Annotated in this window: 38 protein-coding genes (1 of these 38 cut by a window edge); 26 read left to right on the top strand and 12 right to left on the bottom strand. The window is 66.4% G+C overall.

Annotated elements, in window-relative coordinates; genetic code table 11:
- Positions 1-147: 147 nt before the first annotated feature.
- Positions 148-1,263 (bottom strand): class I SAM-dependent methyltransferase, encoded by a 1,116-nt coding sequence (locus ACSFBF_RS29625; protein ID WP_435473230.1) that lies wholly within the window; start codon positions 1,261-1,263, stop codon positions 148-150.
- Positions 1,264-1,286: 23 nt separating this feature from the next.
- On the opposite strand from ACSFBF_RS29625, the gene ACSFBF_RS29620 reads away from it, so the two are divergent.
- Both ACSFBF_RS29620 and ACSFBF_RS29615 read left to right on the top strand, forming a co-directional pair.
- Positions 1,287-2,066, top strand: coding sequence for an SDR family oxidoreductase (locus tag ACSFBF_RS29620; protein WP_435473228.1), 780 nt, complete (start codon positions 1,287-1,289; stop codon positions 2,064-2,066).
- Positions 2,067-2,077: 11 nt separating this feature from the next.
- Complete coding sequence (locus ACSFBF_RS29615; RefSeq protein WP_435473256.1) at positions 2,078-2,452, top strand: dihydroneopterin aldolase; 375 nt, start codon at positions 2,078-2,080, stop codon at positions 2,450-2,452.
- A gap of 14 nt (positions 2,453-2,466) precedes the next feature.
- On the opposite strand, the gene ACSFBF_RS29610 is transcribed toward ACSFBF_RS29615, so the two are convergent.
- The gene (locus ACSFBF_RS29610) at positions 2,467-3,690 is read right to left on the bottom strand and encodes an MFS transporter (RefSeq protein WP_435473226.1); all 1,224 of its coding nucleotides are present in this window, start codon (positions 3,688-3,690) and stop codon (positions 2,467-2,469) included.
- Between the two features lie 100 nt (positions 3,691-3,790).
- Between ACSFBF_RS29610 and ACSFBF_RS29605 the strand changes: the two genes are divergently transcribed.
- The 5 genes from ACSFBF_RS29605 (at position 3,791) to ACSFBF_RS29585 (ending at position 7,782) form a co-directional block, all read left to right on the top strand.
- Entirely contained in the window at positions 3,791-4,714 is a 924-nt protein-coding gene (locus ACSFBF_RS29605; RefSeq protein WP_435473224.1) for a LysR family transcriptional regulator, read from the top strand.
- A gap of 62 nt (positions 4,715-4,776) precedes the next feature.
- Complete coding sequence (ttcA, locus tag ACSFBF_RS29600; RefSeq protein WP_435473222.1) at positions 4,777-5,709, top strand: tRNA 2-thiocytidine(32) synthetase TtcA; 933 nt, start codon at positions 4,777-4,779, stop codon at positions 5,707-5,709.
- A gap of 45 nt (positions 5,710-5,754) precedes the next feature.
- Complete coding sequence (locus tag ACSFBF_RS29595; RefSeq protein WP_093056161.1) at positions 5,755-6,372, top strand: DUF4136 domain-containing protein; 618 nt, start codon at positions 5,755-5,757, stop codon at positions 6,370-6,372.
- A 19-nt stretch (positions 6,373-6,391) separates the two neighbouring features.
- Entirely contained in the window at positions 6,392-7,036 is a 645-nt protein-coding gene (locus tag ACSFBF_RS29590) for a histidine phosphatase family protein (RefSeq protein ID WP_435473220.1), read from the top strand.
- 53 nt (positions 7,037-7,089) lie between these two features.
- Complete coding sequence (locus ACSFBF_RS29585; RefSeq protein WP_435473218.1) at positions 7,090-7,782, top strand: Crp/Fnr family transcriptional regulator; 693 nt, start codon at positions 7,090-7,092, stop codon at positions 7,780-7,782.
- 235 nt (positions 7,783-8,017) lie between these two features.
- On the opposite strand, the gene ACSFBF_RS29580 is transcribed toward ACSFBF_RS29585, so the two are convergent.
- Together ACSFBF_RS29580 and ACSFBF_RS29575 are read right to left on the bottom strand one after the other, a co-directional pair.
- A complete protein-coding gene (locus ACSFBF_RS29580) occupies positions 8,018-11,182 on the bottom strand; it encodes an efflux RND transporter permease subunit (protein WP_435473216.1) in 3,165 nt (1,054 codons plus the stop codon).
- Positions 11,179-12,351, bottom strand: coding sequence for an efflux RND transporter periplasmic adaptor subunit (locus ACSFBF_RS29575; RefSeq protein WP_435473254.1), 1,173 nt, complete (start codon positions 12,349-12,351; stop codon positions 11,179-11,181). Before ACSFBF_RS29575 ends, ACSFBF_RS29580 begins: the two co-directional genes overlap by 4 nt.
- A 254-nt stretch (positions 12,352-12,605) precedes the next feature.
- On the opposite strand from ACSFBF_RS29575, the gene ACSFBF_RS29570 reads away from it, so the two are divergent.
- The 9 genes from ACSFBF_RS29570 to ACSFBF_RS29530 all read left to right on the top strand — a co-directional run bounded on the left by ACSFBF_RS29570 (position 12,606) and on the right by ACSFBF_RS29530 (position 22,744).
- Positions 12,606-13,064 (top strand): hypothetical protein, encoded by a 459-nt coding sequence (locus ACSFBF_RS29570; protein WP_435473214.1) that lies wholly within the window; start codon positions 12,606-12,608, stop codon positions 13,062-13,064.
- A 62-nt stretch (positions 13,065-13,126) separates the two neighbouring features.
- Positions 13,127-14,476 (top strand): tRNA (N6-isopentenyl adenosine(37)-C2)-methylthiotransferase MiaB, encoded by a 1,350-nt coding sequence (gene miaB, locus ACSFBF_RS29565; RefSeq protein WP_435473212.1) that lies wholly within the window; start codon positions 13,127-13,129, stop codon positions 14,474-14,476.
- Complete coding sequence (locus ACSFBF_RS29560) at positions 14,476-15,903, top strand: sensor histidine kinase (protein ID WP_093056176.1); 1,428 nt, start codon at positions 14,476-14,478, stop codon at positions 15,901-15,903. Before miaB ends, ACSFBF_RS29560 begins: the two co-directional genes overlap by 1 nt.
- A 58-nt stretch (positions 15,904-15,961) precedes the next feature.
- Positions 15,962-16,633 (top strand): hypothetical protein, encoded by a 672-nt coding sequence (locus ACSFBF_RS29555; protein WP_435473210.1) that lies wholly within the window; start codon positions 15,962-15,964, stop codon positions 16,631-16,633.
- A complete protein-coding gene (locus ACSFBF_RS29550; RefSeq protein WP_093056180.1) occupies positions 16,630-18,018 on the top strand; it encodes a sigma 54-interacting transcriptional regulator in 1,389 nt (462 codons plus the stop codon). Before ACSFBF_RS29555 ends, ACSFBF_RS29550 begins: the two co-directional genes overlap by 4 nt.
- 193 nt (positions 18,019-18,211) lie before the next feature.
- The gene (locus tag ACSFBF_RS29545) at positions 18,212-18,415 is read left to right on the top strand and encodes a hypothetical protein (RefSeq protein WP_093056182.1); all 204 of its coding nucleotides are present in this window, start codon (positions 18,212-18,214) and stop codon (positions 18,413-18,415) included.
- A gap of 5 nt (positions 18,416-18,420) precedes the next feature.
- Positions 18,421-20,430: a glucans biosynthesis glucosyltransferase MdoH gene (gene mdoH / locus ACSFBF_RS29540; RefSeq protein WP_435473207.1), complete on the top strand. Its 2,010-nt coding sequence runs from the start codon at positions 18,421-18,423 to the stop codon at positions 20,428-20,430.
- Between the two features lie 278 nt (positions 20,431-20,708).
- Positions 20,709-21,608: an RNA ligase family protein gene (locus tag ACSFBF_RS29535; protein WP_435473205.1), complete on the top strand. Its 900-nt coding sequence runs from the start codon at positions 20,709-20,711 to the stop codon at positions 21,606-21,608.
- Entirely contained in the window at positions 21,605-22,744 is a 1,140-nt protein-coding gene (locus ACSFBF_RS29530; protein ID WP_435473203.1) for an AAA family ATPase, read from the top strand. Before ACSFBF_RS29535 ends, ACSFBF_RS29530 begins: the two co-directional genes overlap by 4 nt.
- Before the next feature lie 64 nt (positions 22,745-22,808).
- Here ACSFBF_RS29530 and ffh read toward each other — a convergent pair whose 3' ends face one another.
- Positions 22,809-24,197, bottom strand: coding sequence for a signal recognition particle protein (gene ffh, locus ACSFBF_RS29525; RefSeq protein ID WP_435473201.1), 1,389 nt, complete (start codon positions 24,195-24,197; stop codon positions 22,809-22,811).
- Between the two features lie 114 nt (positions 24,198-24,311).
- Between ffh and ACSFBF_RS29520 the strand changes: the two genes are divergently transcribed.
- The 8 genes from ACSFBF_RS29520 to ACSFBF_RS29485 all read left to right on the top strand — a co-directional run bounded on the left by ACSFBF_RS29520 (position 24,312) and on the right by ACSFBF_RS29485 (position 34,630).
- A complete protein-coding gene (locus ACSFBF_RS29520; protein WP_435473199.1) occupies positions 24,312-25,124 on the top strand; it encodes a cytochrome C assembly family protein in 813 nt (270 codons plus the stop codon).
- 1 nt (position 25,125) lies between these two features.
- A complete protein-coding gene (locus ACSFBF_RS29515; RefSeq protein WP_435473197.1) occupies positions 25,126-25,386 on the top strand; it encodes a PP0621 family protein in 261 nt (86 codons plus the stop codon).
- Positions 25,383-27,080, top strand: a complete 1,698-nt coding sequence (locus ACSFBF_RS29510; RefSeq protein WP_435473195.1) for a two-component system sensor histidine kinase NtrB — start codon at positions 25,383-25,385, stop codon at positions 27,078-27,080. The genes ACSFBF_RS29515 and ACSFBF_RS29510 overlap by 4 nt, the downstream gene beginning before the upstream one ends.
- Positions 27,081-27,084: 4 nt before the next feature.
- Positions 27,085-28,632, top strand: coding sequence for a sigma-54-dependent transcriptional regulator (locus ACSFBF_RS29505; protein WP_435473193.1), 1,548 nt, complete (start codon positions 27,085-27,087; stop codon positions 28,630-28,632).
- Positions 28,619-29,230, top strand: coding sequence for a 1,6-anhydro-N-acetylmuramyl-L-alanine amidase AmpD (ampD, locus tag ACSFBF_RS29500; protein WP_435473191.1), 612 nt, complete (start codon positions 28,619-28,621; stop codon positions 29,228-29,230). Before ACSFBF_RS29505 ends, ampD begins: the two co-directional genes overlap by 14 nt.
- Before the next feature lie 350 nt (positions 29,231-29,580).
- The gene (locus ACSFBF_RS29495; protein WP_435473189.1) at positions 29,581-32,496 is read left to right on the top strand and encodes a ribonucleoside-diphosphate reductase subunit alpha; all 2,916 of its coding nucleotides are present in this window, start codon (positions 29,581-29,583) and stop codon (positions 32,494-32,496) included.
- 192 nt (positions 32,497-32,688) lie between these two features.
- Entirely contained in the window at positions 32,689-33,924 is a 1,236-nt protein-coding gene (locus tag ACSFBF_RS29490) for a ribonucleotide-diphosphate reductase subunit beta (protein WP_435473187.1), read from the top strand.
- Positions 33,925-34,120: 196 nt separating this feature from the next.
- The gene (locus tag ACSFBF_RS29485; RefSeq protein ID WP_019656794.1) at positions 34,121-34,630 is read left to right on the top strand and encodes a histone H1-like DNA-binding protein; all 510 of its coding nucleotides are present in this window, start codon (positions 34,121-34,123) and stop codon (positions 34,628-34,630) included.
- Between the two features lie 93 nt (positions 34,631-34,723).
- On the opposite strand, the gene ACSFBF_RS29480 is transcribed toward ACSFBF_RS29485, so the two are convergent.
- From ACSFBF_RS29480 to ACSFBF_RS29450, 7 genes are all read right to left on the bottom strand, one after another.
- Complete coding sequence (locus ACSFBF_RS29480; RefSeq protein WP_093056209.1) at positions 34,724-35,626, bottom strand: carbohydrate kinase family protein; 903 nt, start codon at positions 35,624-35,626, stop codon at positions 34,724-34,726.
- Positions 35,627-35,690: 64 nt separating this feature from the next.
- Positions 35,691-37,052 carry a zinc-ribbon and DUF3426 domain-containing protein gene (locus tag ACSFBF_RS29475; protein WP_435473185.1) on the bottom strand — a complete coding sequence of 454 codons (1,362 nt, stop codon included), beginning with the start codon at positions 37,050-37,052 and terminating at the stop codon, positions 35,691-35,693.
- Between the two features lie 52 nt (positions 37,053-37,104).
- The gene (prmA, locus tag ACSFBF_RS29470) at positions 37,105-37,995 is read right to left on the bottom strand and encodes a 50S ribosomal protein L11 methyltransferase (protein ID WP_435473183.1); all 891 of its coding nucleotides are present in this window, start codon (positions 37,993-37,995) and stop codon (positions 37,105-37,107) included.
- 17 nt (positions 37,996-38,012) lie between these two features.
- Positions 38,013-39,362: an acetyl-CoA carboxylase biotin carboxylase subunit gene (gene accC, locus ACSFBF_RS29465; RefSeq protein WP_108135768.1), complete on the bottom strand. Its 1,350-nt coding sequence runs from the start codon at positions 39,360-39,362 to the stop codon at positions 38,013-38,015.
- A 2-nt stretch (positions 39,363-39,364) separates the two neighbouring features.
- Positions 39,365-39,829, bottom strand: a complete 465-nt coding sequence (gene accB / locus ACSFBF_RS29460) for an acetyl-CoA carboxylase biotin carboxyl carrier protein (protein ID WP_258351205.1) — start codon at positions 39,827-39,829, stop codon at positions 39,365-39,367.
- Positions 39,830-39,929: 100 nt separating this feature from the next.
- On the bottom strand, positions 39,930-40,478 hold the full coding sequence (locus ACSFBF_RS29455; protein WP_435473180.1) for a TlpA family protein disulfide reductase: 549 nt from the start codon (positions 40,476-40,478) through the stop codon (positions 39,930-39,932).
- Positions 40,479-41,075, bottom strand: a complete 597-nt coding sequence (locus ACSFBF_RS29450) for a hypothetical protein (RefSeq protein ID WP_435473178.1) — start codon at positions 41,073-41,075, stop codon at positions 40,479-40,481.
- A 111-nt stretch (positions 41,076-41,186) separates the two neighbouring features.
- Here ACSFBF_RS29450 and mpl point away from each other — a divergent pair, with 111 nt between their 5' ends.
- Both mpl and ACSFBF_RS29440 read left to right on the top strand, forming a co-directional pair.
- Positions 41,187-42,590, top strand: coding sequence for a UDP-N-acetylmuramate:L-alanyl-gamma-D-glutamyl-meso-diaminopimelate ligase (mpl, locus tag ACSFBF_RS29445; protein WP_435473176.1), 1,404 nt, complete (start codon positions 41,187-41,189; stop codon positions 42,588-42,590).
- Positions 42,587-42,597: the start of a cupin domain-containing protein gene (locus tag ACSFBF_RS29440; RefSeq protein WP_435473174.1), read on the top strand. It continues 511 nt past the right edge of the window; only the first 11 of its 522 coding nucleotides appear in the window; it begins with the start codon at positions 42,587-42,589; its stop codon lies beyond the right edge, outside the window. The genes mpl and ACSFBF_RS29440 overlap by 4 nt, the downstream gene beginning before the upstream one ends.

Raw genomic sequence — 42,597 nt, 5'->3', positions numbered from 1 at the left:
TGTAAAGCGCTAACCTGCCAACGTGTTTCCTATGTCCGCGCACACCTGTTTCCAAGGTCCCCGGTCCATACAGCGAAGCAAAAGAAAGTAGCTCGCCCGCCGGGGCGAGACCCGGCCCCGGGAAATAAACCAAACCCAGCAGCCAATTCAAAGCGTATGACTGCGATCCCCCTCAACAAACCCCATCGCATCCCAAGGCTCGCCAACAGCAAAGCCGACGACCTTGAACAGCTCCCCCATCTCATGCTCATGAATCAACCGCGCAGCCATCGCCCGCTCAGCGACAGACCCGGCTTCCATCCGAGCCAACAACCCGCAATTCAGCAGAAAGCGCGCCTGACTCGTATAACCCAGCACCTCAAGCCCCGCGTTCTGGCCAGCCAGCGCGATCCCGGTGAAGTCGACATGCGCAGTGATGTCCTTGTAGCCCACGTCGGACAGCGGATCACCATCAGCCTGATGCGCCCGATGGCACATCACCGTACCCATGTGCCGCTGCGGGTGGTAGTACTCGGCCTCGGGAAACCCGTAGTCGATGAGAAAAGCCGCCCCCTTCCGGAGCCGGTCCGCCAGCGTCGCGATAAACGCCCGGGCCTGCGGATGAGCCTCCGTCAGGTAGTCGTGCTCGCCAGCCACATCGAGCGGCGGGCGAAGTTCGGTGGAACGATCCGCCCAGATCCAGCCGTCATCACTCGCATTGCGCACCACGCCACGTTCGAACCACTGCCCTCCCACACGCGCCAGCAATTGCACTGGCATCGCATCGAGCACCTCGTTTCCGACAACCACGCCTTCCATCGACTCGGGCAGTTCGTTCAGCCACTCGACGCGATCCGCATACCGCACCAGCGCCTGCTGCTGCCGCTCTCGCAGCGTCCCCGACAGATCGACGATGCGATAGCGCACATCGCTACGCCCCATCTCATCGAGCGCATGCAGCAGCTGAACCGCCAACGCACCAGAGCCGGCACCGAATTCCCACACCGTATCGGTCCCCGTCTTCTCCAGCGCCTCGGCCACCTGCGCCGCCAGGGTCTGGCCAAACATCGGCGTGAGTTCCGGCGCCGTCACGAAGTCGCTGCCCGAAGACGGCATGTGTCCGAACTTGGCCGAAGTGTTGGCGTAGTAGCCCAGGCCGGGCGCATACAACGCGAGTGCCATGAAGCGGTCGAACCCGATCCATCCACCCGCGCGTTCGACGGAACGCGCGATGAGGTGATCGAGGGCGGTAGGTAAACTGCTGGGGGTCGTCTTTGTCGTCACAGCGCCATTCTCCCTCTCCCCGCATGAGCCCCGTTTCCCAAGCCCCTGCCTCCCGCCGCACCGTTCTCGTCACGGGCGCAGGCCGCAGGCTAGGCCGCGAGATCGCGCTGGGGCTTGCCGCAGGCGGCTGGCAAGTGGCGGTGCACTACCGGACTTCGCTGGCGGAAGCCGAGCAAACAGTGGCCGACTGCGCCGCGCTCTCGGGCGACTCGGCCCTGTTCGCCGCCGACCTCGAGGACGAACAGGCCACGCGCGCCCTGCTGCCCCGCGTGGTCGCGCGCTTTCGCGGCGTCGACGCCGTGGTGCACAGCGCGGCGCTGTTCGAACACGACGAAGCTGCCACCTTCGGCTACGCACTCATGGAGCGCCATGCGCGCAGCAACACCGGTGCGGCCATCCTGCTGGCGCAGGCGCTGCATGAACACGTGACGGCGCGCGACGCGCAAGGCGCGGTCGTCCATCTGCTCGACCAGAAGCTCTGGAACCCGAACCCCGACTTCCTGAGCTACACGCTGTCGAAGGCCGCGCTCGAAGCCGCCACGCCGATGCTGGCGCTGGCCCTTGCGCCGCGCGTGCGCGTGGTGGGCGTGGCGCCCGGCCTCACGCTGGCAAGCCACATGCTGGACGACGACAAGTTCGCGCAATTGCACAAGCTGTCGCCGCTGGGCCGCTCTTCCACACCAGACGACGTGGTCGCCACTGTGAAGTTCGCGCTGGAGAACCGCTCGATCACCGGCACCACGCTGCTGGTGGACGGCGGCCAGCACCTGATGAAATTCGAGCGCGATTTCTCGCTCATGTGAGCACCACCACCATGTCCATTCCCTCGCAAGGCCACCAGACACTCACCCTCCAGGGCCTGCGCTTCGACGCCAACCTGGGCATCCTCGAACAGGAGAAGACGGCGCCGCAACCGATCCTGGTCGATGCCGAACTCAACCTCGGCCCACAGCCGCTGCTGCCGCAGGACGACGACATCTTCCACGTGCTCGACTACCGCAAGGTGCGCCGCATCATCATTGACGAGTGCACGGCCGAGCACGTCAACCTGCTCGAAAGCCTGATCGGCAAGCTGGTGCAGCGCCTGCTGCAGCTGCCCGGCGTGCTGGGCGTGCGCGTGAAGATCGCCAAGCTCGAAATCTTCGACGACTGCGAAGTGGCGATCCGCATGGAAGCAGGCGAGTGGTGAAGAAGAACAGCGCCTCAGGCTGCTGAACCACAGGCCACGGCGGGCTTGACGGCCACCGGCCACATCCGCACGGCAAGCGCACCCAGCCCCGACACCGCCCCCAGCAAGGCCACGGCCGACCAGCCCCACTGCGCCAGCACCAGGGCGCCAAGCGCGGAACCCGTGGCCATGCCGATGAACACGCCGGTGAAGAACACCGCATTGAGCCGGCTGCGCGCACCGGGGTCGATGCCGTAGACCACGGTCTGGTGCGCAATCAACGCGGCCTGCAGCCCGAAGTCGAAGCCGATGGCACTGGCCACGATCAACCCCAGCCGAGCGGCAGGCGCCATCAGCGGCGCAAACAGCATGGCCGCGAACGACACCACGACAAGCACGGCGCCCATGCGGATCACCAACTCGGGGCCACGGCGGTCCGCCAGGCGCCCGGCGAGGGGTGCGGCCAGCGCACCCGCTGCGCCGGCCAGGCCGAAGGCCCCGGCAGCCGCGCTGCCGAGATGGAACGGCGCGCCGTGCAGCATCACGGCCAGCGTCGACCAGAAGGCGCTGAAACCCACCGACAGCAGGGCCTGCGCAAGGGCGGCGCGGCGCAGTGCGCCATGGCGCTTCCACAGATCCGCCAGCGAGCCCAGCAACGCGCCGTAGCCCAGCTGCGTGGTCGGGCGCAGGTGCGGCAGGCCGCGCGCCGCGGCAACGCCGATGAACGCAATGCTGGCCGCCGCGACCACGAACATCGTGCGCCAGCCGAAGTGCTCGGCCACGAAGCCGCTGAGCACGCGCGACAGCAGGATGCCCAGCAGCAGCCCGGTCATCACCGTGCCGACGATCTTGCCGCGGTGCGCTTCGGGCGCCAGCGTGGCGGCGGCCGGCACCACATCCTGCGCCATGGTGGCCGCAAGGCCGATGACGAGGCTGGCCGCCAGCAGCGGGCCGACCGAGGGCGAAAAAGCCGCGCCGAGCAACGCCAGCACCAGCACCGCAGCCTTGACGAGGATGATGCGGCGCCGGTCGAAGCGGTCGCCCAGCGGCGCCAGCAGCAGGATGCCGAGCGCGTAGCCTAGCTGCGTGAGCGTGGGCACGAAGCCCACGGAGCGGGCCGAGGCGCCGATGTCGGGCCCGAGCACGCCCAGCATGGGCTGGCTGTAATAGAGCGCCGCGACACCGAAGCCGGCGCTGGCGGCCAGCAGCAGGATCAGCGAGCCGGGCAGTCGCTCATGCGTTGATTGAATGAAAGACATGGTATTAACCCTAATAACCAGAAAGCGAGGGCTGGAGTTTGCAGGGTAGTAGCGGCCAAAGGTAGGCTCCCGGGCCGAACAATTGATATACGCTCGGCGCATGCAAAAGCCCGCTCCCGCCGACCGCATCGAGCTGATGCAGACCTTCGTGCGCATCGTCGAGGCCGGCAGCCTGTCGGCCGCGGCCACGCAGATGGGCACCACCCAGCCCACCGTGAGCCGCCGCCTGCAGGCGCTCGAGCGCTCGCTGGGCGTGCGGCTACTGCAGCGCTCCACGCACGCAATGAAGCTCACGGAAGACGGCGAGCGCTGCTTCGACCGCGCCAAAGAGCTGATCCAGAGCTGGGGCGCCTTCGAGGCCGAGCTGCGCGGCGTCGGCGACCAGCCCGAGGGCCGGCTACGCGTGGTGGCGCCGCATGCATTCGGGCAGCAGTTGCTGGTCGGCCCGCTGGCCGAGTACCTGCAGCGCCATCCGCAGGTGACGGTCGAATGGCTGCTGCACGACAGCCCGCACGACCAGACGCCCGACTTCATCGCCGAAGGCGTCGACTGTGCGATCCGCGTCGGCGAAGTGACTGACCCGGCCGTGGTGGCGATCCGGCTGTCCGAGGTGCCGCGCATTGCGATTGCTGCGCCTTCTCTTTTCGAGGGTGCGGCCGCCGTACCCATGCACCCCCGCGAGCTGGAAGCCCTGCCCTGGCTGGCCGCACGCAACTTCTACCGCACAGAGGTCGTGCTCACGCACGAGACCACCGGCGAGGTGTGCCGCGTGCCGATCCGCCCGCGCATGACTACCGACAGCCTCTACGCCCTGCGCAGCGCCGTCGTGCTGGGCCTGGGCGCGGGCGTGTCGTCGACATGGATGCTGACCGAGGAAATCGCCGCGGGCCGGCTGCTGCATCTGGTGCCGCAGTGGCGCGGGACGCCCGCGCCGGTGTACCTGGCGTACCCGTATGCGCGCTTCTACCCGGCGAAACTGCGGCTCTTCGTGGAGGCGATGCGCACCGCCTTTCCCGCCGCGTAGCGTGCGGAATGGGGATCGGGGACAATCACCCCCTTCCCCCGACTCCCCGAAGTAGCCAGCCCATGAACGCCGTCTGGATCGACGAGGCGCCCGCCGCCGCCGACGCCACTGTCAATTCCCTGAAGATCGAGCGCGAAACGCACAAGCTCGAAAAGCGCCTGTGCCGCCAGGTCGGGCAGGCCATCGTCGACTACAACATGATCGAAGAAGGCGACAAGGTCATGGTGTGCGTCTCGGGCGGAAAGGACAGTTACGCGCTGCTCGACATCCTGCTCAAGCTGAAGGCGCGCGCGCCGATTCACTTCGACATCGTCGCGGTCAACCTCGACCAGAAGCAGCCCGGCTTTCCCGAAGAGGTGCTGCCCAAGTACCTGAGCGACCTGGGCGTGGACTTCCACATCGAGAACCAGGACACCTACAGCATCGTCAAGCGCGTGATTCCCGAGGGCAAGACCACCTGCGGCCTGTGCAGCCGGCTGCGCCGCGGCATCCTGTACCGCGTGGCCGACGAGCTGGGCGCCACCAAGGTCGCGCTGGGCCACCACCGCGACGACATGCTGCAGACCTTCTTCCTCAACATGTTCTTCGCCGGCAAGCTCAAGAGCATGCCGCCCAAGCTGGTGAGCGATGACGGCAAGCACATCGTGATCCGCCCGCTGGCCTACGTGGCCGAGAAAGACACGGTGCGCTGGGCCCAGCACCGCGAGTTCCCGATCATTCCGTGCACGCTGTGCGGCAGCCAGGAAAACCTGCAGCGCAAGCAGGTCGGCGAAATGCTGCGCGAGTGGGACAAGAAGTACCCCGGCCGCGTGGAGAACATGTTCACCGCGCTGCAGAACGTGGTGCCTTCGCACCTGCTCGACGGAACGCGGCACGACTTCAAGGGTCTGAAGGCGACCGGCGTGGCGGATGACGACGGCGACAAGGCCTTCGACACCCCCTCCTTCGATCTGCTCTCCCAGGCACCTGCCGCCCTGCGCATCGTCCAGGGCTGACCGGGCAACCCAGGGGAATTTTGGGCTTTGCGCCCGGAGACCCTCATGAAACTTGCGTTCTCTGCTCTTCTTCTTGCAGCAAGCCTGACGGGTTGCGCCACCTCCTGGGTGGTCGACAGCGACGTCAAGAGCTTTGCCTCCCCCGGCACCGTGGCGCCCGGCGCCACCTACCGCTTCGACCGCCTGCCCTCGCAGCAGGCCGACGGCGCGCGGCAGGAATCGCTCGAAGCCATGGCCGCCGCGGCGCTCGACAAGGTCGGCCTGCGCCGCGACGACGCCAAGCCCCAGTACACCGCGCAGATCGGCGCACGCGTGACGGCTGGCCTCTCGCCCTGGGCCGATCCGTGGCTCTACAACGGCCCCTGGGGTTATGGCTACGGCGGCTATGGCTACTACGGCCGGCGCTGGTACGGCGGCGGCTGGTATGGCGGCCCGGCGTTCGCGCCGCCGGCCAACCCCTGGTACGAGCGCGAGGTGAGCGTGGTGCTGCGCGAGGTGGGCTCCAACCGCGTGGTCTACGAAACCCGCGCCCGCAACGACGGCCCCTACACCTCGAGCGCGGCGATCCTGCCGGTGATGTTCCAGGCCGCGCTGCAGGGCTTTCCGAACCCGCCGCAGGGCGAGCGCCGGGTCAACATCGAGCTGTCGACGGCCAAAAAGTAGCGCTTCTAGAATCCCGCGAATGGAAGAAGCCACCCGCCTGATCGCCGTTCGCCACGGCGAAACCGCCTGGAACGTCGACACCCGCATCCAGGGGCAACTCGACATCGGGCTCAACGAGACCGGACTCTGGCAGGCACGGCGCGCCGGCGGTGCGCTGGCTGACGAGCCGATTGGCGTCGTCTACGCCAGCGACCTGTCTCGCGCCTGGCAGACCGCCGAGGAAATCGCCAAGCCACATGGCCTGGCCGTACAGCCCGAGCCGCGCCTGCGCGAGCGGGCCTTCGGACATTTCGAGGGCCTGAGCTTTGCCGAGATCGAAGCCACGCTGCCGGTGCAGGCCAAGCTCTGGCGCGAGCGCGACCCCGAATTCGAACCCGAGGGCGGCGAGAGCCTGCTGGTGTTCCGCGATCGCGTGACGGGCGTGGCTACCGAACTGGCGGCGCGCCATCCGGGCGAGCTGGTCGTGCTGGTCGCGCACGGCGGCGTGATGGACGTGCTCTACCGCGCAGCCACCCGCCAGGAGCTGCAGGCGCCACGTACGTGGCAGCTGGGCAATGCAGCCATCAACCGCATGCTGTGGACGCCGGAAGGTTTCAGCCTCGTGGGCTGGAGCGACATCGCCCACCTGGCGGCGGACACGCCGCTCGATGAGCCCACGACCTAGCGCGACGGCACGATGGGCCGCTTGCCTTTCTCCGACCCGGGCAAGACGCTCCCATGAAAAGAACAAATTCGCCCCCCTCGGCGTACGCCAGTTGGGATGCATCCCAGACGCTGTCTGCGCCGTGGACCGACGCCACGCATCTGGGAAGCTTCGTCACCCTGGAGGCCGGCGACACCATTGCGCGCGAAGGCGAACGGCACGACTACTTCTATCTTTTGCGATCGGGGTTCGTTCACTCCACGATCCAGCGAAGCAACGGCTCGGAGTTCCTGCTCGAGATCTTCGGACCGGGTGCGATTTTTGGCGAAGGCCCGGCGTTTGCCGACAGTCCTCGGCCCACGACGATCCGGGTGGTCGCGCCGGCCATTCTCAGTCGCTATCGCCCGGCGGAAGTCGCGCAGCAATTTTCGGAGCTTCCCGAACTCGCGACCTCGTTGATCCAGCTGCTCGGCTTCAAGAATCACATGATCGTCGCCAAGCTTGCCGGGGTGGCCTCGGCGGCGCCCAAGGAGCGGATCATCGATTTGCTGCTGCGTGTGGCACGCCTGCCATCAGCGCAGGCATCGAAACAACTCACCGTCGATCTGACGCATGAGCAGATTGGCGCCATGACGGCATTGAGCCGCGTCACCGTCACCCGCACGTTGAATGCGCTGGCGGGACACGGGCTCATTGAAACGCGGGCCCGGCAGGTCAGCATCCCGAATGCGCCGGCCTTGCGGCGTTTCCGCGATGCGTCACCGTAAGAAAAAAGCCCACTTCCTGTATCGCTGGATACCGTCGAGACCTTCACCCATCGCCATCATTCATCCCGTCACACACATGGATGGGAAGAGCGGAGGAGGGAACGGGAAGAGCCGTTGGAGAAGAGGCCCGCCTTCAATTGACGATGGCCCGGGTGTGACGTTTCGCAGGACTGCCAAAGTCCTTTCTGGCCGGGTGGCTCACGCTCATGACCATCCGGCATCTTTTGGATCGCCGTCAGGCGTGCGAGGCGGCGTGACCGCCCGCTGCAGCTTCGGCCTTGGCCTCTCCCGGCAGGTCGACCATCGGCCCCGTGCCGCTGTAGCGGTCCAGCGCCAGGTAGATGGCCGGCGTGATGTACAGCGTGATCACCTGCGAGAAGATCAACCCGCCCACCACGGCCACGCCCAGCGGCTGGCGCAGTTCGGCGCCGGCGCCCAGGCCCAGCGCGAGCGGCAGCGCGCCCATCAGCGCGGCCAGCGTGGTCATCAGAATCGGGCGGAAACGCAGGCGGCAGGCCTCGCGGATCGCGTCCACCGGCTGCATGCCCTCGGTGCGCTGCGCGTCGAGGGCGAAGTCGATCATCATGATCGCGTTCTTCTTCACGATGCCGATCAGCAGCAGGATGCCGATGGTCGCGATCAGCGTCAGGTCGAAGCCGAAGATCTTCAGCGAAATCAGCGCGCCCACCGCCGCCGAAGGCAGCCCCGCCAGAATCGTCAGCGGGTGGATGTAGCTCTCGTACAGCACCCCCAGCAGCACGTAGATAACGAGCACCGCCAGCACCAGCAGCACGGCCTGGCTCGACTGCGAACTCTGGAACACCGCCGCATCGCCGCCGTAGGTGGTGATGATCGACTGCGGCATCTTCAGCTCGTCCTTGAACTGATCGATCTTCGCGGTCGCGTTGCCCAGCGGCACGTCGGGCGCAAGATTGAATGACACCGTCACCGCCTGCAGCTGGCCCTGGTGGTTGACCGAAGTCGGGCCCACGGTGCGCTTGACGGTCGAGAAGGCCGACAGCGGCACCAGCCTGCCCGTGGTGCTGCGCACCGACAGACGAGAGACGTCTTCCTCGAACTGGCGGTCGTTGTCGGCGGCCGAGAGGATCACCTGGTAGGTATTGCTCGAGCCGTAGATGCTGCCGATCTGCCGGTCGCCGTATGCGTTGTAGAGCGCTGTGCGCAGGTCGCCCACGGCCACGCCGAGCACGCCGGCCTTGTCGCGGTCGATGTCGAGCGTGGCCTGCAGGCCACGGTTCTGCGAGTCGCTGGTCACGTCGCGGAAGGCCGCATCGGCCCGCATGCGCTCCATGAGCTTGGTGGACCAAGGCACCATCTCGCCCGCGTTCACGCTCTGCAGCGTGTACTGGAAACGCGCCTTGCTCTGGCGGCCGCCCAGTCGCAGGTTTTGCACCGGCTGCATGTAGACAGCAATGCCCGGAATCTCGCGGAAGCGCTGGCGCAGCGATTCGAGCACCTTCGCCATCTGCGGGCGCTCGCTGCGCGGCTTGAGCACCGCGAACAGCCGGCCGGAGTTCTGCGTGGCCGTGGGTCCGCCGACACCGACGAAGGAGCTCACGTAGTCGACGCTCGGGTCGTCCTTGAGCGTGGCGGCCACGCGGTCTTGCAGCGCCTTCATGGCGGTGAATGAAATGTCTTCGGCCGCTTCAGTGGTGATCTGGATCTGGCCGATGTCTTCCTCGGGGAAGAAGCCCTTCGGGATGGTCGCGAACAGCCAGCCCGTGATGACGAAGGTCAGCGCCGCCATCATGAGCATCACCTTGCGATGCCCGAGCGTCCAGTCGAGCGTGCGCATGTAGCCGCCGTGCACCGCGCGGTAGCCGCGCTCGAATGCGCGGCCGATGGCGGTGCCCGGCTCGGGGTGTTCTTCTTCGTGGTCGAGCGCGCCTTCCTTGCGCGGCACCTGCTTGAGCAAGCGACTCGCGAGCATCGGCACCAGCGTGAGCGACACCACGGCAGACACCAGCACCGCCAGCGCCACCACCACCGCGAACTCGTGGAACAGCAGGCCGATCACGCCCGGCATGAAGAAGATCGGGATGAACACGGCCACCAGCGAGATCGAAATCGACACGATGGTGAAGCCCACCTCGCGCGCACCGCGCAGCGCCGCCGCGAACGGGTCCATGCCCTTCTCGACGTAGCGCATGATGTTCTCGAGCACCACGATGGCGTCGTCCACCACCAGGCCCACCGCCAGCGTGATGCCCAGCAGCGAGATGTTGTCGAGGCTGTAGCCAAAGGCGTAGAGCAGTGCCACCGCGCCGATCAGCGAAATAGGAATGGTCGCGGCCGGGATCAGCGTGGCCACCAGCCGGTGCAGGAACAAAAAGATCACCAGCACCACCAGCGCGATGGTGCCGAGCAGCGTTAGTTGCACGTCGTGCACGGCCTCGCGGATCGACAGCGAGCGGTCGTTCACCATCTGGATTTCTACCGACTGCGGCAACTCGGCCTTGAAGCGCGGGATGAGCGCGCGCACCGCGTCCACCACTTGAACAGTGTTGGCGTTGGGCTGGCGCTGCACGGCGAGCGAAATCGAGTCCTGCCCGTTGAAGCTGCTGGCGGTCTTGACCGATTCGAAACTGTCTTCGATGGTCGCCACTTCGTCCAGCCGCACCGGCGCACCGTTGCGCTGGCCGACGATCAGCTTGGCGAAGTCGGCCGCCTTCATGAGCTGACGATTGGCCTGGATGGTGAGCGTCTGGCGCGGGCCGTCGAGCACGCCGACCGGCGTGTTGGCATTGGCCGAGTTCACGGCCTTGGCGAGTTCGTCGAGCGTGATGTTGCGCGCGTTGAGCAGGTCGGCGTTGGCCTTGATGCGCACCGCAAAAGCCTTGCGGCCATACACGCCCACCTGCGCCACGCCGTCGATGGTCGAGAGCGTGGGCGAGATCAGGTTCTCGGCGTAGTCGTTGAGTTCCGACGGGTTCATCGACGGCGAGATCAGCGCGATGAACAGCACCGGCGCATCGGCCGGGTTCACCTTGCGGTACGAGGGCAGCTGCGTGAGCTCTTGCGGCAGCTGGCGCTGGGCGCGCAGCAGCGCGGCCTGCACGTCGACGGCGGCGGCGTCGATGTCGCGGCTACTGACGAATTCGAGCGTGAGCGAGGTCACGCCCTGCGTATTCACCGAGCTGATGGTCTGCAGGCCCGGGATGGTCGAGAACTGCTTTTCGAGCGGCAGCGCCACCGACGACGCCATGGTGTCCGGACTCGCGCCCGGCAACTGCGCGTTGACGTTGATGACCGGCGTGTTGTAGCTGGGCAGCGCGGCAACGGGGATGCTGAAGTACGCAAAGATGCCGATGACCACCACGGCGGCAGACAGCAGCACCGTCATCGCGGGACGACGGATGCAGAGCTCCGAAATGTTCATGCGCGTTCCTGCGTCGGCGGCTTGATGTCTGCACCGTCGGAAGACGCCGCACTGCCCGGCGTGACGCCGGTGGTGCCATTGCCAGGTGCTGCAGGCTCGGCGGGCGCACCCGGCGCCTTGACATCGACGCGGACCTTGCCACCCGGGCGCACGTTCTGGCTGCCCTCGATCACCACCTGCTCACCGGGCTCCACGCCGCTGACCGCGACCTGGGTGCCGAAGGTGTGCAGCGTTTTCACCTTGCGGCGCGTGGCGGTCTTGCCCTCGTCGACCACATAGAGCGAAGTTCCCTCGGACAGCATCATCAGCGCCGCGGCCGGCACCACCGTGGCGCCATTGAGCATGCGCACCGTGATGCGCGTGCCGACGAACTGGCCCGGCCACAGGCTCTGGTCGGCGTTGGCGAACACGGCCTTGGCGCGCACCGTGCCGATCTGCGGATCGACGGTGTTGTCGACGAAGTCGAGCGTGCCGCTCAGCGGCGCCTTGCCGCCGGTGACGACGGCCTCGACCTTCGAACGCGAGCGCGCGGCCTCCAGCAGGTCTTGCAGGTTGCCTTCGGGCACCGGGAAGCTCACTGCGATCGGGTCGAGCTGCGTGATGGTGACCAGCGACAGGGTCGGCTGCACCAGCGTGCCCGGATAGATGTTGACGGCGCCGATGCGCCCCGCAATGGGCGCCCGCAGCGTGGCGTAGCCCAACGCCACCTGCGCCGACTGCACGGCCGCGCGGTCGGCGGCCACGGCGGCGCGCTGTGCTTCTAGCTGGGAGAGCGTGGCGTCGGCCGCGCTCTTGGCGATGAAGTTCTGCGCCACCAGGTCCTGGCTGCGCTTGTACTGGCGCTCGAGGTCGGCCATGGTGGCCTCGTCTTTTTGCTGCTGCGCGCGGGCGCGGGCGAGGTTGGCCTGGTCGTTACGGTCGTCGAGCGTGAAGAGCAGTTGGCCGGATTTGACGAACTGGCCTTCCTTCACGTGCACCGCGCTCACCGTGTTCGTCACCTGCGGGCGCAGGTCGACGCTGTTGAGAGACACCACGCTGCCGTTGACCTGCACGGTCACCGGCACGTCCTGCTTCTGCGCCGTGGCCAGCGTCACGAGCGCGGGCGCGCCACCGCCGCCGTTGGCGGTCGGGGCCTTGGCACTCTTTGTGGCGGACTTGTCGCCGGACATGCTCCACCACCCGCCTGCGACGGCTACGATCAACACACCCGCAAGGGCGACCGCGACATTTTTCTTCATGGGTTCTTTGTGCACTTTGGGCTGACAGCGACTATTGGATCAGCGGCTGACTCTCGGTGTTCATGGGGCCCGTAAAGAAATGTAAAGCAGGTCAACCCAAAGCCCCGCATAACTGACTGTGGCCGGCGCGAGAGAACCACACCCCCTCGCTAAAATCGCCGCTCCACAGCCTCTGGATAAACCCCATGAACCGCTGCAAGACAATCACGAATGCTCTCACTTTCATAGCAGTTTGCACAGCAGCCATTGCTGCCGCAGGCCTTTTCCCGCTCACCGCCAGCGCCCAGGACGAAGTGCCCCGGCCGCAGACCCAGAACGAATCGCTCGTTGGCGGCCGCACCTTCCCTATCGGCACTTTGCGCGGCAAATTCATGGTGACCAACGCGCCCGAGGTCGAGCTCGACGGCAAGCCCGACCGCCTGGGCGCTGGCGCGCGCATCCGCAGCGGCCAGAACATGCTGGTGATGCCCGGCGCCATCATCGGCCAGAAGTACCTCGTCAACTACACGCGCGACGCCGCCGGGCTGCTGCGCGAGGTGTGGATCCTCACGCCCGACGAAGCCATGGCCAGCCGCGAGTCGCTGGACAAGCCGCTTCTGAACATCTGGCCGTTCACCTCGAACGACACCGTCAACACGCAATAACGCAGCGGCGCGCCGCGCGCACCTGCAGCCCTTCCACCCTCGGAGGGCAGAGAGAGCTCCCCATGAAAAAAGTATTCATCAAGACCTTCGGCTGCCAGATGAACGAGTACGACTCGGACAAGATGGCCGACGTGCTGAACGCCGCGCAGGGCTACGAGCCCACACAGAACGTGGACGAGGCCGACCTCATCCTGTTCAACACCTGCTCGGTGCGCGAGAAGGCGCAGGAGAAGGTGTTCTCCGACCTCGGCCGCGTGAAGCACCTGAAGGCCAAGGGCGTGAAGATCGGCGTGGGCGGCTGCGTGGCGAGCCAGGAGGGCGAGGCCATCATCGCGCGCGCACCGTACGTCGACATCGTGTTCGGCCCGCAGACGCTGCACCGCCTGCCCGAGATGCTGAACGACCGCGAGCGCCTGAACCGCCCGCAGGTGGACATCAGCTTCCCCGAGATCGAGAAGTTCGACCACCTGCCGCCCGCGCGCGTCGAGGGCGCGACGGCCTTCGTGTCGATCATGGAAGGCTGCTCCAAGTACTGCAGCTACTGCGTGGTGCCCTACACCCGCGGCGAGGAAGTGAACCGCCCGCTCGATGACGTGCTGGTCGAAATCGCCGGCCTGGCCGACCAGGGCGTGCGCGAGATCACGCTTCTGGGCCAGAACGTGAATGCCTACCGCGGCAAGATGGGCGACACCGCCGAAATTGCCGACTTCGCGCTGCTGATCGAATACGTCGCCGAGATCCCCGGCATCGAGCGCATCCGCTACACCACCAGCCACCCGAACGAGTTCACGCCGCGCCTGATCGAGGCCTACACCAGGGTGCCGCAGCTCGTGAGCCACCTGCACCTGCCGGTGCAGCACGGCAGCGACCGCATCCTGATGGCGATGAAGCGCGGCTACACCGCCATGGAATACAAGAGCACGGTGCGCAAGCTGCGCGCCATCCGCCCCGAACTCGCACTCTCCAGCGACTTCATCGTCGGCTTCCCCGGCGAGACCGACGACGACTTCAACAAGATGATGAAGCTGATCGACGACTGCCAGTTCGACGCCAGCTTCAGCTTCATCTTCAGCCCGCGCCCCGGCACGCCCGCCGCCGCGCTGCACGACGACACGCCGCACGAGGTGAAGCTCGCGCGCCTGCACACGCTGCAGGCCGTGATCGACACCAACGTGAAGCGCTTCGGCCAGGCGCTGGTCGGCACCACGCAGCGCGTGCTGGTGGAGGGCGCCTCGCGCAAGGACGCGAACGAGCTCATGGGCCGCACCGCCTGCAACCGCGTCGTCAACTTCGAAGGCGACGCAAGGCTCGTTGGCCAGATGACCGACCTGCGCATCACGCGTTCGCTGGCCTACACGCTGCGCGGCGAGGTCGTCACGAGTGAATCGCTGATGCCGGCGCTCGCCCACTGATGGCGAAGCGACCTTCCATACGGGGCTCGTTCCAGCAGCTCCTGCTGTTTGCCTTCTTGCTGATCACCGCACTGCTGGTTGGCGTGGCGCTGCGCTCGGTGCTGCAGTACGACGTGCTCATGACGCAAAGCCGCGACGCGGCCGCGCGCGCGCTGCGCCTGTCGGGCGCGTCCCAGTCGCTGGCCGAACGCAGCGCGGCCATGGAGCGCGCGGGGCGCCAGTCGCTGGTGCTGAATGACGCGGTGCTGCGCCGCCGCTTCGACGATGCGGCGCGCGAGGCGCACCAGGTGCTGGAGCGCCTCGAAAAGAACGGCCTCGCACCCGCGGGCATCGAGATGTGGCGCACCCAGCTCGGCGTGATCGAGGGCCTGATGAGCGGCAACGCCGACAGCGCCCTCGCCCGCGAAAGCACGATGGCTATGCAGTTCCGCGAACTCGACGCGCTCAACACCAACCTCGCGCAGCAGGCGCAGTTTTTGATCGAAACGCAGAACGACGCGCTGGCCAAGCGCATCGAGAACGCGCGCCGCCGGCTGATGCGCGAAGTGGTAGCCGCCAGCGTGCTGGCCGTGTCGCTGGCGCTGGCCTTCGGCATCTGGCTGGCGCGGCCGTTCAAGCGGCTGGAGCACGCCATCGTCGGCCTCGGCCAGAACCGGCTCGACGAGCCCATCGACATCCGCGGCCCGGCCGACGTACGGCGCGTGTCGCAGCAGCTCGAATGGCTGCGGCTGCGCCTGACCGAGCTCGACGCCGACAAGGCGCGCTTCCTGCGTCACGTGTCGCACGAGTTGAAGACGCCGCTGGCCGCGCTGCGCGAGGGCGTCTCGCTGCTCGAAGACGGCGTGACCGGCCCGCTGAACCCGGCGCAGCTCGAAGTCGCGCAGATCCTGCAGCAGAACACCGTGGCGCTGCAGGGCCAGATCGAGGCGCTGCTGCGCTTCAACGCCGCCGCCTTCGAGGCGCGCGAACTGCGCCGCGAGCGCACCGAACTGCTGCCGCTGATCGAGGAGCAGATCGAGGCCCAGCGCCTTCAGTGGCAGTCGCATGGCCTGCGCGTGCGCGCCGAGGGCGAGCCCATCGCAATGACGGTCGATCGCACCAAGCTCGGCACCGCCATTGCCAACCTGCTGAGCAACGCCATCCGCTTTTCGGTAACGGGGGGTGTCATCACCCTGGCGGTGTCGGGAACGCCCGAGGCGGTGCACATCGACGTGAACGACGCCGGGCCGGGCATCGCCGAGGGCGACCGCGACCGGATCTTCGAACCTTTCTTCCGCGGCGAACGCCAGCCCGAGCACACGGTGAAGGGCACGGGCATCGGACTTTCCATCGTGCAGGAGTACATTGCAGCCCACGGGGGCCGCATCACTCTGCAGCCCGGCGGACCCGGTGCTCGCTTTCGCATCGAACTGCCGCGCACGGCCTGACCACCCCGGCTTCCCCTCTCCAACATTGCCTGACCGCCTCGCGTCCTTTTTTCGACCCATGTCTTTTTCGTTCGTCCGCCGTTCCTCCTTCGCCGGGGCGATGACCGTGCCTTTCGTCCTGCTGCTGGCCGCCTGCGCCACGCAGCCCAAGCCGCCCGCGGAGGCCGATGCGCTGCCGCCGCCCCCGGTCGTGCCGCGCGTGATGCCGGTCGAGGCCGAACCCAGGGCGCCGGCCACGCAGCCCGCCTCTTCGCTCTTCACATTGATGACGCAGGGGCCGCAGGCGGCCATGCTGTCGTATGCCGACAAGGTGCGCCCGTTGAATGGCGCCGACCTGAGCACGGAAATCGCGCGCATCGGCGACCCCGGCGATTCGCCCACGGCGCAGATGCAGCTGGCGTTGCTGCTCTCGCAGACCCGCGTGCCAGCCGACCTGGCGCGCGCGCTGGGCCTGCTGCAGCGAGTGATCGCCAACCCCGCGCCCGAGGCGCAGGCCCTGCAGCCGCTGGCGCGCGCATTGGCCGCGCGCTACATCGAGCAGCGCCGCGTTGAAGACGATCGCGACAAGCAGGTGCAGCAGCTGCGCGACAGCCAGCGCCGCATCGACCAGCTGAACGACCGCATCGAAGCCCTGCGCGCCATCGAGCGCAGCTTCGCGCGGCCCAACCCCACCCCGGCCGCAGCCACACCGGCAGCGCCGCCGTCCAGCGGAAGCAAACCGAACCAATGAGCACCTCTGGCGCCCGTCTTCTCGTGGTCGATGACGACCCGGACATGCTGCGGCTGCTCTCGATGCGGCTGAGCTCGGCGGGCTACCAGGTCACGGCCGTCACCTCGGCCGAGACAGCGCTCACGCAGCTCGAAATAGAGCATCCGCAACTCGTGCTGAGCGACGTGCGCCTGCCCGGACGCGACGGCCTCCAGCTGTTCGACGAGATCCGCAAGCGCCACCCTTCGCTGCCGGTGATCTTGCTCACCGCGCACGGCACCATTCCCGACGCGGTCGAGGCTACGGCGCGCGGCGTGTTCACCTACCTCACCAAGCCCTACGACGGCCGCGAGCTGCTCGACAAGATCGCACAGGCGCTGGCGCTCGGCGCCCCCGCCACCACGCCGAGCAAGGCCGGCGACGACAGCTGGCGCGCCGAGATCGTGAGCCGCAGCAACCGCATGGCCGAGCTGCTGGCCGAAGCACGCATGGTCGCCAAGTCGGATGCCTCGGTGCTGCTGCGCGGCGACTCGGGCGCCGGCAAGGAACTGCTGGCGCGCGCCATCCACAAGGCCAGCGCGCGCGCCGACAAGCCCTTCGTGGCGGTCAACTGCGGCGCCATTCCGGAAGCGCTGCTCGAGTCGGAACTGTTCGGCCACATGAAAGGCGCCTTCACCGACGCCCACGCCAATCACAAGGGCCTGTTCCAGCAGGCCGACGGCGGCACGCTGCTGCTCGACGAAATCGGGGACATGCCGCCTGCCCTGCAGGTCAAGCTGCTGCGCGTGCTGCAGGAGCGCGCGGTGCGGCCGCTGGGCGCGAGCCAGTCGATCGAGGTTGACGTGCGCATCGTCTCGGCCACCCACCGCGACCTCGACGCCGCGATGGAGGCCGGCCAGTTCCGTGAAGACCTGTATTACCGCCTGAACGTGGTGACGCTCACGCTGCCACCGCTGTCGGCGCGGCGCGAAGACATTCCGCTTTTGGCCAATCACTTCCTGCAGCGCCTGTCGACCAAGTACGGCAAACGCCTGTCGGGCTTCGCGCCCGAGGCACTGAAGGCGCTCACCACGGCTGCCTGGCCGGGCAACGTGCGCCAGCTGTTCAACGTGGTCGAGCAGGTCTGCGCGCTGTCTAGCTCGCCGTTGATTCCGCTAGCGCTGGTGCAGCGGGCGCTGCGCGTGCCGACGGTCGAAGTCCAGACGTACGCCGAGGCCAAGCAGCGTTTCGAGCGCGATTACCTGGTCGGCCTGCTGAAACTGACGGACGGCAACGTCGCCGATGCGGCCCGCCTGGCCGACCGCAACCGCACGGAGTTCTACCGGCTTTTGCAGAAGCACGAACTCACGCCGGGCCACTTCAAGGCCGATGCTGTCGCTCCGGGTGGGGACCCTGTCGCCGAGTAGCGACGCACCTAAGTCGTTGATTTATATGGCCTATCCCCACCAGCCCGCGAGGCTTGTCGGGATTCGGCGACAAAAACAAGGGTTTTGAGGCCTTCCGGTGGCCTCCTCCCGCGAAAAACACTTCCGGATCGCCCCAAGTCGTTGATCTGAAAGCGTTTTTCCAGCCTGGCACAGGGTTTGCCCCTGTACAGGCATGACAGCACTCACCAGCCCATCTTTCGCACTGCGTCAGCAGCGCGACGGCCTGCGTCAAAAGCAGTTTTCCCCCTCGCGGCCCCGTGCCGCGGGTCATTCGCTGGCCGCGCTCGCAAGCGCTGGCGGCGCTGAGCCGGATTGCGTGATCAAGCGCTTTCCTGCCATTGGCGACACCCCTTCCCTCGACAAGCAACGTTGGTAAATCACATGAAGCCGAACGACTTCTCCCAACTGAATGTGCTGGCCGATACCGATTTTTCGCGCCGCAGCCCGGTTCGCGAAGAACGCCATCCCAACTCGGTCACCGCTCCCCCCGTCAACCGCGGTTCGATGGCACCCCGCCCCTGGCGCGGTTTCTGGAACAGCCTCGGCACCGCCGCGCTGGTCAAGCTCGGCGCAGGCCGTGACGCCGAAGCCGGCGTCCACGACGCCCGGCAGGCCAAGCAACCCTGGCAGCGCGCCGCCGCCCAGCGCCGCTTCGCCTTCATGATGCTCACGCTGCTGAGCACCGTGATCGCGTCGTCGCTGTTCGCCAGCGTGCAACCCGACTACGACAACCTCTGGCTCGAATACGGCCAGATCGGTCTCTACGGCCTGCTTTCGGGCTGGGTCGTCACCGGCTTCGTGACCGCGCTCATGGGCTTCTACGTTTCCGTGCGCGGTGATAAGCACGCCCTCTCGGCGAAGCAGGTGGTCAACCACCCGATGAACCCCGAGGCACGCACCGCGATCATCATGCCGATCTGCAACGAGGACGTGGCCACCGTGTTCGCCGGCCTGCGCGCCACCTGCGAATCGGTCGCGGCCACCGGCCACGCCAAGCAGTTCGACGTGTTCGTGCTGTCCGACAGCTACAACCCCGAGACCGCCGCCGCCGAGCATGCCGCCTGGGAAGACCTGCGCGCCGCACTGGCCGAAAGCCCGAACCAGCCGCAGGTCGAGGTTTACTACCGCCTGCGCACCCGCCGCACGCACCGCAAGGCCGGCAACGTGGCCGACTTCTGCCGCCGCTGGGGCAAGGACTACCGCTACATGATCGTGCTCGACGCCGACTCGGTGATGAGCGGCGACTGCCTGACCTCGATGGTCAAGCTGATGGAAGCCAACCCCACCGCCGGCATCATCCAGACCGCGACGCAGGCCATCGGCCACGTCACGCTGCACGCCCGCGCACAGCAATTCGCTTCCCGCGTGACAGGCCGCCTGTTCACGCTGGGCATGCAGTTCTGGCAACTGGGCGAGTCGCACTACTGGGGCCACAACGCCATCATCCGCGTCGAGCCCTTTATGAAGCATTGCGCGCTGGCCCCGATCAAGGGCACCGGCGGCATGTCGGGCGGCATCATGTCGCACGACTTCGTCGAAGCCGCGCTGATGCGCCGCGCCGGCTACAACGTGTGGCTGGTGTCCGACCTGGTCGGCAGCTACGAACAGCAGCCGCCGGACCTGCTGGCCGAGCTGCAGCGCGACCGCCGCTGGTGCCAGGGCAACCTGCAGAACGCCCGCCTGATGGCCGAGCCCGGCATCCACCCGGTGCACCGCGCGATGTTCGTGACCGGCACCATGGCTTATGTCTCGGCTCCGCTGTGGCTCGCGTTCCTGACGCTGGGCACCGCCCTGTGGCTGAGCGGCTCGAGCCTCGTGTCGAGCTGGAGCGTGCTGCCTGCCGAACTGGCCGGCCTGTGGATCTGGACCCTGTGCCTGCTGTTCCTGCCGCGCGTGCTGGGCATCGCCGCCGTGCTGATGCGCGGCGAGCAACGCCAGTACGGCGGTGTTTGGGGCCTGGTGAAGAGCTCGGTGATGGAAAGCGGCCTTGCCATCGTGCAAGCCCCGGTCCGCATGCTGGCCCACTCGCTGTTCGTGCTGGTCGCCCTCACCGGCATCAAGCTCGACTGGAAGTCGCCCCCGCGTGAAGCCGCTGCCGTGCCGTGGAAGGTCGCTGCCTCGCAGCTGGCCCCCATGACGCTGGTGATCGCCATGCTGGCCGTCGGCGTCGCGATGATCGACCCGAGCGCGCTGATCTGGCTCATGCCCGTTGGCCTGCCGCTGCTGCTGGCGATCCCGCTGACTGTGCTGACCAGCCAGATCGCGCTGGGCACCACGCTGCGCGACCGCGGCTACCTGCTGATTCCCGAGGAATCGCGCTCGCCGGCCGTGCTGCGCCGCGCATGGATGCATGCGGTGCGCCTGGCGCGCCCCGCACTGGCAACTGCCTGATGCGCTGAAGACACAGCACCTCGAAAAGCCGGCCTCAGGGTCGGCTTTTTTCATGGTGCGTGGCTAGAATCGCGCCTTCCTTTTTTCAACCCACGGATCCCTCGATCCCCTGGAGCGCCAAGTGCCCCGATTCGCCGTCATCACCCTCTGACGCCGACAACACCGCTTCATTGCTGGTCATGTCGGGCGCCTAGCTGCGTTTCCCGCTGACCACACTCCGTCCCAGCTTCGCTCCCGCACGTTGTCGGTCTTTCCTGATTTGCATCTGGAGAACCAACGTGTTTCCTCTCTCTTCTTCTCTTTCGTCAATTCCGCTGCTCAAGTACCCGCGTACTGCGCATCTGGAAGGCTCGCGCCTGCAAACGGGCGACAGCGACGACGGCCAGACGCCGCTGTCGGCGCTGCACGGCCTGCATGTGGTCATCGAGGAAAAACTCGATGGCGCCAATGCGGCCGTTTCGTTCACGTCAGCAGGCGAACTGCTGCTGCAGTCGCGCGGCCACTACCTCGCAGGCGGCGCGGGCGAGCGGCAGTTCAACCTGTTCAAGCACTGGGCCGCCGCCCATGAAGCGGCGCTGCTGGAGCGCCTCGAAGACCGCTATGTGATGTACGGCGAATGGTGCTTTGCCAAGCACAGCTGCTGGTACGACCGGCTACCGGCCTTCTTCCTGGAGTTCGACATCTACGACCGGCAGGCGCAGCGCTTTCTCTCGACACCGGCGCGGCATGCGCTGCTCACAGGCGGCCCCGTGCTGCCGGTGCCCGTGCTCTACGAAGGCGAGATGCCGCGCCATGCCAAAGCATTGCGTGCCCTCGTGCGGCCTTCGCTGGCACGCAGCGCGAACTGGAAGACGACCTTCGAGCACGCGGTGGCGCACGAAGGCCAGCCGCTCGATCTCGTGCGCCAGCAGACCGACCTGTCCGACCTGGCCGAGGGCCTGTACCTCAAGACCGAATCGGACGGGCAGGTGACGGGCCGCTACAAGTGGGTGCGCCCGGACTTCGTCCAGACCATCCTCGACTCGGGCTCGCACCACAGCCGCCGGCCGGTGCTGCCCAACCGGCTCGCGCCCGGCGTCGATCTCTACGCACCGACACCGCCGGTCACCTGGCAAGACCTGGGGCTGCGCACCTTGCGCGACCCCGCCGAACTCGCAACCCAAGGGAGGCCGCGATGACATACGACGATCTGCGCGCCCTGGTGCCCGCGCCCGACAAAGGCACCGACTGGGCGCAGTGCTGCGACCTGCTGCCGGCCTTGCTGCGCCTCGAAGAGACGCCGCAAGACCCGTACTACCACGCCGAAGGCAACGTCGGCATCCACACGCGCATGGTGCTCGACGCGCTGATGCAGGACGCGTACTACCGGCGCGCCGATGCCGACAGCCGCTTCGTGCTCTTCATGGCCTGCCTGCTGCACGACATCGCCAAGCCCGACACCACGGTGATCGACGAAGCCAGCGGCCGCATCGGCCAGCCCGGTCACTCGCGCCGCGGTGCAGTCGACGTGCGCGTGCTGATGTGGAAGGCCCGCGTGCCTTTCGCGCTGCGCGAGGCCGTGTGCCGGATCATCGCCGTGCACCAGATGCCGTTCCACGCCTTTGCCTCGCGCAAGGGTGTGCGGCCGGAATGGCTGGTGCACAAGCTCTCGTGGGAGCTGAGCCTGCCTGACCTGTGCTGCGTAGCGCGCTGCGACATGCTCGGCCGCCACTACGAGAAGCGCGCGGACAGCATGGCCGACATCGCGCTCTTCGAAGAGCTGGCGCAGGAAGAAGGCTGCTGGGAAGGTCCGCGAAAAATGGCCGACGCCCACACACGTCTGGCCTACTTCCGCGGCGCCGACACCAGCCCCGACTATCCGCTGTTCCAGAACGCGGGCTCACGGGTGACGGTGATGTGCGGCCTGCCGGCCAGCGGCAAGAACCACTGGGTGGCACAGCACCGCAAGGGCTGGCCGGTGGTGTCCTTCGACGACGCGCGCGCCGAACTGGGCCTGAAGCACGGCGAGAACGACGGGCTCGCGGCACATCACGCGGTCGATCAGGCAAAGGCGTTACTGCGCAAACAGGAACGCTTCGTCTGGAACGCCACACACCTGAGCCAGCAGATGCGCGCCAAGACGCTCGACCTGCTTTGGGCCTACCACGCGCAGATCGAACTGGTGTACCTGGAAGCGCCGCACGCCGAGCTGATGCGCCGCAACCGCGAGCGCGACACGACGCTGTCGAACGCTGGCATCGAGCGGATGCTGCATCGCTGGGAATTGCCCGCGCCCGTCGAGGCGCACAAGACAGTCTACGAAGTGCAGACCTGAAGACAGAAGGCCCGCCAATGCGAACCGGCGGGCCTTCTTATATATGGAGGGGCGAAGCCTTCGCCTAGAACGGCAGCTTCGGACCACCAGGGCCACCCATGCCGCCCATACCCTTCATGCCGCCCATGCGCTTCATCATCTTCATGAGGCCTGCGCCCTTCATCTTCTTCATCATCCCCTGCATCTGCTCGAACTCGTTGAGCAGGCGGTTCACTTCCTGAACCTGCACGCCGGCACCGGCCGCGATGCGGCGCTTGCGCGTGGCCTTCAGCAGCTCGGGCTTGCGGCGCTCCAGCGGCGTCATGCTCTGGATGATCCCTTCCTTGCGGCGGATGTCGCGCTCGGCACGGGTCATGTCGGCCTCGGTGGCCTTGGCGGCCATCTGCTGCGGCAGCTTGTCCATCAAGCTCGACAGGCCGCCCATCTGCTTCATCTGCTGCAGTTGACCCAGGAAGTCGTTCAGGTCGAAGCCCGCACCGCTCTTGACCTTGGCCGCGAGCTTCTGTGCCGCCGCCACGTCGACACCGGCCGTGACCTGCTCGACCAGCGCGACGATGTCGCCCATGCCCAGGATGCGGCCCGCATGGCGCTCGGCGTCGAACACTTCCAGGCCGTCGATCTTCTCGCTGGTGCCCGCGAACTTGATCGGCACACCAGTGACCTGACGCACCGACAGCGCCGCGCCGCCGCGCGAATCGCCGTCGGTCTTGGTCAGGATGATGCCGGTGAGCGGCAGCGCTTCCTTGAAGGCCTTGGCGGTGTTGATCGCGTCCTGGCCCTGCATGGCATCGACCACGAACAAAGTTTCAACCGGGTCGAGCGCCGCATGCAGCTGCTTGATTTCGGTCATCAGCACTTCGTCGATGGCGAGGCGGCCAGCGGTGTCGACCAGCAGCACGTCGAAGTAATGGCGCTTGGCGTGGTCGAGCGCGGCGCGCGCGATGTCCAGCGGCTTCTGGTCGGGCGTGCTCGGGAACCACTCGGCGCCGGCCTGCTTGGTAACAGTCTTGAGCTGCTCGATGGCGGCGGGGCGATACACGTCGCCCGACACCGTGAGCACCTTCTTCTTGCGCTTCTCGATCAGGTGCTTGGCGAGCTTGGCGGTGGTGGTGGTCTTGCCGGCGCCTTGCAGGCCGGCCATCAGGATCACCGCTGGCGGCTGGGCCGCAAGGTTGATATCGGACACGCCCTCGCCCATGGTCGCGGCGAGTTCGCGGTTGACGATGCCGACCAGCGCCTGGCCCGGCTTGAGCGAGCCCAGCACTTCCTGGCCGAGCGACTTCTCTTTCACGCGGGCGACGAAGTCGCGCACCACGGGCAGCGCCACGTCGGCCTCCAGCAGCGCCATGCGCACTTCGCGCAGCATGTCCTGCACGTTGCTTTCGGTGATGCGGGCCTGGCCGCTCATCGTCTTGACGAGGCGGGAGAACTTTTCTGTGAGGGCGGTGGCCATGAGCGGAATGCCTTGCTGCCCGCTGCGGCGGGCCGGATGGAAAGTCTTGGAGACGAGGAGAGAACTTGAAGTCGGGCGCGGGGAACGCAAGGGCGAGCCGGTACACTCCGGCCGATGATTTTAGCGATCCCCTCCCCGCTCGGCGTGGCGCTGGGCATCGCCACCGCGGTTGCCTACGGATTTGTCGCTGCGGCAGGTGCCCGAATGAGCCGCCAGGCAGCCCAGTGGGCCCTCGGAATTGCGTGGATTCTGCATGCCGCCGTGCTGGCCCACGGCCTCATCGGCAGCGAGCCGCGCTTCGGGTTCGCGCCCGCCCTGTCGGTCACCGCGTGGCTGGTGCTCACCGTCTACGCGGTCGAAAGCCGCATGTATCCCCAATTGAAGGTGCGGCGCGCGCTCGCCTGGCTGGGCGCGGCCGCGGTGCTGCTGGCCATCCTGTTCCCCGGCACGCCGCTGCACGTCACGGCCTCACCGTGGCTGCCGCTGCATCTGGCACTGGGCATCGCCTCGTACGGTCTGTTCGGCGCGGCCGTGGTGCACGCGTGGCTGATCACCCGGGCCGAAAAGCAGATTCGCCTGGCCACCGCCGAGCCGCAGGGTGGTGTGCCGCTGCTCACGCTCGAACGGCTCACCTTTCGTTTCGTCACCGCTGGCTTCGTGCTGCTGTCGGCCACGCTGCTGGCCGGCCTGCTGTTCAGCGAGCAGCTGTACGGTGCCGCCGGCCGCGTCTGGAAGTGGGACCACAAGACCATCTTCTCGGTGCTCGCCTGGATCACCTTCGCGATCCTTTTGATTGGCCGGGCCCGTTTCGGCTGGCGCGGCCGCACGGCGCGTCGCGTGCTGTACGCTGGCTCGGCCCTGTTGCTACTGGCCTACGTGGGTTCGCGCTTCGTGCTCGAAGTGGTGCTTGCGCGTCCTCCCGTCTGAAATGAAATATCTCCTCGTCCTCGCGGTGCTCTGGGTCGCGATCTGGCTCTGGCGCAAGAACCGCCGCGAAGAAATGCGCGACGCCATGCGCGAGCGCGCGGCCAAGGCACAGCAGCGCCCCCCCACACCAGCCGGCCCGCCGCAGGCCATGGTGCGCTGCGCCCATTGCGGCCTGCACCTGCCGGCGACCGATGCCATCGCCGGGCCCGGTGGCGCGGTCTATTGCAGCACCGCGCACCGCGAAGCCGCAACGCCCCAATGAGCTCCCCCCTCTGGTCGCGCGGCGAGCCGGTCACCGACTGGGACGTGCTCGACCAAGGCACGGGCGAAAGCTCAGCGCTGATCCGGCTCTGGCGTGGCTTCATGGCCGCGCGCTGCTTCATCGCGCTGGTGCTGATGCTGCTGCAGGGCGTGGCCTTTGCCATCGGACAGACGATGCAGCCGGTGGCCATCACCATCTCGGCGCTCTACCTCGCCGCGACGTGGCTGGGCATGCGCTACACACGCGTGCAGCCGCCGATCCGCGGCTTTGCCGCGCTCTGGCTGCTGACCATCGGCATCGACTTGGCCGCTTTCACCGCCTTGCAGGTGCTGCAGGGCGGCAACGTCAACTACACGCCGCTGTTCGCGCTGCCGGTGCTCATGAGCGCGGTGCTGGGCACCATGATCGTGAGCCTGGGCACCACCGCCACGGTCACGCTGCTGCTGCTGGCCGACGCAGGCTGGCACTGGCTGCAGCAGCCGGGCGATTCGTCGGCGCGCTTCGTGCAGGCGGCGCTCACCGGCACCGGCTTGTTCGTGGTGGCGCTGCTCGCGCACGAAATGGCCCGTCGGCTGGCGCGCGAGGAAGCCGTGGCGCAGCGCAGCCGCAGCAGCGCGCAGATGCAGGCGCAGGTCAACGACCTGGTGATCGAGACGCTGAGCGAAGGCGTGCTGGTGATCGACGCCGAAGGCCTGGTGCATGCGGCCAACCCGGCGGCCGATGCCATCCTCGGCCAGGGCCTGGCGAAGCTGACGCTGCCGTTCCCGCTGCATGCCCAGCCCGCCTGGCATGCGCTGGCCGCATTGGCGCGCCAGACCTTCGCGCGGCGAGCGCCGCAGACGGAAGAAATCCCGGTGGCGCAGGTACGCGGCGCGGCGCGCGAAGTGCGCGTGCGCACGCGGCTCACGCCCACCAGCGAGAAGCGCATCGACAGCCTGTGCGTGATGTTCCTGCAGGACCTGCGCGAACTCGAAGCCCGCATCCGCACCGAGAAGCTGGCCGCGATGGGCCGCATGTCGGCGGCCGTGGCGCATGAAATCCGCAATCCGCTGGCCGCCATCACGCAGGCCAGTGCACTGCTCAACGAAGACCTGACCGACCCCGCGCACCGCAAGCTCACGAGCATGGTGCAGCACAACGCGCAGCGGCTCGCGCGCATCGTGGACGACGTGCTCGACGTCTCGCGCGCCCGCCAGCAGCGCGTGCTGTCGCTCGGCGAGCAGGTCGTGCTCGACCCCGCGGTGCAGGTGCTGGCCGAGGAATGGGTGCGCCAGACCCAGCGCAAGGGCGTGCTGGTGTCGCTCGACGCGCCCAGCAGCGAGGTGCGCTTCGACGCCGAGCACTTGCGCCGCCTGATCGTGAACCTGCTGGACAACGCCTCGCGCTACGCCGGCAAGCGCGAAGACTCGATCCAGGTGCTGACTGCACTGCAGCGCAGCGGCACCAATCGCCCGAGCCTGATGGTGTGGAGCGACGGCGCGCCGCTGGAGCCGGCGGTGCAGCGGCACCTGTTCGAGCCTTTCTTTTCTTCCGAGAGCCGCTCAAGCGGGCTCGGCCTGTTCCTGTGCCGCGAGCTGTGCCGGCGGCATGGCGCCACCATCGGCTACGAGCGGCGAGCGCTGGTGCCGGGCGGGCCCGAGGGCAACGAATTCTTCGTCAGCTTCGCCCCCAGCGAAAACCGGCTGACACAATAGCGCCGTGAGCACTCCTCCCCCTTCCGCCCAACGACCGGCGCAGATCCTGGTCATCGACGATGAACCCGACCTGCGCACGCTCTATGAATTGACGCTGCTGCGCGAGGGCTATCGCGTCGAGGCCGCGGGCAGCGTGTCGGAAGCCTGGCAGCACCTGGAGGCCGGCCGCTTCGACGCCGTGATCACCGACATGCGGCTGCCCGACGGACAGGGCATGGAGATCATCCACCGCATCCAGAAGGCCCAGCGCAGCGAGCGCTGCGTGGTGATGACGGCCTACGGTTCGGCCGAGAACGCGGTGGAAGCACTGAAGGCCGGCGCCTTCGACTACCTCACGAAGCCGGTCGACCTGAAGCAGTTCCGCGCCGTCGTGGCTTCCGCCGTGCAGGCGCGACTGACGTCGCAGCCCGCAGCCAAACCGGTGCAGGCGGCACCCGCAAGCAACAACAGCGCCGACGCAACGGTGGTCACCTCCGGCACCGGCATCGCCGCGCTCGACCGTCTCGTGGGCGAATCGGAACCCATGCGCCTCGTCAAGTCGCGCATCGCCAAGGTGGCGCGCGGCATGGCGCCGGTGCTGGTGCGCGGCGAATCAGGCACCGGCAAGGAACTGGTCGCGCGCGCGGTGCATGCCTGCAGCCAGCGCAGCGAAGGCCCCTTCGTCGCGGTGAACTGCGGCGCGATTCCCGAGAACCTGCTCGAGGCCGAATTCTTCGGCGCGCGCAAGGGCTCGTACACCGGCTCTTCGCAGGACCGCGACGGCTACTTCCAGGCCGCGCGCGGCGGCACGCTGTTTCTCGACGAGATCGGCGACCTGCCGCTGGCGATGCAGTCGAAGCTGCTGCGCGCGATCCAGGAGCGCAGCGTGCGCTCGATCGGCTCGACGCAGGAAGAAGCTGTCGACGTGCGCATCGTCAGCGCCACCCATAAAGACCTGCACGCCGAAGTGCAGGCCGGCCGCTTCCGCCAAGACCTTTTCTATCGCCTCAACGTGATCGAGATCGCGGTGCCCGCGCTGCGCGACCGCCGCGAGGACCTGCCCGCGCTGTGCGCCGCGCTGCTCTCGCGCATCGCACAAGACGGCGGACTGCCGGTGCCGCATCTGTCGAACGAACTGCTGCGCCGCCTTGCGCAGCATCCGCTGAACGGCAACGTGCGCGAGCTCGAAAACCTGCTGCACCGCGCGGTGGCGCTGAACGACGGCGACGAACTTCATCTCGACCTGATGGGCGGCTTCACCGCTGCGGCCGAAGCCGCGGCGTCCGCGCCTACGCCGCTATCGCCCGTCACCGACGCGCCTGTCGCGCTGGCTCCGCTTCCGGTCGCGCCCCCCAAGGTCGCGCCGCCGCCGCTGCCCTCCGACCTGCAGGCCTACCTCGATCAGCAGGAGCGCGAGATCCTCGTGCGTGCGCTGCACGAGAGCGGCTTCAACCGCACTGCGGCCGCCGCGCGGCTCGGCATGAGCCTGCGCCAGATCCGCTACCGCATTGCGCGGCTGGGCATCACCACGCCCAACGGCGACGATGGCGCGAGCAGCCATGTCGACGACTGAAGCCCCCATGCCCGCCGCCAACGACGGGCTCTGGCAAGCCGGCTGGTACCGCTTCGCGAAGGCGCTGCGCTCGCCGAACTTCGGACCTCGCCCCGCAAGCGCACAGACCGACCTCATCGTGCTGCATTCGATCAGCCTGCCGCCCGGCGAATATGGCGGCGACGCGGTGCAGCAGCTGTTCACCAACCAGCTCGACTGGGACGCGCACCCCTACTTCCAGTCGATCCGCGGCCTCGAGGTGTCCTCGCATTTCTATGTGCGCCGCAACGGCGAACTCTGGCAGTTCGTGAGCTGCGACTTCCGCGCATGGCATGCCGGCGTGTCGTCATGGCGCGGCCGCGGCAACTGCAACGACGACTCCGTCGGCATCGAACTCGAAGGCCTCGAAGGCCAGCCCTTCGAAGAGCCGCAATACGAGACGCTCGCGAGCCTGTGCGCCGCCATCGCGCAGCACTACGCGATCGTGCACATCGCCGGTCACGAGCACATCGCGCCGGGCCGCAAACAGGATCCGGGCGCGGGCTTCGACTGGCGCCTGCTGCGCGAACAACTCGGCTGGAATCCACAGATGTTTCCGCCACAGGTGGAGCAGCGCTAATTTTTTCAATCGTGCGGCGCCTCGCGATGTGCCGCTCTCGCAGCGCAGCAATGCGAAAATAGCGACCGCACGATTCAGCAACCATGCGGCCTGCAGGCCCAAATCGGCTTGCAAGCCACGCCCCATGCGGGTTGAGAGACCATAGGCCAGTATTCAAGCGGCATCGCTGGCCGTGTCCTATGGCGGAAGTAATACCGGCAATCCTTGTATCCATAGGAAAACGCTACATCTAGTGGGTTGTACACCCCCTGCACCCTAGATATAGTGTCCCCTGTCCGGTCATCTACACCGGCGCGGCACCCGGCCCAGGCGCCGCCATCCAACAAGAATTGCCAACCGAGAGGAAGCGAATGCAAACTGCCCTGAACCCCCAATCGACCCCGCGTGCCGTTCCCTCGACGCCACCGCAACAGCAGCGAGACACTGCTGGCTCCCCCACCGGCCAGAACCTGGCCCACTACCAGATCATCCGCCGCAACGGCGCTGTCGTGCCCTTCGAGCCGAACAAGATCGCCATCGCGATGATGAAGGCCTTCCTGGCCGTGCACGGCACACAGGGCGCGGCTTCGGCCAGCGTGCGCGAAACGGTCGACGTGCTCACGCAAGGCGTGATCCGCGCGCTGGTGCGTTCGCGTCCGGGCGGCGGCACCTTCCACATCGAAGACGTGCAAGACCAGGTCGAACTCGGCCTGATGCGCGGCGGCCACCATGAAATCGCCCGCGCCTACGTGCTGTACCGCGAACGCCGCACGCAGGAGCGCTCGAAGCAAGGTGAACAAGACGTGCCGGCCACGCCCGCGCTGCACGTGCTGGACAACGGCGAGCTCGTCACCCTTGACCTGAACGAACTCAAGGGCCTGATCGAGTCGGCCTGCGAAAACCTGGGCGACAGCATCACGTCCGCACCGATCGTCGCCGAGACGATGCGCAACCTGTACGACGGCGTGCCGCTCGACGAGGTCTACAAGGCCTCGATCCTGGCGGCCCGCACGCTGATCGAGAAAGACCCCGACTACACCTTCGCCACCGCGCGCCTGCTGCTGCACACGATCTTCAAGGAGATCATCGGCCGCGAAGTGATGCCGGTCGACCGCGCCACCGCCTACGCCGACTACTTCCCGCAGTTCATCAAGAAGGGCGTGGACAACGACCTGCTCGACGAGAAGCTGCTGCAGTACGACCTGCCCCGCCTGGGCGCGGCGCTGAAGGCCGATCGCGACAACCAGTTCGACTACCTCGGCCTGCAGACCCTGTACGACCGCTACTTCCTGCACGTGCGCAAGACCCGCATCGAGCTGCCGCAGGCTTTCTTCATGCGCGTGGCCATGGGCCTGTCGCTGAACGAAATCGACCGCGAAGCCCGCGCCATCGAGTTCTACGAAGTGCTGTCGTCGTTCGACTTCATGTCGAGCACGCCCACGCTGTTCAACGCCGGCACGCTGCGCTCGCAACTGTCGAGCTGCTACCTCACCACGGTGCCCGACGACCTCGACGGCATCTACGAGTCGATCAAGGAAAACGCGCTGCTGTCGAAGTTCGCCGGCGGCCTGGGCAACGACTGGACCCGCGTTCGCGCGCTCGGCAGCCACATCAAGGGCACGAACGGCGAATCGCAGGGCGTGGTGCCGTTCCTGAAGGTGGTGAACGACACGGCCGTGGCCGTGAACCAGGGCGGCAAGCGCAAGGGCGCCGTCTGCACGTACCTCGAAACCTGGCACCTCGACATCGAGGAGTTCCTGGAGCTGCGCAAGAACACCGGCGACGACCGCCGCCGCACGCACGACATGAACACCGCCAACTGGATCCCCGATCTGTTCATGCGCCGCGTGATGGAAAAGGGCACCTGGACGCTGTTCTCGCCCTCCAACGTGCCCGACCTGCACGACCTGTTCGGCGCCGACTTCGAGAAGGCCTACGTCGCCTACGAAGAGAAGGCTGCCCGCGGCGACATCAAGCCCGCGCGCACCATCCAGGCAACGGACCTGTGGCGCAAGATGCTCACGATGCTGTTCGAGACCGGCCATCCCTGGATCACGTTCAAGGACGCCTGCAACGTGCGCTCGCCGCAGCAGCACGCCGGCGTGGTGCACTCGTCGAACCTCTGCACCGAGATCACGCTGAACACCAGCGACACCGAAACCGCCGTCTGCAACCTGGGTTCGGTGAACCTGCTGCAGCATCTGAAGGACGGCAAGGTCGACCAGGAAAAGCTGAAGAAGACGATCTCCACGGCGATGCGCATGCTCGACAACGTGATCGACATCAACTACTACGCCGTGAAGAAGGCGCGCGACTCGAACCTGCGCCACCGTCCGGTCGGCCTGGGCGTGATGGGCTTCCAGGACGCGCTGTACGAACTGCGCATTCCGTACGCCTCGCCAGAGGCCGTGCAGTTCGCCGACGAGTCGATGGAAGCCATCTGCTACCACGCCTACTGGGCGTCGACCGACCTGGCACGCGAACGCGGCAAGTACTCGAGCTACAAGGGCTCGCTGTGGGACAAGGGCATCCTGCCGATCGACTCGCTCGACCTGCTGGAAAAGGCACGCGGCGGCTACGTCGAAGTCGACCGCTCGGCCACCCTCGACTGGGACGCGCTGCGCTCGAAGATCAAGGCCGACGGCATGCGCAATTCGAACTGCGTGGCCATCGCACCGACCGCGACCATCTCGAACATCATCGGCGTGGACGCTTCCATCGAACCCTGCTTCGGCAACCTGTCGGTCAAGTCGAACCTGTCGGGCGAATTCACCGTGATCAACCACTACCTGGTGCGCGACCTGAAGCGCCTGGGCCTGTGGGACGACGTGATGGTGATGGACCTGAAGCACTTCGACGGTTCGCTGCGTCCCATCGACCGCGTGCCACAGGATGTGAAGGCGCTCTACGCCACCGCGTTCGAAGTCGAAACCACGTGGCTGGTCGAAGCCGCCGCGCGTCGCCAGAAGTGGATCGACCAGGCGCAGTCGCTGAACATCTACATGGCCGGCGCATCGGGCAAGAAGCTCGACGACACCTACAAGCTCGCATGGCTGCGCGGCCTGAAGACCACGTACTACCTGCGTACGCAGAGCGCGACGCACGCCGAGAAGTCGACGGTGCAATCGGGCCGTCTCAACGCGGTGTCGTCGGGCAATGACGCACCCTCGGGCATGAGCGCACTCGAAGCCGCTGCTGCTGCAGCGAAGGCACAGATGAGCGCAATGCCCGCCACCGACATCGCGTTCTGCGGTGTGGACGATCCGACCTGTGAAGCGTGCCAATAACGCGTCGATGCTCGCGACAGTGAGTCAGTGAGGTGCATGCAAAAAATCGCGCGACGTTCACTCAATGAAGGCATTGACTGACATCGCGCGATGCATGCGAGCAACATAACAACCACATAAATGGCGTGCGATGTGAACGAGCACTTTGCAACTCACATCGTTACTCCGATAATTTGAGCATTGGATTTTTCTATGTTGACCTGGGACGAAGAAGTCAAGCCCTCCTTACCAAAGGATATGCAACAAGGATTGCAGCACCACAACGCATCGACCAGCGGCTTGCCCGCAGGCCGTTCGGTGGACGCTCCGACTTCGTCGATTGCGCAACCCGCCCTTCGTACGTTCAGCGCGCTCGATGACGGCGCTGCCGTACGTCCGGTTGCCGCAGCAGCAGCAACGCCCGCTGCCACCCAACGCGTCAAGGCTTCCGACAAGCGCATCATCAACGGCCAGACCGACGTCAACCAGCTGGTGCCGTTCAAGTACAAGTGGGCGTGGGAAAAGTACCTCGCCACCTGCGCCAACCACTGGATGCCGCAGGAAGTGAACATGACGCGCGACATCGCGCTCTGGAAAGACCCGAACGGCCTGACCGAAGACGAACGCCGCATCGTCAAGCGCAACCTCGGCTTCTTCGTGACCGCCGACTCGCTGGCCGCCAACAACATCGTGCTGGGCACCTACCGCCACATCACGGCTCCCGAATGCCGCCAGTTCCTGCTGCGTCAGGCCTTCGAGGAAGCGATCCACACGCACGCGTACCAGTACATCGTCGAGTCGCTCGGCCTGGACGAGAGCGAGATCTTCAACGCCTACAACGAAGTGCCGTCGATCCGCGAGAAGGATCAGTTCCTGATCCCGTTCATCGACGCCATCAGCGACCCCAACTTCAAGACCGGCACCCACGAGACCGACCAGACGCTGCTCAAGTCGCTCATCGTGTTTGCCTGCCTGATGGAAGGCCTGTTCTTCTACGTCGGCTTCACGCAGATCCTTGCGCTCGGCCGCCAGAACAAGATGACCGGTGCTGCCGAGCAGTACCAGTACATCCTGCGCGACGAGTCGATGCACTGCAATTTCGGCATCGACCTGATCAACCAGCTCAAGCTCGAGAACCCCGGCCTCTGGACCCCCGAGTTCAAGGCCGAGATCAAGGCGCTCTTCATGCGCGCCGTCGAGCTCGAATACAAATACGCCGAAGACACCATGCCACGTGGCGTGCTCGGCATGAACGCCTCCATGTTCAAGGGCTACCTGCGCTACATCGCCAACCGGCGTGCACAGCAGATCGGCCTCGAAACGCTCTTCCCGAACGAAGAAAACCCGTTCCCCTGGATGAGCGAAATGATTGACCTGAAGAAAGAGCGCAACTTTTTCGAAACCCGCGTGATCGAGTACCAGTCGGGTGGTGCGCTCTCCTGGGATTGAAGCTTTCGACAAGAATTAATGAATTCAAGAATTGCCCTTGCCACCGATCGCGCCAAAGAGCGCGGCATGGACTGGGGCTCAGGTGTTCATGGTGCTGGGGCTCAGATCTCAACGCCATGAATCGCTTCACGCTACCCAACGTGCGTGGAGTGCTTCAATAGGTTGATTTTTTCAACTTGATCAAGGAGAAATAGAAATGGCAACTGCAAAGAAAGCGCCGGCTAAGAAAGCCGCTGCAAAGAAGGCTCCGGCAAAGAAGGCTGTGGCCGCCAAGAAGGCTCCGGCAAAGAAGGTAGCCGCCAAGAAGGCTCCGGCCAAGAAGGTCGCTGCCAAGAAGGCTCCTGCGAAGAAGGTAGCCGCCAAGAAGGCAGCACCGGCCAAGAAGGCCGCTGCCAAGAAGGCTCCGGCGAAGAAGGCCGTAGCGAAGAAGGCGCCTGCGAAGAAGGCTGCTGCCAAGAAGGCGCCGGCAAAGAAGGCCGCCGCCAAGAAGGCGCCTGCGAAGAAGGCTGCTGCCAAGAAGGCGCCTGCGAAAAAGGCTGCGGCCAAGAAAGCCGCGAAAAAGCCTGCTGCCAAAAAGCCTGCTGCGAAGAAGGCTCCCAAGGCTGCTGCGCCCGCCAAGGCTGCAGCCGTAGCGCCTGCCCCTGCGGCGCAAACGACGCTGAATCCCCAGGCAGCCTGGCCGTTCCCCACGGCCAGCAAGCCCTGAGTTTCTCAGCGGCCTTGAAGGCGCAAAGCCCGGCACCTTGCGGTGTCGGGCTTTTTTATTGGCGCTTCTTCAGGAAGACGATCGAGGACCGAATCAGAGGCCTAGGGCCTTGCGATCGATCTCATAGTTTTGCGGGCCACGCTGCGCGATCTTGATCGCACCGACCTTGTTGCCCAGCGCCGCGCACTGCGCCAGCGGCCAGCCCTTTTCCAGACCGAACAACAGCGCACCACGCCATGCGTCACCACAGCCCGTGGGCTCGACCACTTCGGTGGCCACCACGCCCGGCACGTGTTCGCGCTCGCCGTCAGTCCAGATCTCGCAGCCCTCGGCCGCCAGCGTGACCACCAGGCCGCGCACGCGCTTCGAGATCTCGGCCAGGCTCCAGCCGGTACGCTGCGACAGCATCTTGCCTTCGTAGTCGTTCACCACCACCCAGCTCGCGAGATCGACGAAATGGCGCAGCGCCTCGCCGTCGAACATCGGCAACCCTTGGCCCGGATCGAACACGAACGGAATGCCCGCAGCAGCAAACTGCTCCGCGTGCTGCAGCATGGCATCGCGACCATCGGGCGCGATGATGCCGAGCTTGATGTCGTCGCGCGCGGCCACCTTCGTGATGTGCGCCTGCTGCATCGCGCCGGGGTGGAAGGCGGTGATCTGGTTGTTGTCGACGTCGCTCATGATCATCGCCTGCGCGGTGAAGGTGTCGTCGAGCTGGCGCACGAACTCGGTGTCGATGCCCAGCGAGCGCATGCGCTCGAGGTACGAGGCGCCGTCGCTGCCGAGCGTGGCCATCGGTAGCGCAGTACCGCCCAGTGCATTGAGGCTGTAGGCGATGTTGCCCGCGCAGCCGCCGAAGTCACGCCGTAGCGTCGGCACCAGGAACGACACATTGAGGATGTGCAGCTGGTCCGGAAGAATCTGGTCGGCGAACCGGCCCTCGAAAGTCATGATGGTGTCGAACGCGAGGGACCCGCAAATCACTGCTGCCATGGTTGAGCCGTTGGTTGAATGGTGGATGGAAAGAGAAAAGGACGCGTGCAGGCAAGCGCCCCGCTCAGGGATAGAAAGCCTCTACGCGGTAGCCCGCGATCGGCGGTAGCGCTGCGGCTTCCGAAGCGGACAAGGTCAGGGGCAGCGAGGCTGCGCGGTCGGCGCGGGCCTGCAGCACCGTCGGTGCGCCGTAGTCCGCCGGCAACAGCACGCGGCGCACCACGGCGCGCTCCTGCGTGTCGAGCAGCGAGAGTTCAACGGCGGGCATCGCGAGCGGCACAGTGGCGCCATTGCGCAGGGTAAAGCTCAGGCGGTAGTCGTTGCCTCCACTCTTCTCGCGCGCGAAGGCCGCGCCTTCAATCACGATGTCGCCAATCTGGCGCAGGGCCGCGAGTTCGCAGCCTGTGTACTGGCACAGCGCCGCGAGCGCGGGCCGCAGATTGGGCTGGCGCGCGGCAATACCGTCGCGCTCGTGGCGAATGATCTGCAGGATGAGCAGCAGCACAGCAATCACCGCCAGCAGGACCAGCACAACGCGCACACCCTTGCGCTGCCAGAAGCCGGTTGCCTTCTCGAAGGGCTCGTCGTCGTCCGCGAAGGGATGCCCTATTGGCAGTTCGAAATCCGGAGAGTGCGCAAGGTCGGACTCACTTTCGGCCTGCACCACCACAGGCGAAGCCTTCGCAGCTGCACGCTCCTCACGCGCCTTGGCGCTCGCGATCTTGGCCGACTTGATGCGAGCGCGGCGCAGCGCCTTCTGCATCTGCACCTGGTCGTGGTCTTTTTCTTCCTGCTCGCGCTCCCCTTCTGCGCCGTCGTCGCTCGCGCGCTCGATCATCAGCCCGCGCGTTGCCTTGATGCGCGGGGCGACGGGCAGCGGCGGCGCCGGGGGTGGCGGCGCGGGCGGCGGCGACGCGAGGTTCAGGTCGATGTTCGGGAACGGCGGCAGCGTGCTTGGTGGCGGCTTCCACTCGGGTTCGCTGACGTCGAGGTCGGACCATGGCTCGTCGGCGACGATGCCGTGTTCGGGCAATGACAGCGAGAACTCGAGCGGCGCTGACGGAGGTGGTGGTGGCGGCGCTGGTGTCGGTGCAGGCGCCGGAGCCTCCGGCGGCTGCACATGCCGAGGTTGCTGCTCGGGCTCGTCGTCGAAGAAATCCGCATCTTCGGCCGGCGAGTGGGGCTCCAGATCGGGCGCCGCCTTGGGCTCCGAGGCGGATTCAACCAGCCCCGGCATATAGCCAGCACCCTGCACCACCGGCGCCGCGTTCGCCGCAGCGCCATCAGGCGCCTCGTGCAGATCGAGCGTAGCGTCGAACACATGGCTGCACCGGCCGCAGCGCACCCAACCGTCCGAGATGCGAAGCTGGTCGCGCACCACCTTGAAGGTGGTGGTGCAGGCGGGGCAGCGCGTGACGAGACTCATGACCGGGCGATTGTAGGGTCGAGCCCTCGCCGCGGGAGGGGCGCAAGGCGGCTCAGCAGCGTGCGGTCATGAGGATCCAGCCGTCCTCGGTGTCGCTGACTTCAAGCGTTGCGTACGGCGCGTAGGCCTCTTTCAATTCATCGGCCTGGCGCTCGAGGATGCCGGCCATCACCAGCGATCCGCCCGCCTTCACATGGCTGCGCAACAACGGCGCGAGCACCTTGAGCGGCGTGGCCAGGATGTTGGCGAGCACGGTGTCGTAGAGGCCCTTCGCCACTTCGGGCAGGCCCGCGTTGAGCCGAACGCCGTTGGCCTCTGCATTGAGCCGGGTCGACGAAACCGCGGCTTCGTCGATGTCGACGGCGTCGATGTCGGCGGCGCCAAACTTCGCCGCGCCGATCGCAAGAATGCCGGAACCGCAGCCGTAGTCGAGCACGCGCTGGTTGGCCAGCACGCCGTCGCCTTGCGTCGCGATCCAGCGCAAGCACATGCGCGTGGTGGGATGCGTGCCAGTGCCGAAGGCCAGGCCCGGATCGAGCCGAATCACCTGCTTCGCCTGCTCGGGCGGCTCGTGCCACGTCGGCACGATCCAGAACTCGGGCGTGATCTCGACTGGCGCGAACTGCGATTGCGTCAGGCGCACCCAGTCCTGCTCGGGCACCGGCGCAATGCCAAGCACCTCGCAGCCTTCGAAGAAATCTTGCAGCGCGAGCACCGACGCAGCCTCTTTGGCGAGCGCCTCGTCGGGGAACAGCGCGATCACGCGCGAACGCTGCCAGCCCTCCTTCGGCGGCGGCATGCCAGGCTCGCCGAACAGCGCCTGCTCTGCGTCGGTCTGCGCGTCGGCGTCTTCCACCGACACGCTCAATGCATCGAGTGCATCGAGCGCTTCGCCGAGCGTTTCGACCCGGTCTTCCGGCGCCATCAGGCGGAGTTCGAACATCGCGGTGTTCCCGGCTCTCAGCGCTTGTGTGCGGCCAGCCACTCTTCGAGGTAGTGGATGTTGGTGCCGCCGGTCATGAACTTGGAATCGACCATCAGCTCGCGGTGCAGCGGGATGTTGGTCTGGATGCCTTCGATCACGGTTTCGTTGAGTGCCGTGCGCATGCGGGCCATGGCCTGCTCGCGTGTGTCGCCATAGACGATGATCTTGCCGATCATGGAGTCGTAGTTCGGCGGCACGAAGTAGTTGGTGTACGCATGCGAATCGACGCGAACGCCAGGGCCACCCGGCGGATGCCACATGGTGATGCGGCCCGGCGACGGCGTGAACTTCCACGCGTCCTCGGCGTTGATGCGCACCTCGATGGCGTGGCCGTGCATCTGGATCTGGCGCTGCGTGAACGGCAGCTTCTCGCCGGCCGCGACCATGATTTGCGTCTTGACGATGTCGATGCCCGTGGTGAACTCCGTCACCGGATGCTCCACCTGCACGCGCGTGTTCATCTCGATGAAGTAGAACTCGCCGTTCTCATAGAGAAACTCGAAGGTGCCGGCGCCACGGTAGCCGATCTTCTTGCAGGCGGCCGCGCAACGCTCGCCGATCTTCTCGATCAGCTTGCGCGGAATGCCCGGCGCGGGCGATTCCTCGATCACCTTCTGGTGGCGGCGCTGCATGGAACAGTCGCGCTCGCCCAGGTAGACGGCGTTCTTGTGCTTGTCCGCGAGGATCTGGATCTCGATGTGGCGCGGGTTCTGGAGAAACTTCTCCATGTACACGGCCGCATTGTTGAAGGCCGCGCCGGCTTCCGCCTTGGTCATCTGGATCGCGTTGACCAGCGCCGCCTCGGTATGCACCACGCGCATGCCGCGGCCACCGCCGCCGCCCGCTGCCTTGATGATGACCGGGTAGCCGATGGCGCGCGCAATGCGCTTGTTGGTGGCGGCGTCGTCAGAGAGCTCGCCCTCGGAGCCGGGCACGCAAGGCACGCCAGCCTTGATCATGGCCTGCTTGGCCGACACCTTGTCGCCCATCGTGCGGATGTTGTCGGGCGTCGGGCCGATGAACTGGAAACCGCTCTGCTCCACGCGTTCGGCGAAGTTCGCGTTCTCGCTCAGGAAGCCGTAGCCGGGGTGAATCGCTTCGGCGTCGGTCACTTCGGCCGCTGAAATGATCGCCGGCATGTTGAGATAGCTCTGCGCCGAGGGCGCCGGGCCGATGCACACGGCCTCTTCCGCGAGCTTGATGTACTTCGCGTCGCGGTCGGCTTCGGAATACACCATCACGGCCTTGATGCCGAGTTCGCTGCAGGCACGCTGAATCCGGAGGGCAATCTCCCCCCGGTTTGCAACCAGGATCTTCTTGAACATGGTCACTCGATGATGAACAGCGGCTGTCCGTATTCGACCGCCTGGCCGTTTTCGCCGAGGATCTGGGTGATCGTGCCGGACTTGTCGGCTTCGATTTCGTTGAGGATCTTCATCGCTTCGATGATGCAGATGGTGTCGCCTTCGTTGACCTTGCTGCCAACCTCGACGAACGCAGCAGCGCCCGGGCTGGACGAACGGTAGAAGGTGCCGACCATCGGCGACTTCACGGCATGGCCGGCCGGAGCGGCTTCGGCCGCCGGTGCGCTGGCCACGGGTGCCGCGGGAGCACCGGCTGCGGCCGGTGCGGCAGCCGCCTGAGGCGCCGCCAAGGTTTGCACATACTGCACCGGAGCGGCGCCGCCGCCCTTCACGATGCGAACCTTGCCTTCGGTTTCGGTGATTTCCAGCTCGGAAATATTCGATTCGGACACCAGATCGATCAGTGTCTTGAGTTTGCGCAGATCCATGGGACTCCAGTGCCGGCTGAGCCGGTCTTCAGGACATAACTTGTTCGAAAATCGTTGATTTTCGGCGTTCGGCGTCTAACGCCAGCGTAAGGAACTGATTCTAACCATGAACCAGTTCGCGCCGCCAAGTGTCCAGGTCGGTGGTCTCGAGCTTGCCCATTTTACGGGCGGCCACGGAGCCATTCGCATTCAGGACCAGCGTGAAGGGCAATCCGCCACCCGTATTGCCCAGATTCTTGACCAGTTCAGTGCCCTGAAGACCGGCCAGGCCGGTTGGGTAGGTGACGGGCGTGCGCTGCAGGAACTTGCGCACGGCACTGGGTTGATCGATGGCCAATCCGACCACTTGCCAGCCGTTAGCGCCATTTGCACGGAAGAAAGCGTCGATCATCGGCATTTCTTCAACACAGGGCGGGCACCACGTCGCCCAGAAGTTGAGCAGCAGCGGCTTGCCGCGCAGGCTCGACAGGACCAGGTCACCGCCCTCCGGGCGCTCGAAGCTCTGGGCCCAGAAAGCCGCGTCGAGCATCTCCCCGCTCGCTGCACCACTGCCGCGCTCCTTCCACCATGCGCCGCCGAGCCCGGCGGCCGCAGCCGCTGCCGCCACGCCGGCATAGAGCATGCCGCGTCGGGTGGGCGAAGAAGTCATTCACTTGTCCTTTTCTCGTTCAATCAGTCGGCGCAATGCGGGCAGATCGCCACGGGGCACGCGCCCCTGGGCATCGGGCTTCAGGGCCCCGCGCAGGTCGTCGAGGTCGTAGACCAGCAGGTGTACGCCGATTTCCTCGCCGAGCGCGCGACTCGGGGCGTGCACGCTCAAGGCCTCGACCTGCTCGCCATGAAAGCCGGTCACCATGCGCGGCTCGTAGTCCACGTGGTGATCGATCAGGGCGATTTCGGCCGATTTGGAATCATCGCAAAACAACTGAATATAAATGTCTGACAACCGCGTGGCCGTTCCATGCCACACGGCGCCGCCCACATGGGGCCGGAAAGCGGCCATGCGCTCCATCCATTCGAGCGCGAGCAGCCGCAATGCATGCAATTCCTGCGGCTGGGTGTCGGCGCAGAAAAGCTCGATGTACTCGCGCACCTCGGCCTCGACCTCGTCGTTGTTCGGCAGCGCGGTGCGTGCCGAAAGGCCCAGGTCACGCAGGGCCCGGCGCTTGGCCGGACCATATTCCAGTCCCTCCTCGACAACGAGGCGGGCTGCAGCGGCGGCAATTTCACGCTTGGACGTGTCCATCGGGGCATTTTGCCCGCAGTAGGCGCCCCACACATCAACATCAGTACGAAGCGCGGGACAAACACGTGGCCCAGGCACGGGCGCGGCACATCGCTTCCCTAGAATCGACCGATGCACATTCATATTCTGGGTATCTGCGGCACGTTCATGGGTGGCGTGGCCGCCCTGGCGCGCGAGGCAGGCCACCGGGTCACGGGCTGCGACGCTGGCGTGTACCCCCCGATGAGCGACCAGTTGCGCGCCCTCGGCATCGACCTGATCGAGGGCTTCGGCGCCGACCAGCTCTCTCTGGCGCCCGACATGTTCGTGGTCGGCAACGTGGTGTCCCGCGCTCGGCTGCCCGACGAAAGCCCCAAGTTCCCGCTGATGGAAGCCATCCTCGACGCCGGCAAGCCCTACACCAGTGGTCCGCAGTGGCTGGCCGAGCATGTGCTGCTGGGCCGCCACGTGCTGGCCGTGGCCGGTACGCACGGCAAGACGACGACCACCTCGATGCTGGCCTGGGTGCTGGAAAAGGGCGGCAAGGCGCCCGGCTTCCTGGTGGGCGGCGTGCCGCTGGACTTCGGCGTCTCGGCCCGGTTGGGCGACGGCCCGGCCTTCGTGATCGAGGCCGACGAGTACGACACGGCCTTCTTCGACAAGCGCAGCAAGTTCGTGCACTACCGGCCGCGCACCGCCGTGCTGAACAACCTCGAGTTCGATCACGCGGACATCTTCGATGATCTTGCCGCCATCGAACGGCAGTTTCATCACCTCGTGCGTACCGTGCCGAGCACGGGACGGTTGGTTGTGAACGCCACTGAAGAAAGCCTACAGCGTGTGCTGGCCCAGGGCTGCTGGAGCGAGCTCGCGCGCTTCGGCGCGAATGGCGAATGGCAGGCGCGCGGCACGCATGACGCCTTCGATGTGCTCCAGCGCGGCGAGGTGGTCGGCCGGGTCGAGTGGGAGCTCTCGGGTCTGCACAACCAGATGAACGCGCTGGCCGCCATCGCCGCAGCCGAACACGTGGGCGTGGCGCCAGCCGAAGCGGCCCGTGCACTAGGCAGCTTCCGCAACGTGCGCCGGCGCATGGAGCTACGCGGCACGGTCGAGCGAGGCGGCGGAGCGATCACGGTCTACGACGACTTCGCCCACCACCCGACAGCCATCCGCACCACGCTCGATGGCCTGCGCAAGAAGCTGGATGCTGCTGGCAAGAAAAGTGAGCGCATCCTCGCAGCCTTCGAGCCGCGCAGCAACACGATGAAGCTGGGCGTCATGGCGGCGCAGCTGCCATGGAGCCTGGAGGCGGCCGACTTGTCGTTCTGCCACACGGCCGGCCTCGACTGGGACGCCGCTGCGGCGCTCGCGCCGATGGGCGACCGCGCACAGGTGGCCGGGGCCATCGAGCCGCTGGTGAAGCAGATCGTCGCCGCGGCCCGGCCGGGCGATCACATCGTCTGCATGAGTAACGGCGGCTTCGGCGGCGTGCACGACAAACTGCTTGCGGCGCTGCGCTCGGCGGCGGCATCATGACCGCCAT

This window comes from Variovorax nivicola (genome assembly GCF_051216475.1).
Taxonomy (GTDB): Bacteria; Pseudomonadota; Gammaproteobacteria; order Burkholderiales; family Burkholderiaceae_C; genus Variovorax.
The sequence above is the reverse complement of the archived record's forward strand: the minus strand, read 5'-3'. Positions and strand labels throughout refer to the sequence as shown.

Coding starts and splice junctions, on each gene's coding strand:
- ACSFBF_RS29560 (WP_093056176.1), top strand. CDS start 14,476: ATGGCGAAGCGACCTTCCATACGGGGCTCGTTCCAGCAGCTCCTGCTG.
- accC (WP_108135768.1), bottom strand. CDS start 39,362: ATGTTCAAGAAGATCCTGGTTGCAAACCGGGGGGAGATTGCCCTCCGG.
- ACSFBF_RS29575 (WP_435473254.1), bottom strand. CDS start 12,351: ATGTCCGGCGACAAGTCCGCCACAAAGAGTGCCAAGGCCCCGACCGCC.
- ACSFBF_RS29530 (WP_435473203.1), top strand. CDS start 21,605: ATGACATACGACGATCTGCGCGCCCTGGTGCCCGCGCCCGACAAAGGC.
- ffh (WP_435473201.1), bottom strand. CDS start 24,197: ATGGCCACCGCCCTCACAGAAAAGTTCTCCCGCCTCGTCAAGACGATG.
- ampD (WP_435473191.1), top strand. CDS start 28,619: ATGTCGACGACTGAAGCCCCCATGCCCGCCGCCAACGACGGGCTCTGG.
- ACSFBF_RS29585 (WP_435473218.1), top strand. CDS start 7,090: ATGAAAAGAACAAATTCGCCCCCCTCGGCGTACGCCAGTTGGGATGCA.
- ACSFBF_RS29475 (WP_435473185.1), bottom strand. CDS start 37,052: ATGAGTCTCGTCACGCGCTGCCCCGCCTGCACCACCACCTTCAAGGTG.
- miaB (WP_435473212.1), top strand. CDS start 13,127: ATGAAAAAAGTATTCATCAAGACCTTCGGCTGCCAGATGAACGAGTAC.
- accB (WP_258351205.1), bottom strand. CDS start 39,829: ATGGATCTGCGCAAACTCAAGACACTGATCGATCTGGTGTCCGAATCG.
- mdoH (WP_435473207.1), top strand. CDS start 18,421: ATGAAGCCGAACGACTTCTCCCAACTGAATGTGCTGGCCGATACCGAT.
- ACSFBF_RS29490 (WP_435473187.1), top strand. CDS start 32,689: ATGTTGACCTGGGACGAAGAAGTCAAGCCCTCCTTACCAAAGGATATG.
- ACSFBF_RS29455 (WP_435473180.1), bottom strand. CDS start 40,478: ATGACTTCTTCGCCCACCCGACGCGGCATGCTCTATGCCGGCGTGGCG.
- ACSFBF_RS29605 (WP_435473224.1), top strand. CDS start 3,791: ATGCAAAAGCCCGCTCCCGCCGACCGCATCGAGCTGATGCAGACCTTC.
- ACSFBF_RS29450 (WP_435473178.1), bottom strand. CDS start 41,075: ATGGACACGTCCAAGCGTGAAATTGCCGCCGCTGCAGCCCGCCTCGTT.
- prmA (WP_435473183.1), bottom strand. CDS start 37,995: ATGTTCGAACTCCGCCTGATGGCGCCGGAAGACCGGGTCGAAACGCTC.
- ACSFBF_RS29495 (WP_435473189.1), top strand. CDS start 29,581: ATGCAAACTGCCCTGAACCCCCAATCGACCCCGCGTGCCGTTCCCTCG.
- ACSFBF_RS29595 (WP_093056161.1), top strand. CDS start 5,755: ATGAAACTTGCGTTCTCTGCTCTTCTTCTTGCAGCAAGCCTGACGGGT.
- ACSFBF_RS29610 (WP_435473226.1), bottom strand. CDS start 3,690: ATGTCTTTCATTCAATCAACGCATGAGCGACTGCCCGGCTCGCTGATC.
- ACSFBF_RS29520 (WP_435473199.1), top strand. CDS start 24,312: ATGATTTTAGCGATCCCCTCCCCGCTCGGCGTGGCGCTGGGCATCGCC.
- mpl (WP_435473176.1), top strand. CDS start 41,187: ATGCACATTCATATTCTGGGTATCTGCGGCACGTTCATGGGTGGCGTG.
- ACSFBF_RS29615 (WP_435473256.1), top strand. CDS start 2,078: ATGTCCATTCCCTCGCAAGGCCACCAGACACTCACCCTCCAGGGCCTG.
- ACSFBF_RS29510 (WP_435473195.1), top strand. CDS start 25,383: ATGAGCTCCCCCCTCTGGTCGCGCGGCGAGCCGGTCACCGACTGGGAC.
- ACSFBF_RS29555 (WP_435473210.1), top strand. CDS start 15,962: ATGTCTTTTTCGTTCGTCCGCCGTTCCTCCTTCGCCGGGGCGATGACC.
- ACSFBF_RS29545 (WP_093056182.1), top strand. CDS start 18,212: ATGACAGCACTCACCAGCCCATCTTTCGCACTGCGTCAGCAGCGCGAC.
- ACSFBF_RS29570 (WP_435473214.1), top strand. CDS start 12,606: ATGAACCGCTGCAAGACAATCACGAATGCTCTCACTTTCATAGCAGTT.
- ACSFBF_RS29480 (WP_093056209.1), bottom strand. CDS start 35,626: ATGGCAGCAGTGATTTGCGGGTCCCTCGCGTTCGACACCATCATGACT.
- ACSFBF_RS29515 (WP_435473197.1), top strand. CDS start 25,126: ATGAAATATCTCCTCGTCCTCGCGGTGCTCTGGGTCGCGATCTGGCTC.
- ACSFBF_RS29580 (WP_435473216.1), bottom strand. CDS start 11,182: ATGAACATTTCGGAGCTCTGCATCCGTCGTCCCGCGATGACGGTGCTG.
- ttcA (WP_435473222.1), top strand. CDS start 4,777: ATGAACGCCGTCTGGATCGACGAGGCGCCCGCCGCCGCCGACGCCACT.
- ACSFBF_RS29590 (WP_435473220.1), top strand. CDS start 6,392: ATGGAAGAAGCCACCCGCCTGATCGCCGTTCGCCACGGCGAAACCGCC.
- ACSFBF_RS29550 (WP_093056180.1), top strand. CDS start 16,630: ATGAGCACCTCTGGCGCCCGTCTTCTCGTGGTCGATGACGACCCGGAC.
- ACSFBF_RS29485 (WP_019656794.1), top strand. CDS start 34,121: ATGGCAACTGCAAAGAAAGCGCCGGCTAAGAAAGCCGCTGCAAAGAAG.
- ACSFBF_RS29620 (WP_435473228.1), top strand. CDS start 1,287: ATGAGCCCCGTTTCCCAAGCCCCTGCCTCCCGCCGCACCGTTCTCGTC.